This window comes from Nocardia beijingensis NBRC 16342, from assembly GCF_001612785.1.
Classification (GTDB): Bacteria; Actinomycetota; Actinomycetes; order Mycobacteriales; family Mycobacteriaceae; genus Nocardia; species Nocardia beijingensis.
Window position 1 is genome coordinate 1 of sequence record NZ_BDBC01000010.1, and the last position, 57,671, is coordinate 57,671.

General features: G+C 69.8%; 50 protein-coding genes and 1 riboswitch (1 of these 51 running past the window's edge). Of the genes, 22 read left to right on the top strand and 28 right to left on the bottom strand.

Translation table 11 applies throughout. The features are described from left to right. The coding region (gene smc, locus NB3_RS05305; protein WP_067798378.1) for a chromosome segregation protein SMC at positions 1 to 2,304 on the bottom strand (2,304 nt) is incomplete at its 3' end. Positions 2,305 to 2,722: 418 nt separating this feature from the next. Here smc and NB3_RS05310 point away from each other — a divergent pair. Then, positions 2,723 to 4,366 (top strand): hypothetical protein, encoded by a 1,644-nt coding sequence (locus tag NB3_RS05310; RefSeq protein WP_157111545.1) that lies wholly within the window; start codon positions 2,723 to 2,725, stop codon positions 4,364 to 4,366. 56 nt (positions 4,367 to 4,422) lie between these two features. On the opposite strand, the gene NB3_RS05315 is transcribed toward NB3_RS05310, so the two are convergent. Then, the gene (locus NB3_RS05315) at positions 4,423 to 4,848 is read right to left on the bottom strand and encodes a DUF1707 SHOCT-like domain-containing protein (protein ID WP_067797385.1); all 426 of its coding nucleotides are present in this window, start codon (positions 4,846 to 4,848) and stop codon (positions 4,423 to 4,425) included. 215 nt (positions 4,849 to 5,063) lie between these two features. Here NB3_RS05315 and NB3_RS05320 point away from each other — a divergent pair, with 215 nt between their 5' ends. Both NB3_RS05320 and NB3_RS05325 read left to right on the top strand, forming a co-directional pair. After that, complete coding sequence (locus NB3_RS05320; RefSeq protein ID WP_067797388.1) at positions 5,064 to 6,149, top strand: S-(hydroxymethyl)mycothiol dehydrogenase; 1,086 nt, start codon at positions 5,064 to 5,066, stop codon at positions 6,147 to 6,149. Beyond that, positions 6,143 to 6,772, top strand: a complete 630-nt coding sequence (locus tag NB3_RS05325) for an MBL fold metallo-hydrolase (RefSeq protein WP_371855880.1) — start codon at positions 6,143 to 6,145, stop codon at positions 6,770 to 6,772. The genes NB3_RS05320 and NB3_RS05325 overlap by 7 nt, the downstream gene beginning before the upstream one ends. A 50-nt stretch (positions 6,773 to 6,822) precedes the next feature. On the opposite strand, the gene NB3_RS05330 is transcribed toward NB3_RS05325, so the two are convergent. The 4 genes from NB3_RS05330 to kdpF all read right to left on the bottom strand — a co-directional run bounded on the left by NB3_RS05330 (position 6,823) and on the right by kdpF (position 11,801). Then, the gene (locus NB3_RS05330) at positions 6,823 to 7,692 is read right to left on the bottom strand and encodes a potassium-transporting ATPase subunit C (RefSeq protein ID WP_067797393.1); all 870 of its coding nucleotides are present in this window, start codon (positions 7,690 to 7,692) and stop codon (positions 6,823 to 6,825) included. A 1-nt stretch (position 7,693) separates the two neighbouring features. Then, positions 7,694 to 9,751 (bottom strand): potassium-transporting ATPase subunit KdpB, encoded by a 2,058-nt coding sequence (kdpB, locus tag NB3_RS05335; protein ID WP_371855881.1) that lies wholly within the window; start codon positions 9,749 to 9,751, stop codon positions 7,694 to 7,696. A gap of 97 nt (positions 9,752 to 9,848) precedes the next feature. Then, a complete protein-coding gene (kdpA, locus tag NB3_RS05340) occupies positions 9,849 to 11,519 on the bottom strand; it encodes a potassium-transporting ATPase subunit KdpA (RefSeq protein WP_067797398.1) in 1,671 nt (556 codons plus the stop codon). Continuing rightward, the gene (kdpF, locus tag NB3_RS36765) at positions 11,520 to 11,801 is read right to left on the bottom strand and encodes a K(+)-transporting ATPase subunit F (RefSeq protein WP_084485814.1); all 282 of its coding nucleotides are present in this window, start codon (positions 11,799 to 11,801) and stop codon (positions 11,520 to 11,522) included. A gap of 179 nt (positions 11,802 to 11,980) precedes the next feature. Here kdpF and NB3_RS36515 point away from each other — a divergent pair, with 179 nt between their 5' ends. From NB3_RS36515 to NB3_RS05380, 8 genes are all read left to right on the top strand, one after another. Then, positions 11,981 to 12,106: a hypothetical protein gene (locus NB3_RS36515; protein WP_280516567.1), complete on the top strand. Its 126-nt coding sequence runs from the start codon at positions 11,981 to 11,983 to the stop codon at positions 12,104 to 12,106. A gap of 72 nt (positions 12,107 to 12,178) precedes the next feature. Next, entirely contained in the window at positions 12,179 to 14,725 is a 2,547-nt protein-coding gene (locus NB3_RS05350; RefSeq protein ID WP_067798381.1) for an ATP-binding protein, read from the top strand. 52 nt (positions 14,726 to 14,777) lie between these two features. Continuing rightward, on the top strand, positions 14,778 to 15,461 hold the full coding sequence (locus tag NB3_RS05355; protein ID WP_039799569.1) for a response regulator: 684 nt from the start codon (positions 14,778 to 14,780) through the stop codon (positions 15,459 to 15,461). 98 nt (positions 15,462 to 15,559) lie between these two features. Beyond that, positions 15,560 to 16,027, top strand: coding sequence for an OsmC family protein (locus tag NB3_RS05360; RefSeq protein WP_067797405.1), 468 nt, complete (start codon positions 15,560 to 15,562; stop codon positions 16,025 to 16,027). Then, positions 16,027 to 16,305, top strand: coding sequence for an acylphosphatase (locus NB3_RS05365; RefSeq protein ID WP_067797407.1), 279 nt, complete (start codon positions 16,027 to 16,029; stop codon positions 16,303 to 16,305). The genes NB3_RS05360 and NB3_RS05365 overlap by 1 nt, the downstream gene beginning before the upstream one ends. A gap of 30 nt (positions 16,306 to 16,335) precedes the next feature. Next, positions 16,336 to 17,145: a hypothetical protein gene (locus tag NB3_RS05370; protein ID WP_218020528.1), complete on the top strand. Its 810-nt coding sequence runs from the start codon at positions 16,336 to 16,338 to the stop codon at positions 17,143 to 17,145. Beyond that, positions 17,146 to 18,312, top strand: coding sequence for a glutathionylspermidine synthase family protein (locus NB3_RS05375; protein WP_067797409.1), 1,167 nt, complete (start codon positions 17,146 to 17,148; stop codon positions 18,310 to 18,312). It begins immediately after the preceding gene. 63 nt (positions 18,313 to 18,375) lie between these two features. Then, positions 18,376 to 18,831: a DUF350 domain-containing protein gene (locus NB3_RS05380; protein WP_067798388.1), complete on the top strand. Its 456-nt coding sequence runs from the start codon at positions 18,376 to 18,378 to the stop codon at positions 18,829 to 18,831. 349 nt (positions 18,832 to 19,180) lie between these two features. On the opposite strand, the gene NB3_RS05390 is transcribed toward NB3_RS05380, so the two are convergent. The 10 genes from NB3_RS05390 to NB3_RS05435 form a co-directional block, all read right to left on the bottom strand. Then, on the bottom strand, positions 19,181 to 21,292 hold the full coding sequence (locus tag NB3_RS05390; protein WP_067798391.1) for an amylo-alpha-1,6-glucosidase: 2,112 nt from the start codon (positions 21,290 to 21,292) through the stop codon (positions 19,181 to 19,183). Between the two features lie 14 nt (positions 21,293 to 21,306). After that, positions 21,307 to 22,500, bottom strand: coding sequence for a glycosyltransferase family 4 protein (locus tag NB3_RS05395; RefSeq protein ID WP_084485909.1), 1,194 nt, complete (start codon positions 22,498 to 22,500; stop codon positions 21,307 to 21,309). A 334-nt stretch (positions 22,501 to 22,834) separates the two neighbouring features. Continuing rightward, a complete protein-coding gene (locus tag NB3_RS05400) occupies positions 22,835 to 24,361 on the bottom strand; it encodes a PstS family phosphate ABC transporter substrate-binding protein (protein WP_067797413.1) in 1,527 nt (508 codons plus the stop codon). A 100-nt stretch (positions 24,362 to 24,461) separates the two neighbouring features. Then, positions 24,462 to 25,523, bottom strand: coding sequence for a PHP domain-containing protein (locus tag NB3_RS05405; protein ID WP_244891777.1), 1,062 nt, complete (start codon positions 25,521 to 25,523; stop codon positions 24,462 to 24,464). 4 nt (positions 25,524 to 25,527) lie between these two features. Beyond that, positions 25,528 to 26,109: a dihydrofolate reductase family protein gene (locus NB3_RS05410; RefSeq protein WP_067797417.1), complete on the bottom strand. Its 582-nt coding sequence runs from the start codon at positions 26,107 to 26,109 to the stop codon at positions 25,528 to 25,530. A gap of 65 nt (positions 26,110 to 26,174) precedes the next feature. Then, positions 26,175 to 27,035 carry a bifunctional DNA-formamidopyrimidine glycosylase/DNA-(apurinic or apyrimidinic site) lyase gene (mutM, locus tag NB3_RS05415; protein WP_067797420.1) on the bottom strand — a complete coding sequence of 287 codons (861 nt, stop codon included), beginning with the start codon at positions 27,033 to 27,035 and terminating at the stop codon, positions 26,175 to 26,177. Position 27,036: 1 nt separating this feature from the next. Further along, a complete protein-coding gene (gene rnc / locus NB3_RS05420; RefSeq protein ID WP_067797422.1) occupies positions 27,037 to 27,750 on the bottom strand; it encodes a ribonuclease III in 714 nt (237 codons plus the stop codon). A 22-nt stretch (positions 27,751 to 27,772) separates the two neighbouring features. Further along, entirely contained in the window at positions 27,773 to 27,955 is a 183-nt protein-coding gene (gene rpmF, locus NB3_RS05425; protein WP_039799574.1) for a 50S ribosomal protein L32, read from the bottom strand. A gap of 53 nt (positions 27,956 to 28,008) precedes the next feature. Then, positions 28,009 to 28,638 (bottom strand): YceD family protein, encoded by a 630-nt coding sequence (locus NB3_RS05430; RefSeq protein WP_084485911.1) that lies wholly within the window; start codon positions 28,636 to 28,638, stop codon positions 28,009 to 28,011. A 97-nt stretch (positions 28,639 to 28,735) separates the two neighbouring features. Continuing rightward, entirely contained in the window at positions 28,736 to 29,482 is a 747-nt protein-coding gene (locus tag NB3_RS05435) for a DivIVA domain-containing protein (RefSeq protein ID WP_067797428.1), read from the bottom strand. Positions 29,483 to 29,867: 385 nt separating this feature from the next. On the opposite strand from NB3_RS05435, the gene NB3_RS05440 reads away from it, so the two are divergent. Further along, on the top strand, positions 29,868 to 30,386 hold the full coding sequence (locus NB3_RS05440) for a GtrA family protein (RefSeq protein ID WP_084485818.1): 519 nt from the start codon (positions 29,868 to 29,870) through the stop codon (positions 30,384 to 30,386). A 16-nt stretch (positions 30,387 to 30,402) separates the two neighbouring features. On the opposite strand, the gene coaD is transcribed toward NB3_RS05440, so the two are convergent. From coaD to NB3_RS05455, 3 genes are read right to left on the bottom strand one after another with little or no spacing between them, the layout of a single operon-like run. Next, entirely contained in the window at positions 30,403 to 30,888 is a 486-nt protein-coding gene (gene coaD, locus NB3_RS05445) for a pantetheine-phosphate adenylyltransferase (protein WP_067797431.1), read from the bottom strand. Between the two features lie 53 nt (positions 30,889 to 30,941). Then, on the bottom strand, positions 30,942 to 31,505 hold the full coding sequence (rsmD, locus tag NB3_RS05450) for a 16S rRNA (guanine(966)-N(2))-methyltransferase RsmD (protein ID WP_067797434.1): 564 nt from the start codon (positions 31,503 to 31,505) through the stop codon (positions 30,942 to 30,944). Next, positions 31,502 to 34,906 carry a pyruvate carboxylase gene (locus NB3_RS05455; protein ID WP_067797437.1) on the bottom strand — a complete coding sequence of 1,135 codons (3,405 nt, stop codon included), beginning with the start codon at positions 34,904 to 34,906 and terminating at the stop codon, positions 31,502 to 31,504. Before NB3_RS05455 ends, rsmD begins: the two co-directional genes overlap by 4 nt. 537 nt (positions 34,907 to 35,443) lie before the next feature. Next, positions 35,444 to 35,673, top strand: a riboswitch (cobalamin riboswitch). Between the two features lie 147 nt (positions 35,674 to 35,820). Between NB3_RS05455 and metE the strand changes: the two genes are divergently transcribed. Both metE and NB3_RS05465 read left to right on the top strand, forming a co-directional pair. Next, a complete protein-coding gene (gene metE, locus NB3_RS05460) occupies positions 35,821 to 38,082 on the top strand; it encodes a 5-methyltetrahydropteroyltriglutamate--homocysteine S-methyltransferase (RefSeq protein WP_084485820.1) in 2,262 nt (753 codons plus the stop codon). A gap of 264 nt (positions 38,083 to 38,346) precedes the next feature. Then, positions 38,347 to 39,321 carry a hypothetical protein gene (locus NB3_RS05465; protein ID WP_244891778.1) on the top strand — a complete coding sequence of 325 codons (975 nt, stop codon included), beginning with the start codon at positions 38,347 to 38,349 and terminating at the stop codon, positions 39,319 to 39,321. Positions 39,322 to 39,326: 5 nt separating this feature from the next. Here the strand turns inward: NB3_RS05465 and NB3_RS05470 are convergent, their stop codons facing one another. Next, complete coding sequence (locus NB3_RS05470; RefSeq protein ID WP_067797444.1) at positions 39,327 to 39,698, bottom strand: nuclear transport factor 2 family protein; 372 nt, start codon at positions 39,696 to 39,698, stop codon at positions 39,327 to 39,329. A gap of 227 nt (positions 39,699 to 39,925) precedes the next feature. On the opposite strand from NB3_RS05470, the gene NB3_RS05475 reads away from it, so the two are divergent. Continuing rightward, positions 39,926 to 41,347 (top strand): short-chain fatty acyl-CoA regulator family protein, encoded by a 1,422-nt coding sequence (locus NB3_RS05475; RefSeq protein WP_174553171.1) that lies wholly within the window; start codon positions 39,926 to 39,928, stop codon positions 41,345 to 41,347. Positions 41,348 to 41,962: 615 nt separating this feature from the next. Here NB3_RS05475 and recG read toward each other — a convergent pair. Then, positions 41,963 to 44,245: an ATP-dependent DNA helicase RecG gene (gene recG / locus NB3_RS05480; RefSeq protein ID WP_067797445.1), complete on the bottom strand. Its 2,283-nt coding sequence runs from the start codon at positions 44,243 to 44,245 to the stop codon at positions 41,963 to 41,965. A gap of 3 nt (positions 44,246 to 44,248) precedes the next feature. Then, positions 44,249 to 46,003 carry a DAK2 domain-containing protein gene (locus NB3_RS05485; protein WP_067797447.1) on the bottom strand — a complete coding sequence of 585 codons (1,755 nt, stop codon included), beginning with the start codon at positions 46,001 to 46,003 and terminating at the stop codon, positions 44,249 to 44,251. Positions 46,004 to 46,337: 334 nt separating this feature from the next. Between NB3_RS05485 and rpmB the strand changes: the two genes are divergently transcribed. From rpmB to NB3_RS05500, 3 genes are all read left to right on the top strand, one after another. Next, positions 46,338 to 46,529 carry a 50S ribosomal protein L28 gene (rpmB, locus tag NB3_RS33950; protein ID WP_039799620.1) on the top strand — a complete coding sequence of 64 codons (192 nt, stop codon included), beginning with the start codon at positions 46,338 to 46,340 and terminating at the stop codon, positions 46,527 to 46,529. Between the two features lie 97 nt (positions 46,530 to 46,626). Then, entirely contained in the window at positions 46,627 to 47,154 is a 528-nt protein-coding gene (locus NB3_RS05495) for a GNAT family N-acetyltransferase (RefSeq protein ID WP_067798404.1), read from the top strand. A gap of 62 nt (positions 47,155 to 47,216) precedes the next feature. Beyond that, positions 47,217 to 48,005 (top strand): enoyl-CoA hydratase/isomerase family protein, encoded by a 789-nt coding sequence (locus NB3_RS05500; protein ID WP_067798407.1) that lies wholly within the window; start codon positions 47,217 to 47,219, stop codon positions 48,003 to 48,005. 7 nt (positions 48,006 to 48,012) lie between these two features. Here NB3_RS05500 and NB3_RS05505 read toward each other — a convergent pair whose 3' ends face one another. From NB3_RS05505 to thiL, 4 genes are read right to left on the bottom strand one after another with little or no spacing between them, the layout of a single operon-like run. Next, positions 48,013 to 48,876, bottom strand: coding sequence for an alpha/beta fold hydrolase (locus NB3_RS05505; RefSeq protein ID WP_067797451.1), 864 nt, complete (start codon positions 48,874 to 48,876; stop codon positions 48,013 to 48,015). A gap of 58 nt (positions 48,877 to 48,934) precedes the next feature. Further along, a complete protein-coding gene (locus NB3_RS05510; protein ID WP_067797454.1) occupies positions 48,935 to 49,174 on the bottom strand; it encodes a hypothetical protein in 240 nt (79 codons plus the stop codon). 49 nt (positions 49,175 to 49,223) lie between these two features. Then, entirely contained in the window at positions 49,224 to 49,907 is a 684-nt protein-coding gene (locus NB3_RS05515) for a uracil-DNA glycosylase (protein WP_067797457.1), read from the bottom strand. A gap of 11 nt (positions 49,908 to 49,918) precedes the next feature. After that, positions 49,919 to 51,097 (bottom strand): thiamine-phosphate kinase, encoded by a 1,179-nt coding sequence (gene thiL / locus NB3_RS05520; protein WP_067797460.1) that lies wholly within the window; start codon positions 51,095 to 51,097, stop codon positions 49,919 to 49,921. A gap of 167 nt (positions 51,098 to 51,264) precedes the next feature. Between thiL and NB3_RS05525 the strand changes: the two genes are divergently transcribed. Then, positions 51,265 to 52,008, top strand: coding sequence for a DUF3515 domain-containing protein (locus tag NB3_RS05525; protein WP_067797462.1), 744 nt, complete (start codon positions 51,265 to 51,267; stop codon positions 52,006 to 52,008). 289 nt (positions 52,009 to 52,297) lie between these two features. On the opposite strand, the gene NB3_RS05530 is transcribed toward NB3_RS05525, so the two are convergent. Then, on the bottom strand, positions 52,298 to 53,401 hold the full coding sequence (locus tag NB3_RS05530) for a D-alanine--D-alanine ligase family protein (protein WP_067797465.1): 1,104 nt from the start codon (positions 53,399 to 53,401) through the stop codon (positions 52,298 to 52,300). Between the two features lie 75 nt (positions 53,402 to 53,476). Further along, entirely contained in the window at positions 53,477 to 54,472 is a 996-nt protein-coding gene (locus NB3_RS05535) for an NAD(P)H-dependent glycerol-3-phosphate dehydrogenase (protein ID WP_067797469.1), read from the bottom strand. Between the two features lie 31 nt (positions 54,473 to 54,503). On the opposite strand from NB3_RS05535, the gene cofC reads away from it, so the two are divergent. From cofC to NB3_RS05550, 3 genes are all read left to right on the top strand, one after another. After that, the gene (gene cofC, locus NB3_RS05540; protein ID WP_067797475.1) at positions 54,504 to 55,187 is read left to right on the top strand and encodes a 2-phospho-L-lactate guanylyltransferase; all 684 of its coding nucleotides are present in this window, start codon (positions 54,504 to 54,506) and stop codon (positions 55,185 to 55,187) included. A 71-nt stretch (positions 55,188 to 55,258) separates the two neighbouring features. Beyond that, positions 55,259 to 57,430 carry an RNA degradosome polyphosphate kinase gene (locus NB3_RS05545; protein WP_067797478.1) on the top strand — a complete coding sequence of 724 codons (2,172 nt, stop codon included), beginning with the start codon at positions 55,259 to 55,261 and terminating at the stop codon, positions 57,428 to 57,430. Continuing rightward, positions 57,427 to 57,671 carry the 5' end (the start) of an NUDIX hydrolase gene (locus NB3_RS05550; protein WP_067797481.1) on the top strand. Its footprint extends 721 nt past the window's final position, so the window shows 245 of its 966 coding nt (coding positions 1–245); its start codon is at positions 57,427 to 57,429; the stop codon falls past the right edge of the window. The genes NB3_RS05545 and NB3_RS05550 overlap by 4 nt, the downstream gene beginning before the upstream one ends.

A 57,671-nucleotide genomic window follows, 5' to 3' on the forward strand; every position in this document is an offset into this window, starting at 1 on the left:
GTCCGCGGCGGACTGCTCCAGTTCCGCGTGCCGCAGGCGATCCTCCAGGTCGGCCAGCGCGGCCAGCGCCTCCTCCCGGCTCGCCTCCGCGTCGTCGCGCTGGGCGACCAGCCGTTCGCTTTCCGCGTGCGCGGTGCGGGCGGTCTGACCGAGCCTGCCGAGCCGCTCGTAGATCGCGACCAGCGCCTGATCGGATTCGTGCAGGGCGAGCAGCGCCTGGTCGACGGCGTCCTTGCGATCGGCCTGCTCCTCGAGCGCGCCGGACAGCGCGGCCTCGAGTTCCTCGGCGCGCCGCTGCGCCGCGACCAGCTCCGCCTCGGCGGCGTCGATGTCGGCCTGGATCTCCAGCTGACTCGGCGCGCGATCGGAACCACCGAGCAGCCAGCCGTTACCGGTGAGGTCGCCGTCGCGGGTGACCACGCGCAGTTCGGGCCGCGCCGCGACCAGCGCGCGGGCGGCGGGCAGATCGTCGGCCACGGCGATCCCCGCGGTGAGCGCCGCGATCGCGCCGCGCACCGTGTCGGGGCACTCCACCACGTCGACCAGCCAGCGGGCGCCGTCGGGCAGCGCGCCCGGCTGCGGCCGCTCGGCGCGCTCGGCGCCGAAGACGACGGCGGCGCGGCCACCGTCGGCCTCCTTGAGCGCCTGGATCGCGGCGTGCGCGGACTCGCCGGTGTCGGCGGCGACGGCGTCGGCCAGCGGGCCCAGCGCAGCGGCGACCGCCGCCTCGAAGCCGCCGTGCACGCGCAGCAGCGCCGAGAGCGGGCCGAGCAATCCCTGCTCGCGATGCTCCACCAGCCAGGCGACACCGTCCCGGCGGGCCAGGTTCATGCCGAGCGCCTCGATGCGCGCGCTGAGCGACGCGACCCGCTTGCTCGCGTCCCGGTCCTGTTCCCGCAGTTCGGTGACCCGCTGATCGGCCAGTTCCAGTGCCTGCGCCGCGTGCTCGTGCTGGGCGTCGAGACCGGCTTCGCCCGCGTCGAGTTCGGCGAGTTCGGCCTGCACCGTGTCGAATTCGGCTTGCGCGGCCTCGCCGCGGTGGCGGGCGTCGGCGATGGCGACCGACAGCCGCGCGATCTCCGCGTCCACCGACTGCGCCCTGGCCCGCAGGGTGTCCACCTTGCCGGACAACCGGGCCACTCCCTCGCGCCGGTCGGCGATCGCCCGCACGGCGGCCAGGTGCGCCTGCTCGGCGGCCTTGGCGGCGTATTCGCGCTCGGCCAGCTGGTCTCGGGCCGCCTCCAGCGTCTCCGTGGCGATCTCCACCGCTTCGCGCAGCTCGGCCTCCTCGGCCTCGACCCGATCGGCCTCGACCTCGAGCTGCTCGGGATCGCGGCCCGTGCTGACCGGAGCCGCCGCGTCCAGGTGCCGCGCCCGGTCGCCCGCGATGCGGATGGTCGCGTTGACCCGCTCGGCGAGCGCGGACAGCTGGAACCACAGCTGCGCGGCGGCCTCCGCGCTCGGCGTGAGCCGGGACAGCTGGAATTCCTGCTGCGCCAGCGCCGCGTTGGCGGCGTCCAGCTCGGACTGCACGGTGATCTGCTGCTCGCGCGCGTACGCTTCCTTGCTCTGCTGACTGGCCAGCTCTTCGCGCCGGGTGACCAGATCGTCGGCGGCCAGCCGCAGCCGGGCATCGCGCAGGTCGGCCTGCACGGTCTGCGCCCTGCGCGCCACTTCGGCCTGCCTGCCCAGCGGTTTGAGCTGGCGGCGCAGTTCGGTGGTGAGGTCGGTCAGCCGGGCCAGGTTGGCCTGCATGGCCTCGAGCTTGCGGACCGCCTTCTCCTTGCGTTTGCGGTGCTTGAGCACACCGGCGGCCTCCTCGACGAACGCGCGGCGGTCCTCCGGGCGCGACTCCAGGATGGCCGACAGCTGGCCCTGCCCCACGATGACGTGCATCTCGCGGCCGATGCCGGAGTCGCTGAGCAGTTCCTGCACGTCCATCAGGCGGCAGGAGTTGCCGTTGATCTCGTACTCCCCCGCGCCGTCGCGGAACATGCGCCTGGTGATGGACACCTCGGCGTAGTCGATCGGCAGCGCGCCGTCGGAATTGTCGATGGTCAGCGTGACCTCGGCGCGGCCGAGCGGCGCGCGGCCCGCCGTGCCGGCGAAGATCACGTCCTGCATCTTGCCGCCGCGCAACGCCTTGGCGCCCTGCTCGCCCATCACCCAGGTGAGCGCGTCGACGACGTTCGATTTGCCCGAACCGTTCGGACCGACCACACACGTGATGCCCGGTTCCAAGCGCAGCGTCGTCGCGGACGCGAAGGATTTGAAGCCCTTCAACGTCAGGCTCTTCAGGTGCAAGTTCGACGACCTTTCCGTGTTCTGCCCGGTCGGCGTTCCGCGGCGGGGCAGCGCATCCGGCGACCTGTCATGGTATCCGTCGCGTACCGGGAGCTTCCTGGGCCCGACGGCGTGCGCGACCGAGTGGTGGTTCGGCGATATCCGTAGGTTATCGAGTCGCCGCCGGTTCGCGCGCATTTCGATATGCCCCGGGTTTGCCGGGACGGTGACGGCGGTGCCGGTCGCATCGGGTCGGCGGCCGCGACGCGACCGCCTCCGCCGGTGCGCCGGGATGCGGGAACGCCCGCTCGGCCACCGGCACGCGCCTCTTCCGTCAGCCCGCCGCCCGTGCCCGGTCTCGAACTGGCACTGACGCCACGTCGTCCGGCCCCTTACGATCCCTCTGATTCGTCAGCGGAACGTTCGGGAGCGCACCACGATGTCTGCCCCCTCACCAGGGACAAGTACCCGGTTCCGCCTTGCCCGGATCGCGGGGCTCGTCCTCGGCAGCCTGGTGTTCCTGCACGCCTGTGAACGCAGCAAGAGCGCGCTGCTCAGCGATGTGCGGATGGAGGTGGCGATCGCGGCCGCTTTCGCCACGGCCGCCCTGGGCGCGGCGTGGTTCGAGATCAAACTGCGGGGGCCGGAGCAGGACGCGGACCGGCCGTGGGACGACGCCGAGGAGGACGAAACTCCCAGTCGTGGGAATTTTCCCGGTCGAGCCGGGCGATCCGCCGAACCGATGTACGGCAGGAGCGAGCGACCCGGGCGCCCCGGCATCGGCCCACCGCCCGCGCCCGCGGGCCAGTGGGAGGACGACGACCTGCCCGACGCCGCGGACTCCCCGAGCCGCGCGGATCTCGTCGCCGGGATTGCGCGGACATTGCGGGTCACCCGCGCCCGCATCGCGGAACAACGGCAGCCGCTTCTTCCGCTGGGCGCGGTGACGAAATGGATGCGCCGCGTCGACCCGGACGACATCGATTCCGCCGAACCGGACGATGACGACGAGACCGAGCAGATCACCCGTACCGAAACGGGCGAACTCGTCATCGAGTCCGGCACGCGCACGGTGCGGGCCAAGATCTCCCGCTCCGGCGACCTCGTCCTGCACGGCCGCAGGCACGCGGACGCGCGGTCGGAATGGAAGTGGACGTTCCCGGCGGATGCCTTCCCCGCCATCCGGGGTGCGCTCGGCGACGGCCGCGGCGACCTGCTCGATCTGCTCGAGGACACCCTTCCGTGGCTGGACGCCGCCGCCCGCCACGATCCCGGCGCGTGGCTGCGCGCGCACGACATCCCCGCCACCTATCAAGAGAAGGGCGTCAGCGCGACACAGATCACCCGGGAACTACCCGTCCTCCAGCCGGGCCGTCCACCGCAGCCGCCCCGCGCGAGCAGATCCCGGAAGCCGCCGTACGAGGCGTCCGGCGCGCAGAACGCCCGCGCGTACACGGAAGCCCCCGACGACAGTCCCCGCCGGGATAGGCCCACCGCGACACGATCCCGCGAAGCCCTCCCCGCTCGCGGCGAGAGCCGGTCCACCCGTCGCGGAGCCGCCGAGCCACCGACCTCATCCCGGCGCACCGATGCCGACCGACCAACACGCGCCGCGAACTCCTGGCCGACGGAACGAACAAACCCTCCTTCCGACGACTACAGCCCGCCCGCACCAGCACGCCGTCGCCGCGACGAATCCGAACCCGCTCGGCGAGGTGACCGGCTCCCACGCGGCGGCGGGGCGAATCCGCCTCCGCGTCCTACACCCGGCCGTCTCGACCCGCCGAGACGTCGGCGCCCCGACGAGCCCGACGCATCGCACGGCGCCGGACCTCGAGACGACTACGACGACGCGGAGGTCCGTCATCCGCGAGGCAGCGAGCAAGCCGGACGCAGACCCGCGGACCGCGAGCCAGGGACCGGCAGAAGAGAGCGGCCCGATGCGGCATACCGCGACCGTCCCGTGCCGTCCGACCGAGACCGGGCCGACGACCAACCACCCGGCCGACGCCACCGCGACGATCAGCGGTCGCGGCGGGAACCCTCGCTTCCCCCGCACGAGTCCGCGCGACGCGGGTGGTAGGACACGACGACGGCGCTGTCACCCGGTGCTCCGGGTGACAGCGCCGTGGACCGAGTTCAGCTCGCGCGGTGGGTGAATCGGCCGTTCTCGAAGCCCGCCACCATCCGGAACGCCAGGACGGCGCCCCACGGGCCGATCACCCAGATCGGCCAGAAGTAGGTCAGCGCGCCGACGCTCAGCGAGATCGCGCCCCAGATGACGAGCACCAGCAGGCTCACGGCGAGCCAGGTGCTGCCCTCGATGCGCTGCCAGATCGGGATGCGCGGGCGCGCGGAAGCCGGCGCCACGGCGTCCTTGCCCAGCTCGGGCAGATCGGACAGCACCGCGCGCAGGTCTTCCCGGTCGGTGGTGGCGTACACTTGGGCGACGCGCTGGTCATACTCGGGCAGATCGATGCGCCCGTCCGCCATGTGCCTGCCGAGCAGGCGCACCACGGCGTCGCGTTCGGCGTTCGAGGCGCGGGTGCCGGTGGAGATGTCCATGCCTGGTCCTATCGACGGTTCCACCCTCCATAGTGGAATATGACTCCAGCATAACCCTCCAAAGTGGAATGTCAACCCCGTGGCGATTCCGGATCGAAACTCGGGACTTCGCGCCGTCCGGCGGTAATGTTCGGATCGGGAACAACTGTATGGACAGGTGTTCAGGCTGGCGGATCCATGGATCCGCGTCCGGAGAACTCGCTCAGGAGGCACAGGTGTCGGAAACCGTCCGCGGGATCGTGGCCCGCAGCAAAGGCGCACCGGTCGAGACCGTCGAGGTGGTGATTCCCGATCCGGGCCCGCACGACGTGGTGGTGCGGGTGCAGGCGTGCGGGGTCTGCCACACCGATCTGCACTATCGCGAAGGCGGCATCACCGACGATTTCCCGTTCCTGCTCGGCCACGAGGCGGCGGGCGTGGTGGAAGCCGTGGGCCCGGCGGTCACCCATGTGGCCGAAGGTGACTACGTGATCCTCAACTGGCGCGCGGTCTGCGGCGAGTGCCGGGCGTGCAAGCGCGGCAGGCCTTGGTACTGCTTCGACAGTCGGAACGCGAGCAAGAAGATGACGCTCACCGACGGGACCGAGCTGACGCCCGCCCTCGGCATCGGCGCGTTCGCCGACAAGACCCTGGTGCACGAGGGCCAGTGCACGAAGGTCGATCCGGAAGCCGACCCGGCGGTGGCGGGCCTGCTCGGCTGCGGCGTGATGGCAGGCATCGGCTCGGCGATACACACCGGCAACGTCTCGATCGGCGACACGGTCGCGGTGATCGGCTGCGGCGGCGTGGGGGACGCGGCCGTCGCCGGGGCGAAGCTGGCGGGTGCGCGCACCATCATCGCGGTGGACCGCGACGCCAGGAAACTGCGCTGGGCCACGGATTTCGGGGCCACCCACACGATCGATGCGACCACCGAGGACGTGGTCGAGAAGATCCAGGAGTACACCGACGGATGGGGCGCGGACGTGGTCATCGACGCGGTCGGACGGCCGGAGACCTGGAAGCAGGCGTTCTACGGCCGCGACCTGGCCGGCACGGTGGTGCTGGTCGGCGTGCCGACGCCGGAGATGACCCTCGAGATGCCGCTGCTGGACTTCTTCTCGCGCGGCGGCGCGCTGAAATCCGCCTGGTACGGCGACTGTCTGCCGGAACGCGACTTCCCCACCCTCATCGACCTCTACCGCCAGGGTCGGCTGCCGCTGGACCGGTTCGTCTCCGAACGGATCGGGATCGACCAGGTCGAGCAGGCCTTCACGAAGATGCACGCGGGCGACGTGCTGCGCTCGGTGGTGGTCTGGTGACCGTCCGCATCGACCGCGTCGTCACCTCCGGCGAGTTCTGCCTCGACGGCGGCACCTGGGCGGTGGACAACAACATCTGGCTCGTCGGCGACGACGACGAGGTGGTCGTCATCGATGCCGCCCACGACGCCGACCCGATTCTCGCGGCGGTCGCCGGGCGCGCCGTTCGCGCGATCGTGTGCACCCACGGACACAACGATCACGTGACGGTGGCCCCCGAGCTGGCCGAGCGCCTGGACGCGCCCATCCTGCTGCACCCCGGCGACGAGCCGCTGTGGCGCATGACCCATCCGGACACGGGGTACCAGCCGCTCGCGGACGGCGATCGGATCACCTTGTCCGACAGCGAGATCCACGTCCTGCACACCCCTGGCCACTCTCCCGGTTCGGTCGCACTGCATCTGCCCGAGGCGAAGGCCGTGTTCACGGGCGACACGTTGTTCGCCGGTGGCCCCGGCGCGACCGGCCGATCGTTCTCCGATTTCGGCACGATCATCGAGTCGATCCGCGAACGCCTGCTGACGCTCCCGGAGGAGACCACGGTTCACACCGGGCACGGCGATTCCACCACCATCGGCGCGGAGAAGCCCTTCCTCGCCGACTGGATCGCCCGCGGCCACTGACCCCGGTCGACGGCCGCGGGCGAACCCGAAACCGCCCGCGGCCGCACGAATCAACCCCGGTAGGGGTACCGGCGATCCAGGTCCAGGTTCAACCGCAGTACGTCGACCCGCGGCTCGCCGAGGAATCCCAGCGTCCGGCCGCTGGTGTGCTCGTCCACCAGGACACGAACCTGCTGTTCGGAAATGCCGCGCGCTTTCGCGACCCGCGCCATCTGGATGACCGCGTACTGCGGAGAGATGTTCGGATCGAGTCCGCTGCCGCTCGCGGTGACGGCATCGGCGGGCACCGCCGGATCGGCGGGCGCGTCGCCGTGGATCGGGACGATGCGTCCGGCGGAGTAGTCCTGTCCCGGTTCGGCGCATACGACCCGGACGCCGCGGTAGGCGGCGACGAACGGCTGCGCTGGGCAGGCCTCGTTGACGCTGACGACCTGCACGGGATGCGAAACATCCCCGTCGGCGTCACGTGGTCCGATCACCGAGAGCACCGCGCCCACACCGCTTTTCGTGCAGAACGGACGACTGCCGTCGACCCCCTCACGGTCGCCGACCTCCTTGCTGCGGGCGCATACCGTGGTGAGCAGGCCGGCGCGTTCCGGGGTGTCGACGATGTCCTCCGGTCCCAGATTGCTCGCGCCGCTGGACATCGGATCGTAGCCGTCACCGGCGGCCGAAGGGCGACTCTGGAAGTACTGCACCAGTGCCGCACCGTCCGGTCCGGTGAACGATTGCCCGATCAGGCCGGAGCCCACTGTCGTTCCGTTCACCTCGACCAGTGACCCGTCCGCCTTCTCGTGCAGTCCGGGCAGCTGCGCCACCGCGAAAACGGCCAGCGGATAGACGATTCCGGTGATCGCCGTGAGGGCGAGCAACGCGCGCAGGGCGGCGAGATGCTGCCGGATCCAGGTTGAAAGGCGCATGTCAGGACATCCCTGGGAGGAACTGGACCACGAGGTCGATGAGTTTGATGCCGAGGAACGGGGCGATGATGCCGCCCAGCCCATAGACGGTCAGATTGCGGCTGAGCAACTTCGACGCGTTCGACGGCCGGTAGCGCACGCCGCGCAGCGCCAGCGGGATCAGCGCCACGATGACGACGGCGTTGAAGATCACCGCGGACAGGATCGCCGACTGCGGGCTGGCCAACCGCATGACGTTGAGCAGGTCCAAGCCGGGGAACAACGTCACGAACAGCGCGGGGATGATCGCGAAGTACTTGGCGATGTCGTTGGCGATGGAGAACGTCGTCAGCGCCCCGCGCGTGATGAGCAGTTGCTTGCCGATCTCGACGATCTCGATCAGCTTGGTCGGATCGGAATCCAGATCGACCATGTTGCCCGCCTCTTTGGCGGCCGACGTGCCGGTGTTCATCGCCACGCCAACGTCGGCCTGCGCCAGTGCGGGCGCGTCGTTGGTGCCGTCGCCGGTCATCGCGACCAGTCGGCCGCCGTCCTGCTCCCGCTTGATCAGCGCCAGCTTGTCCTCCGGCGTCGCCTCGGCCAGGAAGTCGTCGACCCCCGCCTCGTCCGCGATCGCCTTGGCGGTCAGCGGATTGTCGCCGGTGATCATCACCGTGCGGATGCCCATGCTGCGCATCTCGTCGAACCGCTCGCGCATGCCCTGCTTCACCACGTCTTTGAGGTGGATCACGCCGAGCACACGCGCGCCTTCGCCATCGACCCGGCCGACGACCAGCGGCGTGCCGCCCGCGGCGGAGATGCCGTCGACGGTCGCGCCGAGCTCCTCCGGCACCGAACCGCCCTGGGATCGCACCCATTCGGTGACCGCGCTCGCCGCGCCCTTGCGCAGCTGACGGCCCTCGACGTCGACGCCGGACATCCGGGTCTGCGCGGTGAACTCCACCCACCGCGCGCGGCTCAGTTCACCGGGCGTCCGCTCCCGCAGACCGTAGGCCTGTTTGGCGTAGACCACGATGGAGCGGCCTTCCGGCGTTTCGTCGGCCAGGCTGGAAAGCTGGGCGGCGTCGGCCAACTCCTCCTTGCTCACCCCGGGCACCGGGACGAAGTCCGCCGCTTGGCGGTTTCCGAGCGTGATGGTGCCGGTCTTGTCCAGCAGCAGAGTGTTCACGTCTCCGGCGGCCTCCACCGCCCGGCCGGACATGGCGAGCACATTGCGCTGTACCAGGCGGTCCATGCCCGCGATCCCGATCGCCGACAGCAGCGCGCCGATGGTCGTCGGAATCAGGCACACCAGCAGCGAGACCAGCACGATGCCGGTGACGCCGTGCGCGTCCAGCGCCGCGCTGTCCGGCACGCCCGGATTGTTCGACTTGCTGAAGATCGCCATCGGCTGCAACGTCGCGACCGCGAAGACGAAGATGATCGTCAGCGCCGCCAGCAGGATGTTCAACGCGATCTCGTTCGGCGTCTTCTGCCTGCTCGCGCCCTCGACCAAAGCGATCATCTTGTCGATGAAGCTCTGGCCCGGCTCCTGGGTGATCCGGACGACGATCCGGTCCGACAGCACGGTGGTACCGCCGGTCACCGCCGAGCGGTCACCGCCGGATTCCCTGATCACCGGCGCGGATTCACCGGTGATCGCCGATTCGTCCACCGAGGCGATGCCTTCCACCACGTCGCCGTCGCCCGGGATCACCTGTCCGGCCTCCACCACGACGTGATCGCCGCGGCGCAGTTCCGGGGCGGCGACCCGTTCCTCTACCACCCGCGCGCCCGGCGACCACTCGACCAACCGCCGCGCGACGGTGTCGGTCTTCGCCTTGCGCAGGGTGTCGGCCTGTGCTTTGCCGCGGCCCTCCGCTACGGCCTCGGCCAGATTCGCGAAGATCACCGTGAGCCACAGCCACACGACGATCGCCCAAGCGAAGAAGGTGGAGTTCACCAGCGCGAGCACGGTCGACCACACCGCGCCCAGTTCGACGATCAGCATCACCGGGTTGCGCCACAGGGTGCGCGGATCGAGCTTGCGCACCGCGTCCGGCAACGAGGTCAGCAGCATCTTGGGGTCGAGCACCCCGCTGCGGACGCCCTTGCCCCGCCGCGGCCGCTCGGACTCGGCCCGCGCCGAGGTTTTTTCGATAGTGGGACTGGACATGTCAGTGGATTCCTTCGGCGAGCGGCCCGAGCGCAAGCACGGGCAGGAAGGTGAGCGCGACCAGGATCACCGTCACGCCGACGACCATGCCGACGAACTGCGGCCGGTGCGTGGGCAGCGTGCCGATCGACGCGGGAGTGGTGCCTTGGCGCGCGAGCGACCCGGCCAGCGCGAGCACGAAGATGATCGGCAGGAAGCGGCCGAAGAGCATGGCCAGACCCAGCGCGGTGTTGTACCACTCGGTGTTGCCGGTCAGACCCGCGAAGGCCGAGCCGTTGTTGTTGGCGGCCGAGGTGAACGCGTACAGCACCTCCGACAAACCGTGCGGCCCGGAATTCAGCATGCCCGCACGCTGCCCCGGCATCGCCAGCGCGGCGGCCGTGCCCACCAGCACGATCAGCGGGCTGATCAGGAAGTACGACGCGGCCAGCTTGATCTCGCGCGGCGTGATCTTCTTGCCCAGGTACTCCGGGGTGCGTCCGACCATGAGTCCCGCCACGAACACCGTGATCACCGCCAGGATCAGCATGCCGTACAGGCCCGACCCGGTGCCGCCCGGCGCGACTTCCCCCAGCTGCATGTCGAACATCGTCATCAGGCCGCCGAGGCTGGTATAGGAGTCGTGGAACGAATCGACCGCACCGGTGGAGGTGAGCGTGGTCGCGCCGGCGAAAGTGGCCGAATTCGCCACGCCGAAGCGCTGTTCCACGCCTTCCATCGAGGAGCCGATCGCGGTGGGCACCGTGCCGTGGTGCCGGAGCTGGAACAGGTTGGTCAGCGCGATGCTGATCAGTGCGATCGTCCCCATCACCGCGACGATCGCGTAGCCCTGCTTGCGGCTGCCCACCATCCGGCCGAAGGTGCGCGGCAGCGAGAAGCTGATCATCAGCAGCAGGAAGATCTCCACCCAGTTGGTCCAGGTGGCCGGGTTCTCGAACGGATGCGAGGAGTTGGCGTTGTAGAAGCCGCCGCCGTTGGTGCCGAGTTCCTTGATCACCTCCTGGCTGGCGACCGGGCCACCGGTGATCGTCTGCTGGATGCCGGTCGGCGTCTGCGCCACTTGGTCGTGCAGGTGGAAGTTCTGGATCACGCCGCCCGCCACCAGCACGAGCGCGAAGACGAACGCGATCGGCAACAGGATGCGCAGCGTCCCGCGCACCAGGTCCACCCAGAAGTTGCCGAGGTCGCCGGTGTGCCTGCGCGCGAACCCGCGCACCAGTGCCACGGCCACCGCCATGCCCACCGCCGCCGAGACGAAGTTCTGCACCGCGAGTCCGGCCATCTGCACCAGGTGCCCTTGGGTGGATTCGCCGGAGTAGTTCTGCCAGTTCGTGTTCGTCACGAAACTGACCGCCGTGTTCCAGGCCAGCGCGGGCGTCATCTCGGTGCCCGGATCGTTCAGGTGCAGCGGCAACTTCCCCTGGACGAGCTGGAAGAAGAACAGGAACAGAATGCTGACCGCCGAGAAGGCCAGCACACTGCGCGCGTACACCGGCCAGGGCTGCTCGACTTCGGGGTGCGCTCCGATCGCCCGATAGACGAGACGTTCGACGCGCGAATGCTCACGTCCGTCGTAGACCCGGTACATGTAATCACCCAGCGGCACGTGCACCAGCGCGAGCGCCAGGATCAGGGAGGCCACGAAGGCGATCCCCGCGGTTGTCGTGGTCACTCAGAACCTCTCGGGAAACAGCAGCGCCGCGACCAGATAGACCGCGACGCCGACGGCGAGAACCAGACCGATCAGGTTCGCGGTCACAACTTCTCCACCCCGCGCTGAACCAGCCCGAGCAGCGCGAACGCCGCCACGGTGAGCGCGGTGAACACCACGACCGACATAACTCGACAACCTCCGTCCGGCGCGCCGGGCTTCGGCGCGACAGAGCGAGTGAAGCGCCCCGGCGGCGCGTGGAGCCGTTTCCTGACGACTTCTTGACGCCCCGGGACTCGGCATTTGCGGTTCGTTGACGGTCACGCGACGCCCGCAAGTATGGCGTCAAGGAACGCGGACGGACCGTCAACACACCGTAAAAATCGAGGTCTGCCCGTCTGACGGCGGTAGAAGTTGGAGAGCCGGCCGGACCGGACGAGCGCGACCGGCGTCGTCCCGCCGGGAGGGAAGAGAGGATCGCAATGTCGGCAATGATCATGGTCGTCGCCTTCGTCTGCTGCGCGCTGGTCATCCGCGCGCTCGCGGGTCGGGAGCAGGCGCCGACGCCCCTGCCGGTCGCCGTCGAGACCGATGATGCGTGGCGGTGACGTGGGGTCGCAGCGCGCCGTGACCACCGACGGGTGTTCTGCCGGAGCGGCGCGACGCGCGATGATGAAGGCGTGAAACGCGGTCAGCTGCGCATCTACCTGGGCGCCGCGCCGGGTGTCGGCAAGACGTACGCCATGCTCGGCGAGGCGCACCGGCGACTGGAGCGCGGTCGCGACGTGGTGGCCGCGGTGGTGGAAACGCACGGCAGGGAGAGGACCGCGAAACTGCTCGAGGGCATCGAGCGCGTACCACCGAAGCTGATCGAGTATCGCGGCAGCACGTTCACCGAACTCGACGTCGAGGCGGTGCTACGCCGCGCGCCCGCGGTGGTGCTGGTCGACGAGCTGGCGCACACCAACACACCCGGCAGCAAGCACGAGAAGCGCTGGCAGGACGTGATGGAGCTGCTCGAGGCCGGTATCGACGTGATCTCCACGGTCAACGTGCAGCACCTGGAAAGCCTCAACGACGTCGTCGAGCAGATCACCGGCATCCAGCAGCGCGAGACGGTGCCGGACGCCGTCGTGCGCGGGGCGGACCAGGTGGAGTTGGTCGACATCACCCCGGAAGCGTTGCGCCGCAGGCTTTCCCACGGCAACGTGTACGCCGCCGAGAAGATCGACGCGGCGCTGCGGAACTATTTCCGCGCGGGGAACCTGACCGCGCTGCGCGAACTGGCGCTGCTGTGGCTGGCCGATCAGGTCGACGCCGCGCTGGCGAAGTACCGGGCCGATCACCAGATCACCGAGCTGTGGGAGGCCAGGGAGCGCGTCGTTGTGGCGGTCACCGGCGGGCCGGAATCGGAGACGATCGTGCGCCGGGCCAGCCGGATCGCCACCAAATCCAGCGCCGATCTGGTGGTCGTGCACGTGGTGCGCGGCGACGGCCTGGCCGGGGTCTCCACCGAACGGCTGGCCCGGCTGCGTGAGCTGGCTGCCAGTCTCGACGCCTCGCTGCACACCGTCACCGGTGAGGACGTGCCCACCGCGCTGCTCGAGTTCGCCCGCGAGACGAACGCCACCCAGCTCGTGCTCGGCACCTCCCGCCGCTCGCGCTGGGCGCGCATATTCGACGAAGGCATCGGCTCCACGGTGGTGCAGCGCTCGGGCAAGATCGACGTGCACATGGTGACGCACGAGGAGGCGCACCGCGGGCTGCGATACGCGGCGCTGCACCCCCGCAGACCCGTGGCCGCGTGGCTCGCCGCCTTTCTCGTGCCCGCGCTGGTCTGCGCGATCAGCGCCGCCTACCTCGACGACGTGCTGGATCTCGGCGGCATCAGCGCCGTCTTCGTGGTCGGCGTGGTGGCGGTGGCGCTGCTCGGCGGCGTGGTGCCCGCGTCCTTCTCGGCGCTGCTGTCCGGCCTGCTGCTGAACTGGTTCTTCGCACCGCCGCGCTACAGCCTGACCATCGCGGAACCGAACAGCTTCATCACCGTGGTGGTCTTGCTCATCGTCGCCGTCGCAGTGGCGGCGCTGGTCGATCTGGCCGCGAAGCGAACGGGGCAGGCGCGCAAGGCATCCCGCCAAGCCGAATTGCTGACCATGTTCTCCGGCGCGATCCTGCACGGCGCAGATCTGCCCCGGTTGCTGGAACAGATCAGAGAGGTGTTCGCGCAGCGCGCGGTCGCGCTGGTGTCGGGCGACCACATGCTCGCCGAGGTGGGCGCGAACCCGCCGCGGCAGCCCTCCGACGCGGACACCGTGGTGGAAGCCGGGGATGCCCGCCACTGGCTGCTGCTGGCCGGTCGCCCACTGGCGGCCGCCGACCGCCCGGTGCTCAACGCGGTCACCAACCAGGCCGTCGCTCTGGTCCGGCAGGCCCGCCTGGCCGAGGAGGCCAGCGCCGCCGCGGCCCTGCTGGAGGCCGATCGGCTGCGGCGGGCGTTGCTCTCGGCGGTCAGCCACGACCTGCGCACCCCGCTGGCCGGCGCCAAAGCGGCGGTTTCCAGCCTGCGCAGCGACGACATCGAGTTCTCCGCCGAGGACACCGCCGAACTGCTGGAGACGATCGAGGAATCGGTGGATCAGCTCACCGCGCTGGTCGGCAATCTGCTCGACTCCTCCCGGCTCGCGGTCGGCGTGGTCACCCCGCAGCTGCGGCGGGTCTATCTGGACGAGGCGGTGCACCGCGCGCTGGTGAGCGTCGGGATGGGCGCGCGCGGGCTGCGGCGCGCGGCGATGGACCGGGTCCGGGTCGAGGTCGGCGACGTCTCGGTGCGCGCCGACAGCGGTCTGCTGGAACGGGTGCTGGCCAACCTGCTCGACAACGCGCTGCGGCACGCCCCCCGCGCGGGCACGGTACGGGTCACCGCGGAACGCGCCGGTGACCGGGTCTCGATCGCGGTCGTCGACACCGGGCCCGGCGTGCCGCACGGTACCGAGGAGCAATTGTTCGAACCGTTCCAGCGCCTGGGCGACCGGGACAACACCACCGGCGTCGGGCTCGGTCTGTCGGTGGTGCGCGGGTTCGTCGAAGCGATGGGCGGCGCAGTGCACGCCGAGCCGACACCCGGTGGAGGATTGACCATGCTGGTCGACTTGCCCGGCGGCGAGCCGCCGGACGCGGACGGCACGGGCGGCGCCGTGGCACACGAGACGACGAGCGCGGGTGAGTGAGGCGCCGGTGACGACACAGGAGGCTGCGATTGTGACGAAGACGCCCGATGCGATGGCGACCAAGGTGCTCGTGGTCGACGACGAACCGCAGATCGTGCGCGCGTTGCGGATCAATCTCTCGGTCCGCGGCTACGAGGTGATCACCGCCGCCACCGGCGGCGCGGCCCTACGCGCCGCCGCCGACCGGCATCCGGACGTCGTGATCCTCGATCTCGGCCTGCCCGATATCGACGGCATCGAGGTGCTCGCCGGTTTACGCGGCTGGACCTCGGCGCCGGTGATCGTGCTGTCGGCGCGCACCGACTCCGCCGACAAGGTCGAAGCGCTCGACGCGGGCGCCGACGACTACGTCACCAAACCGTTCGGCATGGACGAACTGCTGGCCCGGCTGCGCGCCGCGGTCCGGCGCGGCGCCACCGATCCCGACGCCTCGGCGCCCGTGGTGACCACCGACTCGTTCACCGTCGACCTGGCCGCCAAGAAGGTCACCAAACGCGGCGAGACCGTCCATCTGACCCCCACCGAGTGGGGCATGCTCGAGATGCTGGTGCGCAATCGGGGCAAACTGGTCGGGCGGCGCGAGCTGCTGCGCGAAGTGTGGGGCCCTTCCTACGCCACCGAGACCCACTACCTGCGGGTCTACCTGGCGCAATTGCGCCGCAAACTGGAGGACGACCCGTCGCGTCCCAAGCACCTGCTCACCGAGGCGGGCATGGGTTACCGGTTCCAGGAGTAATCCCGGCCACGGCCCGCCGACCGCGCGGAATGGCCGGCGGTGGCGCGGCGTTGCCAGGCCCGCGAGCTGATTGCGACGACAATGGCAGGATCGAACCCATGGCTGAACAGACCGCTACACCCGTCACCGCCACCGCGGCGCCGAGCGCGCCGGAGCCCACCACGCTGTGGGTGGAGCGCACCGGAACCAGGGCCTACACCGGGCGCAGCTCCCGCGGCGCCGAAGTCCTGATCGGATCGCAGGGCGTCCCCGGTGTGTTCACCCCCGGCGAGTTGCTGAAGATCGCGCTTGCCGCCTGCTCCGGCCTGAGCGCGGACTTCCCGCTGTCGCGCAAACTCGGTGACAACTTCGACGCGACCATTCGCGTCTCCGGTGACGCCGATCGGGAGAACGAGGTCTACCCGCACCTGGAGGAGGTGTTCGAGCTCGACCTCAGCGAACTCGACGACGAAGCCCGCGAACGGTTGCTGGTGACCGTGCAGCGTGCGATCGACAAGGTCTGCACGGTGGGGCGCACGCTGAAGGCGGGTTCGAAAGTCACGCTGTCGTTCGACGTCGAGGCCTGATGGACGAGGCCGTTCGGATGAGCGCCTGGGTGCACGGGCTGGTCCAGGGCGTCGGTTTCCGCTGGTGGACGCGGTCGCGGGCGTTGGAACTGGGACTGGCCGGGCACGCGAGGAATGCCAGGGACGGCCGCGTGCACGTGGTGGCCGAAGGGCCGCGACCGGCTTGCGAACGGTTGCTGAGCCTCTTGCGTTCCGGGGACACTCCTGGTCAGGTCAGGTTGGTTGTGGAAAGCTGGGAGCCCGCGCGGGGTGATTTGACCGGTTTCGAGGAGCGGTAGTGGTGGTTCGGCGAGGAGGGGGGCGCAGCGATGAGTACGCGAGATCCGGGTGACGAGCGCCGGGACGAGCCCGTGCGGCCGTCCGAGCCGCAGCGCCCGGCCGAGGAGCGGCAACCGCCCTCCCCGGTGTCCGGCGAGGAACAGGACCGGTCGACACCGGTCTCCGGCGGCGCCGACCGATCGACCCCCGCGCCGGGTGCCGCCGATCAGCCCGAAATCGACTGGTCCACCCCCACTTCCGCGCCGTCCGGCGGCACGAGCGGTCCCGGCGTCGATCGGCCGCCCGCAGCGTCCCCGCCGCGCCCCGGCAGCATCCAGCGACAGGAAGCGGGCGTGACCCGACCCCGCCCACCCACGGTGGCCGAGGCACGGGCACGGGAGAAGGCGCGTAAGCGCGCCGAGGAAGCGCAGCAGGCGGCCGCCGCGGCCGAGGCGGCCAAGAAGCGCACCCGCAAGCGCGTGATGATCGGTGGCGTCGCCATCGTCGGCGTCGCGGCCTTGGTCGGCGGCGGCTATCTGGCCTATCGCGCCCTGGCCGCGCCGGACCGGGTCACGGCCCAGTGCATGAGGGTCGAGAACGGCCAAGAGATCGTGGTCGACGACTCCTACTGCGGCGAAGGCCGTCCCGGCTTCGTCAACGACACCGGCCTCAATCCCGGATTGATCATCCTCGGCGGCGGGCCGCAGTACCGCTACTACTACGGCGGCACCGGCGCCATCGGCAAGCCGCCCACCGGCGGCACCACGATCAAGCCGAAGAGCGCCGAGATCAAGACCAAGAGCGGCACCACCATCCAGCGCGGCGGCCTGGGCAGCAAGAGCACCGGCGGAGGGTCATAGATGCGACGCGTACGGGACACGCCCCGGCCGGGCTGGCAGCGGATCATCGAGAGCCAGGGCCTGGTCTACGGTTCCCCCGGACGGGACGCGAGCGGTCAGCCGCGGCCCTACTGGGACGAATCGGTGCACTACGAGTTCGAGATGTCGGAGATCCTCGCCCTGGAGGCCGATGTCGAACTCCTGCATTCGATGTGCCTGAACGCGGTGGAGCACATCGTGCTCACCGAGCGGTACGCCGATTTCGGCCTGCCCGAGTGGAGCTGGGGCCCGATCGCCGAATCCTGGCGGCGCTCCGACCCGCACGTGTACGGGCGTTTCGATCTGCGCTACGACGCGCGACGTCCGGCGAAACTGCTGGAGTACAACGCCGACACGCCGACCTCGCTGCTGGAAGCGGCGATCGTGCAGTGGCACTGGCTGACCGACCGCCACCCCGGCGGCGACCAGTGGAACTCGTTGCACGAGAAGCTGGTCGAGCGGTGGGGCGAGCTGCGCGACGCGCTGCCCACCGCGCAACTGCATTTCACCTGGTCCGGCGCCGACGCCACCGGCGAGGACAACGTCACCACCGCCTACCTGCAGGAGACCGCGGCCGAGGCCGGTTTCGACACCATCGCGCTACCGATCGAGGAGATCGGATTCGATTCCGAGCTGGAGCGTTTCGTCGACCTGGCGGAGGCGCCGATGGAGGCGGTCTTCAAGCTCTACCCCTGGGAATGGGTGCTGGACGACGATTTCGGCAAACGCGTCGTGGACAGCCTGCCGCAGACCATGTGGATCGAACCGCTGTGGAAGACGCTGCTGAGCAACAAGGCGATCCTGGCGGTGCTGTGGGAGATGTACCCGGGCCATCCGAACCTGCTGCCCGCCTACCTCGACCAGCCCAACGAACTCACCGAGTACATCCGCAAACCGAAGCTGGGACGCGAGGGCGCCAATATGACGATCGTCGGCGCCGGACTGGAGACCGCGACCGGCGGCGTCTACGGCGAGGAAGGCTACGTGTACCAACTGCTCGACCCGCTACCGGAATTCGACGACATGCGGCCGGTGCTCGGCGCCTGGATCGTCGGCGACGCCGCGGCGGGGCTCGGCATCCGCGAGACCGCCGGACTGATCACCGACGACGGCTCCGCCTTCGTCCCGCATCGCATCGTCACCGACTGAGCGCGTCCACGTCGAGCACGAATTCACCTCGGCCACATGCCGACCCACCCCGGAAGGATCAAGATGACCGCAGTCGCCCTGGAATCGGGGTACTGGAACTCGCTCGGCGAAGGCGTGGGAGCGATCGTCCTCTACGCCCTCGTCGGCTTGGTGCTCATGCTCGTCGGCTTCTACGCCATCGATCTGACCACGCCGGGCAAGCTGCGCAAACTGGTGGTCGCGGGTAAGCCGAACGCCATCATCGTCACCGCGGCGGGCATGATCAGCATGGCGTTCATCGTCGTGCTCGCCATCTTCGCCGTCGGCGGCGGCGGCAAGCTGTCCGAGGGCCTGATCGCCGCGCTGGTGTTCGGCCTGGTCGGCATCGTGGCCCAGGTCGTCTCGGTGCGCGTCATCGAGCGGGCGCTCGGCATCGACATCGGCACGGCGCTGCACGCCGACACCTACACCACCGAGGTGCTCGTGGTGGCGGCCGCGCATTTCGCGCTCGGGCTCGTGGTCGCCTTCGCGATCCTGTAGACCTCACGCCGGTGCCCGGCATCGGGCCGGACGCTCGGTGCTGTTCCGGAGTGGAAGCCGGTGGTTCAGTGCTCGTCCCCGTGGGCGAGACAGTACGCCGCCGCCGCGAGATATTGGCGGCACTCCGGGCCGTGACCGGCGTGCACGCTGCGGATGAACAAGGCGCGATCCATGTCGAGATCCGTCGACGGTTCCGCGGAACAATCCTGGTACCGGCTCCGCCACAGGTCCTGTGTGTCCAGCGATGTCTGCATCGTGCACCTCCCGTGCTGCGTGTCAGTGCGAGAAGGCTTGCAATATCCCTACATCGGGGTCATACCCGCTTCCGCCGCGCGGCAACCGGCGCCGGTCACCGGGTCACCAACCGCCAGTCGTCGGGCAGGCGCGCCGCGGTGATCTGCGTGCCATCGGCTTCCAGGTCGACGGTGGTCGCACCGAGCCGCAACGCCCGCAGCGAGACCCTGCCCCACCGCGCGGGCAGTTGCGGTCGCACCGTGAGCGTCCTGGCCGGCGCGTCGGGGTCGAGCCCGAGGAACGCGCGCACCAGCAACAGCGGCGCCGCGCTCGCCCACGCCTGCGGCGAGCAGGAGGTCGGATACGGCACCGGCGTGGCGAATCGCGACCGGGGGAAGCCGCAGAACAACTCCGGCAGGCGCCCGTCGAACACCGCCGCCGCGTCCAGCAGGCCGGTGGCCAGCCGAGTCGCCAGCTCCACCGCGCCGGGCACATGCCGGTAGCGCAGCAGACCGGCCACCGCGATCGCCGTATCGTGCGGCCAGACCGAGCCGCAGTGATAGCTCATCGGGTTGTAGGCGCCCATGTTCGACGCCAGCGTGCGCAACCCGAAGCCGGAATCCATCTCCGGAGCCGCCATCCGCGCCACCAGCTCCGCCGCGTGCTCGTCGGTGGCGATGCCCGACCAGAGGCAGTGCGCCACATTGCTGGTCAGCGCGTCGACCTGACGCTTGCCGCCGTCCAACGCCACCGCGTACCACCCGCGGTCGGCCAGCCAGAACTGTTCGGCGAACTTGACGCGCAACTCCGCGGCGCGTTCACGGAGCTGTCCGGCCAGCCGCGGGTCGTCGAACGCCTCCGCCAGCTCGGCCCTGGCCAGCATCGCGGCGTGCACGTACCCCTGGACCTCGCACAGCGCGATGGGCGCTTCGGCGATATGGCCGGTGGCGTCGTTGATTCCGTCGAAGCTGTCCTTCCACCCTTGGTTGATCAGGCCGCGATCGGTGGCGCGGCGGTACTCGACGAAGCCGTCGCCGTCCCGGTCGCCGTAGTCGGTGATCCAGTGCAGCGCGGCGTCGGCGGCAGGCAGCAGTTGCCGGATCGCTTCGGAGTCGGCGCCCCAGCGATGGCATTCGGCCAGCAGCATCACGAACAGCGGTGTGGCGTCGGCCGTTCCGTAGTAGATGTTGCCGCCGAACACCGGCCCGCCCGCTGGCCCGCGGCGCATCTCGTGCATGATGCGGCCGGGTTCCTCCTCGGTGAGCGGGTTCACGTCCTGCCCTTGCAGTTCGGCCAGCTGCTGCAATGTGCCCAGCGCCAGATCGGCCTCGAGCGGCAGTGCCATCCACGCCGTGAGCAGGCTGTCGCGGCCGAACAGGGTCATGAACCACGGCGCGCCCGCGGCGACGAAAGGCCTGGCGTCGCCCGATTCGTCGCGCATCTGCAACGCGCCCAAGTCGCTCTCGGTGCGGCGCAGCACCCGGGTGAGCACCGGGTCGGACGCGGCGATGTCGGTGGCGGTGTCGCGCCAGGCCTCGATCTTGCGGCCCGGCGCGCTGACGTTGTAATGCTCCCCCGGCGAGATGGCCTGGAATCGCTGGTTACCCACGGTCGGCTGGGCGATGATCTCGGTCTGCCAGCATTCGCCGACCGGCACGATCACCCTCCACAGCAGCGAACCGGGCATGACCTCGGGCTCCACCGTCGCCGAGATCGAGATGCCCCGGCTGCGGTCGGCGTGATCGTGCAGCACCAGTTCCCCGTCGGCTACCGTCACGTCGGCCCGCCCGTGCCCGGCGCGGCCTTCCTTCACCGCGAACAGGTCGACGAAGTCGGCGTCCACGTGCAGTTCCAGCAGCACCGCTGTGGGCTCGCGGCCCATGTTCTCCAGCGTGATCAGCTCGTGCATGCCGTCGGCGACGATCCGTTCGCGCACCACCAGCAGCGTGCTGTCGGCCAGGCCCGCCTGCGGGGGCCTGCGCAACACGAACCTGGCGGCGAACGCCTCCGGACTCAATACCGAAAGCGACTCGGCGGGTTTGCCGTTCACCAGCAACTCCCAGCGCGATAGCACGCGGGCGTCCCGGAAGAACAAGCCGTGCGGCTTGCCCGGTTCGACGTCGCCGAGCCGATTGGACAGGCAGAACGTGCCGCCTTCGACCAGGGTCACCGAACCGCACCCCCCGAACCCGGCCGGCTCGCCGGAGTTCAGGGGGGCGTGGCTCACGGGTACGGAATCGGTCACGCCAAGCCGCTCGCCGCGATCCGGATCGGCGAACCGGCCACCGGGGCGTCGAGCGGCGTTGCCACGGGCGCGGTGGTGACCAGCGGCGCGGCGCCGGAGCGGTGCTTGGAGCGCAGCACCCGGCGGTACACCTGCTCGTAGCCGAAGCCGAGCGTGTCGGAGCCGAACTTGGCCTGCACGTGCGCCCGGCAGGCGTAGGGATCCATCGCCCCGACCTCTTCGATGGCCGAGGGCAATTCGGCGGGATCCTCGCAGATGCGGCCGGTCACGCCGTCGACGATCACCTCGGACACCGCCCCGCCGCGCAGCGCGACCACCGGCGTGCCACAGACCATGGATTCGATCATCACCATGCCGAACGGTTCCTCCCAGCGAATCGGGAACAACAGGCAACGCGCGTTCGCAAGCAGCTTACGCTTGGCCGTCGCGTCGGCGAGCCCGAACACGTGATCGTTTTCCGTCAACAGCGGCCGCACCTTCTCCTCGAAATAGGCCAGCTCGGGCCGCTCGCTGCACTTGCCGGCCAGCACCAGCGGGATGCCTGCGGCGTGCGCGGCTTCCAGCGCCAGATGCGGAGCCTTGCATTCGTTGAACCGGCCGAGGAACAGCGCGTAGTCGTCCTTCTCCACGCGGAACGGCCAATCGTCGACGTGCAACGCGTTGTGCACCCGCCCGGACCAATTGAGACCCCGCGCGAGTTCGCGCTGGCGGTCGCTGATCGCCACCAAGGCGACCTCGTCGCCCAGATCCTGGTAATAGCGGTAGATGTCGTCCTCCACCGGCCCGTGGACGGTCAGCACCGTCGGCAGACCCATGTTCTGGAAGACGGTCGCGTTCAGCGGCCCGGCGAAGGTGTGGTCGTGCACCAGGTCCACACCCGAAGTGGCCACGAGCTTCTCGATCGCGCGACGCACCCGCAACGCGTGCACCACCTCGGGGAACGGCTCTCCGAGACGTTCGGGCAGCGCTCGGTCCCACACCGGCACGAACTTGGCCTTCGTCCCCGGCTCCCCCGCGCCCAACAACGTCACGTCGTGGCCGCGGGCCACCAGCGCGTCGACGAGATCGGCCACCACGGCCTCGACACCGCCGTATGCCTTGGGCGGGACGTCGAAGTACGGCGGCACGACCATCGCGATGCGAAACGGGCCGCTGGAACGATCTGTCGACAAGTAGTCGGACGACGGCATCTCCAGATCGGACGACGCCTGCGCGGAAATCGGCACGGAAAGCGCGCTCATGACCCTCCTTCCAGGGACAACCAAGTAGCACTCGCATTCACCCAGCACTCGGAGTACCGGGCGCCGAACTGAACTAAGTGGCCGCCGCGGCGGAGGTGAAGACCTAGCTGCACCGCCGTCCATGGGGCTTGGTTGGCCTGGTCACGCCTGCGGCATGATCAGGGGGGCCGAGTGGGAGGTACCTCAGCGGGTGTCGTTCAAACCAAACAGTTCGGGAAAAATCCGGGCCCCCAGCGTTCGTTCGGCTACCGATGGGTAGTCCGGTGGCCCCCGCGTTACCGGGTCACTGATCCGGCAGGCAGCGACCAGGATCGGGCAGGTCGGCGCACGGTGTGTTGCCGTGAGCGCGCAGCACCTCTTTGCCGGTCCTATCGGTGAGGAAGTGCAGGAAACTCGCGGCCAGCGAACCACCGGGCAACTCGCCGTTACTGTAGGCGTACTCGACGCCCCAGAAGGGATAGGCGCGCCGCACGGCGGCGTCCCTGCTCGCGCCGACGCCATCGATCGCGATGGCGGGCAGGCCCGCGGCGACGGCCTCGGTGAACTCGGAATAGCCGATGGCTCCCGGTATTTCCGCCACCGCCTTGCGCATGTCGGCGGTGACCTGGACCTCGCACTGCGCGGGCGCGGTGGTGACCGTGCCCTTCAGTGCCGTGCAGCTCACGTGCGGGCGCTCCGGCTGCGTCCCGTCGAGCAGTCTGCGTTCGAAGATGGTCCGCGTTCCCGAGCCGGGTATCCGGTTGACCAGCACCACCGGCAGGTCGGGACCGCCCACCTCGCGCCAGTTGCCGATCCTGCCCCGGTAGAGATCCCGGATCTGCGCGAGGCCGAGATCGCGAACGCCGACGCCGGGATGCGCGATCACGGTGAACAGCGACAACGCCAACGGCCGGTGCACCAGCGCCGGATAGCCGCCGCCCTTGGGGCCGTCGGTGATGGCGAGCAAGCCCGAATTGCCCGCCCCTTCCTCGGCGAGCCGGTCCAGTCCGCGCTCCGAGCCCTCGAAGCCGTAGGCGAATTCCGCACCGGTGCAACTCTTCCGGTATTGCTCGGCGGCGTCTTCGATGACCTGGGCGAACGCCGTCGACCCGAGCACGGTCAGTTCGCCGGAGGCGCAGTCGAGCGGCGTCGGCGACGGCTCCAGCGCGGCCACCACCAGTTGGACGACGATCACCAGCACCAGGAACACGGTGAGCGCGACCATCATCAGGGGAACGCCGGTGCGGCTGCGGGTCTCGGTGATCCGCCCGCCTTTGATGCCGCCGCGCAGCACCGGCTGCGGGTACTCGCCCACGCCCTCCGAACGCTGCAGGATCGCCAGGATCTTGTAGTGATCGCCGGGGGCGAGCGGCACCTTCGGCAGATCGATCACGCCGATGTGGCCGCCGGTGTCCTCGCGCACCGCGATGCCGGAATCGGCGTCGAGGTTGTCGGCCAAGGCGGGATCGCTGAGTTCGTTCACCGCCATGCCGATCACGCGGCGCTGCGGAAACCGCAGGTGCAAACCGATCCGCGCGGCTTCCGGCGCCTTGTAGTCATGGCTGTCGATGGTCGTGATGCCGCTGTTCTCGACACGCACCAGAACGACCGAGATGTCCTTCAGATCCGGGCTCGCGCCGTCGATCGAGGGGCGCAGCTGCGGCAGCACACCGGGGAACACCGATTCGATCTCACCGGTGACCGGCGTGTCCATCTGCACCCGGTAGCCGAGGCGTCTGCGGCCCGCGAGGACGAACTCCCACAGGAACGCGGCGATGGGCACCGCGATACCGATGAGCGCGAGCACGATCTCGAGCGGAAAGTCGCCCACCAGTCGATCCCCCCAGCAATCCGTGTGGCCCTTATTCTCGGCGGCAACAGCCTTCCGGCACAGGCGAAGTCGCAGTGTTCGGCAACAGTTAACCCGACGGTCACGCTTGCGCGCGAGTCCAGGCCAGCAGATCCGCCAGCGGCCAGGTGTTGATCACCCGTTCCGGCGCGACGCCGTTCGCGAGCGCGCGCTCACAACCGTACCCTTGCCAGTCGAGCTGTCCGGGCGCGTGCGCGTCGGTGTCGATCGAGAAGTGACAACCCATCTCCGCGGCCAGGCGCAGCAATCGCGAAGGCGGATCGAGTCGTTCGGGCCTGCTGTTGATCTCCACGGCGGTGCCGTAGGTGCGGCACGCCTCGAACACCACCTCGGCGTCGAACGTGGATTCCGGCCTGGTGCCGCGTCCTCCCGTGACCAGGCGGCCGGTGCAGTGGCCGAGCACATCGACGTTCGGGTCGGCGACCGCGTACGCCATGCGCTTGGTCATGGTCGCGCTGTCGTCGCGCAGCCGCGAGTGCACGCTGGCCACCACGATGTCCAGCCGGGCCAGCAGATCCGACCGCTGGTCGAGGCCGCCGTCGTCGAGGATGTCCACCTCGATGCCGGTGAGGATGCGGAACGGCGCCATCCGCTCGTTGAGTTCGGCGACCACGTCCAGTTGCCTGCGCAACCGGTCGGCGGACAGGCCGTTGGCCACGGTCAGGCGCGGGGAATGGTCGGTCAGGGCGCAGTACTCGTGCCCGAGCGCGGCCGCGACCCGCATCATCTCCTCGATCGGGCTGCCGCCGTCGGACCAGTTCGAGTGGGTGTGCAGATCGCCGCGCAATCGTTCGCGCAACGGCTTGCCCGGCGCCCCGATCGGCTGCGCCGCCGCCCGCAACTCGGCCAGGTACCGCGGCACCACGCCCGCGTACGCCTGCTCGATGACGGCGGCGGTCTTGGGTCCGATGCCAGCGAGCTCGGTCCAGGTGCCCGTGGCCCGGCGCGCCGCACGCTCGTCGGCGGACAATACCGCGACGACGTCGGCGGCGCGCCGGTAGGCCTTCACCCGATGCGTCTCGGCCCTGGAGCGCTCCAGCCAGAAGCCGATCTCACGCAGCGCCGCCTCCGGACCGGGCACCGCGGCGCCGTCCGGTATCCCGCTCGGTTCCTGGCCGGGCACCGGGTCAGTGCACCCGGCTGTATTTGACGAAGGCCACCCCGTCTTCGAACACCGTGCTGGTGATCACCCGGAACTTGGCCGGTTCCGGCAGCCGCGACCCCGCGCCGAACAGCGCGCGGCCGCTGCCGAGCACGATCGGGTAGAGCTTGAGGAAGATCTGGTCGATCTCCGGCAGCAGCGCCTGCGCCAGCTCACCGCCGCCGCACAGCCAGATGCCGAGCCCGCTTTCCCGCTTCAGCGCACGAACCCGCTCGACCGGGTTCTCGGCGATCAGCTCGACGGCCGGATCGGGACTCTCCGGCAGCGTGGTCGAGACCACGAATTGCCGCAGATGCGCGTAGGGCGTCGAGGTGCCGGTGCGGACGCCGAAATCGTGCGTCTTGCGACCCATCAGCACCGTGTCGAAGTAGCGATTGCGCTCCTCCAACCCGATCGCCTCACGCACCTTGGTGGGCAGCGTCTCGGGGTACTGCGCGTTGATCGAGGGGCCGTGGTCGCCGCCGACCGGGAAGAAATCGACCGAGCCGTCCTCGGTGGCGATGAAACCGTCGATGGTCGACGCGACGTAATAGGTGAGCTTGCGCATGCTTCCCTTCCTCACGGTCGGCTGACAATTCCGAACCGCCCTGAGGAAACGGTAGCTCGCCCGCGCTAACGACGACGAGGCTTCGGCTGGCAGCGCGGGCAGGAGTAGGAGGAGCGGTTCATGAACCGCTCGCGGATGATCGGCGCACCACACCGGCGACACGGCTCGTGCTCCCGACCGTATACGGCGAGGGAGCGTTCGAAGTAGCCCGACTGGCCGTTGACATTCACATACAGCGCGTCGAACGACGTGCCGCCCGCGGCGAGCGCTTCGCCCATCACGGCCGCGACTTCGGCGAGCAACCCGCGCACCGCGGGCCTGGACAGCCCCGACGCGGGCCGACCACCGTGGATCCGGGCACGCCACAGCGCCTCGTCGGCGTAGATGTTGCCGATGCCGGAGACGACGCCTTGATCGAGCAGCACCCGTTTGATCTCGCTCTGCTTGCCCCGGATCACGGCGACCACGGACTCGACGTCGAACCGCGGATCCAGCGGATCGCGGGCGATGTGCGCGACGGGCTCCGGCACCAGGGTGCCGTCCACCTCGACCAGCGGCGCGAGCGTCCAACCACCGAACGTGCGCTGGTCGACGAAACGCAACTGGGTGCCGTCGCCGAGGGTGGCGCGGATGTGGGCGTGCTTCTCCAGCGGCGCGTCGGCGGGCTGCACCAGCATCTGGCCGCTCATGCCGAGATGCACGACCAGGGCCGCTTCCGGATCGTCGAAGGTGAGCCAGAGGAATTTGCCACGCCGCTCGGCCGAGGCGACCTTCAGGCCGGTCAGCCGCGCGGCGAGATCGGCGGCGCCTTCGAGATGGCGGCGCACCGAGCGGGGATGGGTGATCGCCACCGATTCGATGATCCGGCCGACCACGTGCTCGGCGAGCCCGCGCCGCACGACCTCGACCTCGGGAAGTTCGGGCACGTCAGGTTTCGGCGGTCAGCGCCTCGTAGGCGGCCCCCGCGGCCTTCTGCTCGGCTTCCTTCTTCGACCGGCCCACGCCCTGCCCGTAGGCCCGGCCGCCGATCACCGTGGTGGCGGTGAACTCCTTGTCGTGGTCCGGCCCGGTCGAGGTGATCTCGTAACTGGGCACGCCGAGACCACGCTCGGCGGTGAGCTCCTGCAGGCTGGTCTTCCAGTCCAGGCCCGCGCCCATCCTCGGCCCGCGCTCGAGCAGCTCGGCGAACAGGCGCAGCACCACGGAACGAGCCACCTCGATGCCGTGCTCGAGATGCACGGCGCCGAGCAACGACTCCATGCCGTCGGCGAGGATGCTCTCCTTGTCCCGGCCGCCGGTGAGTTCCTCACCTTTGCCGAGCAGCAGGTGGGCGCCGAGCCCGCCCTCGCCGAGGCCGCGGGCGACCTCGGCCAGCGCGCGCATGTTCACCACGCTCGCGCGCAGTTTGGCCAGCTCACCCTCGGTCTTCGAGGGATGCTCGTGATACAGCCGTTCGGTGATGCTCAGCCCGAGCACGGAGTCGCCGAGGAACTCGAGACGCTCGTTCGTCGGCAGGCCGCCGTTCTCGTACGCGTAGGAACGATGGGTCAGTGCGAGACGCAGCAGATCCGGCTGCAGGTCGACGCCCAACGCGGCGAGAAGGCTCGCGTGTTCACCGGACGAGTCGGGTTCGTCGGTCACGTCGCTACGACAGGTCGGACGGTCAGACCGCCGCCGTGACCTGGCGGCCCTTGTAGGTGCCGCAGGACGGGCAGGCGATGTGCGGCAGGGTCTTCTCGCCGCAGGCGCGGTTCGGGCAGGTGATCAGGGTCGGCGCGGCGGCCTTCCACTGGCTGCGCCGCGACCTGGTGTTGGAACGGGACATCCGGCGCTTGGGAACGGCCACGACTACTTCTCCTCTGTCTAATTGCTCTGCCGGTTACGGCTGATCGGTCTTGCTCAGCGGTCTCGGTCGGCCGCACCCTCGTCGGGGCTGCCGGTGCCGGGCGATCCGGAGGCGAACTTAGCCAGTCCGGCCCAGCGAGGGTCAAGTATCTCATGCCGGTGGTCGGATCCCGCAATCGCCATCCGCACGCCGCATTCCGGGCACAATCCCGCGCAATCCGGGGTGCACAGCGGCTGCAACGGCAGCTCCAGACCGATGGCGTCGATCACCACCGGCTCCAGATCGATGAGGTCGTCCTCCATGCGATAGACCTCGTCGTCCTCGGTGGTCTGCTCGGTGGTGCTGTCGGGGTAGGCGAACAGCTCGGTCACCTGGAGGGTGACGGCATCGGTGAACGGCTCCAGGCAGCGCGAGCACTCCCCTTCGAGCGGCGCCGAGACCGTCCCGGTGACCAGCACACCCTCGGACACCGCCTGCAACTGCAGGTCGAACTCCACCTGCGCGCCGAGGGGAACCCCGATCAGATCCAGACCGATCCGCTCCTCGGTGGTGACGGTGCGGCGCAGCTCGCGCATGGTCCCCGGCCTGCGGCCGAGGCTGCGGGTGTCCAGCACGAAACCCGCGTCCGGCGAGCGGCGCTTGGCCGACTTGGGACGCGAGGCGGAACCGGAACCGGCGGACATCACGAACTCACTCACGATCGATGGGTTATGGGCAACCACTCAACAATACGCGATGACGCGGCGCTCACCCAAACGCATGCCACCTCGTCCAACGCCGCTACCTGCGGAATTCGGACGCGTAGTCCGGTGCGCCCGCCCCGCTGCGCAGCTGATGGCGGCCCCGGCCGACCGTGCGCAGCGTGCTGGTCAGCGTCTCCTCGAAATCGGCGAGCCTGGAGTCGACGTAGTGGTCGCATTCCTCGCGCAGGCGATCCGCCTCGGCGTGCGCGGCGTCGATCACCCTGGCCGATTCGGCGTGCGCGGCGCGGACCACCTCGGTCTGCGTGACCAGCCGCTCCTGTTCGGCGAGCCCGTCGGCGACGGAGCGGTCATAGGCGGCCTTGCCCGCCTCGATCATGCGCTCCGACTCCACTCGCGCCCGCCCGGTCACCGCCTCGTACTCGGCGTTGCCGTCGGCAACCACCCGATCGGCCTCCTCCTGGGCGGAGGCGACCAGGCGATCGGCATGCGCGCTCGCCTCGGCGACCATCCGGTCGGCGTGTGCCTTGGCGTCGGCGAGGATGCGATCGGCTTCCTCGCGCGCCGAGCTGATGGTGCGCTCGGCCTGCTCGTTCGCCCCGGTCACGGCGGTCTCCGCCGCGGTCCTGGCATCGGAGACGATCTTGTCGCGGTGGTCGAGCACGTCCTGGGCGTCGTCGAGTTCACCGGGCAGCGCGTCGCGGACGTCGTCGAGTAGTTCGAGCACGTCGCCGCGCGGCACGATGCAGCTGCGGGTCGGGGGGATGCCGCGCGCCTCTTCGACGATGGCGACCAGTTCGTCGAGCGCTTCGAATACGCGATACATGCTCACTACCCTCCTGCGGACTCACGGCGAAACTCTCCGCCCGAAGCCCAGTGTGCCCGCCGTCACCGCTCGTGCCGAGTCACTATCCGGTGTGTCGTGCAGGTGTCTCGCACGCCACAGAAATCAAGTGGAGACCGCCTCTCCGCTTCGTGTTACATTTTTCTGGAAGGTCTACCGAGATCTTCAGCACCTACCGCGGTCCCCGGATCGCGGCAAAGAAAGCCGGAGGTATGGACAACCCGCCGTCGAATGTTGACAGGCGCCGACACGTCAGCCAGTGCCGAATAAGGGCGACGAACGGAACCTGCCAAGAATCGACGGGGGAAGCCGAGCGAGCACCATCGCCGTTGTCCCCGCCGAGGGCTCGTGTTCGATCGGAAAGACGATGACCCTACTGGAACTGCCGCGACCCGGAGGAGTAAGCGCCGCCAGCTTCTTCGTGCCCTGGGCCGGTCCCTATCCGGCACTGCCGACGACGTCGGTGGCGGCCGGATTCGGCCGGCTCGCCCGGTATCTGCGCGGTGATCGCGCCTTCGCCCAGCTGATCCGCTTCGCGCTGGTCGGCGGCTCCAGCAACATCGCGTACGTCCTGTTGTTCTTCGCCATGCACGGCGTCGGACCGCTGATCGCCAACGTCGTCGGCTCGATCGTCAGCACCATGATCGCCAACGAGCTGCACCGCCAGCTCACCTTCCACGCGGCCGAACGAGTCGGGTGGTTCACCGCCCAATGGGAAGGCGGCGGGCTCGCGCTGGTCGGACTCGGCGTCAGCACGGCGGCGCTGGCCGCGTTGGGCTTGTGGGCTCCCGGGCTGGGCGATGCCGCTCAGGCCGTTGCCATCCTGGCGATCACCGCCGCGGTCGGCGGCATGCGCTTCCTGGCCCTCCGCGGTTTGGTGTTCTGAACCGCCGCTGCGGACGTCAGCTCTTTCGTTCGGCCAAGCGGTCGAGGAGGCGCTTGTGGACCGACGGGGGCAGCATGTCGGCGACGTCGCCGCCGTAGGTGGCGACCTCCTTGACCAGTGAGCTGGACAGGAAGCTGAAGGAGGGGTTGGTGGCGATGAAGAAGGTGTCCACCCCGGAGAGCTTCTTGTTCATCTGCGCCATCTGCAGTTCGTAACCGAAGTCGCCTGCGTCGCGCAGGCCCTTCACGATCGCGGTGATGCCCTGCTCGCGGGCGAAGTCCACCAGCAGACCCTGCCACGACTCCACCCGGACGTTGCCCAGGTGCGCGGTCGACTCGCGCAGCATCTCCATGCGCTCATCGACGGTGAACATGCCCTGCTTCTTCGGGTTGATCATGACGGTGATGACGACCTCGTCGAACTGGGCCGCCGCCCGGGTGAAGACGTCGAGGTGTCCGTAGGTCACGGGGTCGAACGACCCTGGGCACAGTGCTCCAGCCATGAGGCGACGCTAGCAGGACCCACGCCGCCCGGCACAAGTGGCCGCACCCGTTCCTATTCGTCCGGATCGAACTCGGCCAGCTCGATGCGGGTTTCGCCGTACCGCCGCGACTTGGCCGGGACGAAGCCTGCGGGCCAGGGTGTTTCGGGCGAACGCGCCGAACGCTCCAGCACGACCAGCGCACCGGGACGCAGCCAACCGCGCTCGGCCAGCGCGCTCAGGTCGGCCAGCACCGCGGCGTTGTCCACCGCGTAGGGCGGGTCGGAGAAGACCAGGTCGACGTCACCCGCCCCGCCCAGTTGCAGCACGCTCGCCACCGTGGCGACGCGCAATTCGGCGCCGGTCAGCCCGAGGTCGGCGATATTGCCGCGCACCACGGCCGCCGCCTTGCGGTCGGATTCCACGAGCAGCGCGTGCTCGGCGCCGCGCGAGAGCGCCTCCAAGCCGAGCGCGCCGGAACCCGCGTACAGGTCGAGCACCCGCGCGCCCGCGAAATCCAGCCGGGCGTCCAACGCGCTGAACAGCGCTTCCCGGACACGGTCGGAAGTCGGGCGGGTGCCGGACGGCGGCACCCGCAGGCGCCGTCCGCCCGCCGTCCCCGCGACGATCCGCGTCATCCGGCCGACGACTCCCGTACCGCCAGTTCGATGAGCAGGTCACCGCCTTCGACCTGCTGCACGGCGCCGATGGCGACGCGGCCGACGATGCCTGCGCGCGGCGCGGTGATCGCGGCTTCCATCTTCATGGCCTCGATGGTGCCGATGGTGTCGCCCGCCGCGACCGAATCGCCCTCGGACACCGCGAGAGTGACGACACCGGCGAACGGCGCCGCGACATGACCCGGGTTGGCCTTGTCGGCCTTCTCCGCCGCCGGGATCTCGCTGGCGATCGACCGGTCGCGCACCGACACCGGTCGCAGCTGCCCGTTGAGGATGCACATCACCGTGCGCATGCCGCGCTCGTCGGGCTCGGAGATCGCTTCCAGGCCGATGAGCAGGGTGACGCCCTTCTCCAGCTGCACCCGGTGTTCCTCACCGCGGCGCAGGCCGTAGAAGAACTGGTTGGCCGACAACCCGGAGGTGTCGCCGTACTTCTCGCGGTGGGCGAGGAATTCGGCCGTCGGGCCGGGGAACAGCAACCGGTTCAACGTCGCCCGCCGCTCCTCGGAGGTGCCTGCGAGGCCCTTCTCGTCCGCGGGCGTCAACGGGGTTTCCGGCTTGGCCGCGCCGCGCCCGGCCAGCGCCTTGGTGCGGAACGGTTCGGGCCAGCCACCGGCGGGTGTGCCCAGTTCGCCGCGCAGGAACCCGATCACCGAATCCGGGATGTCGTAGCGGCCGGGGTCTGCGGCGAAGTCCTCGACGTCGACGCCGGTGCCGACCAGCGCCAGCGCCAGGTCGCCGACGACCTTGGAGGACGGGGTGACCTTCACCAAGCGGCCGAGCAGCCGGTCCGCGGCGGCGTACTTCGCCTCGACCTCCTCGAACCGGTCGCCCAGCCCGAGCGCGATGGCCTGCTGGCGCAGGTTGGACAACTGCCCGCCCGGGATCTCGTGGGTGTAGACGCGGCCGGTGGGCGCGGGCAGACCGGACTCGAACGGCGCGTACACCTTCCGCAGCGCCTCCCAGTACGGTTCCAGGTCGCACACGTTCTGCAGGTTCAACCCCGTGTCGTACTCGCTGTGCGCGGCCGCGGCGACGATCGCCGACAACGCGGGCTGGCTGGTGGTGCCCGCCATCGCGGCACTCGCGCCGTCGACGGCGTCGGCTCCGGCCTGCCACGCGGCCAAGTAGGTGGCCAGCTGCCCGCCGGGGGTGTCGTGGGTGTGCACATGCACCGGCAGATCGAAATTGCTGCGCAACGCGGTGACCAGCTTGGTCGCCGCCGGGGCGCGCAGCAGTCCGGCCATGTCCTTGATCGCCAGCACGTGGGCGCCTGCGTCCACGATCTGCTCGGCCAGCTTCAGGTAGTAGTCGAGGGTGTAGAGCGACTCGTCCGGATTCGCCAGGTCTCCGGTGTAGCTGATCGCGACCTCCGCGATCGCGGTGCCGGTCTCGCGGACCGCGTCGATGGCCGGGCGCATCTGATCGACGTTGTTGAGCGCGTCGAAGATACGGAAGATGTCGATGCCCGTCGCGGTCGCCTCCGAGACGAACGCGCGGGTCACCGCCTCCGGGTACGGGGTGTAGCCGACGGTGTTGCGGCCGCGCAGCAGCATCTGCAGACAGATGTTCGGGATCGCCTCCCGCAACGCCGCCAGCCGCTCCCACGGGTCCTCGTACAGGAACCGCAACCCCACGTCATAGGTCGCCCCGCCCCAGCACTCCACCGAGAGCAGCTCCGGCGTCAACCGCGCCACATGCCCCGCCACACCCAGCAAACCGTTGGTGCGCACCCGGGTGGCCAGCAGCGATTGGTGCGCGTCGCGGAAGGTGGTGTCGGTGACGCCGACCGCCTTCTGCTCGCGCAACGCCCGCGCGAAACCCTCCGGCCCCAGCCGCAGCAGCCGCTGGCGGGAGCCGTCCGGCGGCGGCACGCTCAGATCGATCGCGGGCAGCTTGTCGTGCGGGTACACCGTGGTCGGCCGCTCGCCGTGCGGCTTGTTCACCGTGACGTCGGCCAGGTAGTCGAGGATCTTGGTGCCGCGGTCGGCGGACCGGCGCAGGGTCAGCAGCTGCGGCCGCTCGTCGATGAACGAGGTGGTGACCCGCCCCGCCCTGAAGTCGGGATCGTCCAGCACCGCGAGCAGGAACGGGATATTGGTGGCCACGCCGCGAATCCGGAACTCCGCCAGCGCCCGGCTCGCCCGCGCCACCGCGGCGCCGAAGTCACGCCCCCGGCAGGTGAGCTTGACCAGCATGGAGTCGAAGTAGGCGCCGATCTCGGCGCCCAGGTTCGCGCCGCCGTCCAGGCGGATGCCCGCGCCGCCCGGCGTGCGGTACGCGGTGATGCGGCCGGTGTCGGGGCGGAACCCGTTGGCCGGGTCCTCGGTGGTGATCCGGCACTGCAAGGCCGCGCCCCTGATCGTCACGGCGTCCTGGCTCAGACCCAGTTGTTCGAGTGTCTCGCCCGCGGCGATGCGCAGCTGCGACTGCACCAGGTCGACGTCGGTGATCTCCTCGGTCACCGTGTGCTCCACCTGGATGCGCGGGTTCATCTCGATGAAGACATGGTTGCCGCGCTCGTCCAACAGGAATTCCACGGTGCCCGCGCACGAGTAGCCGATCTGCCGGGCGAAGGCGACCGCGTCGGCGCAGATCCGTTCCCGTAGTGCCGGGTCCAGATTCGGCGCGGGCGCAAGTTCGATCACCTTCTGATGCCTGCGCTGCACCGAACAGTCCCGCTCGAAGAGGTGCATCACATTCCCGTGCTGATCAGCCAGGATCTGCACCTCGATGTGGCGCGGGTTCACCACCGCCTGCTCCAGGAACACCGTCGGGTCGCCGAACGCCGACTCCGCCTCCCGCGAGGCCGCCTCGATCGACTCGCGCAGCTGTTCGGGCGCGGCGACCCGGCGCATTCCGCGCCCGCCGCCACCGGCGACCGCCTTGACGAAGATGGGGTAATCCAGCTCCCGCGCCGCCGCCAGCAACTCCTCCACGTCCGACGACGGTGCGCTCGAACGCAACACCGGCAGCCCGGCCGCCTTCGCCGCCTCGATCGCCCGCGCCTTGTTACCCGCCAGTTCGAGCACTTCGGCCGAGGGGCCGATGAAGGTGATGCCCTCCCGCGCGCACGCCGCCGCCAGATCCGGGTTCTCCGACAGGAACCCGTAGCCCGGGTAGATCGCGTCCGCGCCCGCCGACTTGGCCGCCTCGATGATCGCCTCGATCGACAGGTAGGCCCGCACCGGATGGCCGGGCTCGCCGATCTGGTACGACTCCGCCGCCTTCAACCTATGGACCGAATTCCGGTCCTCGTAGGGGAACACGGCGACCGTCCCGATGCCGAGTTCGTAGGCCGCGCGGAAGGCGCGGATGGCGATCTCGCCACGGTTGGCAACCAAGACTTTCGAGAACATTGACCTAAGGTACCCGCCCACGTGAACCGCACCGACACGGAATCCCCCTTCGCAAACCTCTTCACAAGACCGACTAGCACCGTTGCGAAGTTGCGTTCACCGGGCCGTCACATGGGCGCCGCGGCAGCAACCGATGTGCTGCCCCGAGGCCGGGAGCGGCGCCGGGGAGCCGAGGGCGTCGGCCGCCGGACAGCTGTCCGATGGCCGGACCCGGTATCGCGCCGCGCCTCCCCGACGGGCGTCGGCGCCTGCGGACCAGGCGAACCAGGCGAACGACGAGTTGGCGAAGGCGGCTACGGCGTGGTCCGCCGTCCGGGTCCGGTCGAGAGCGGTGCGAGTCCGCATGCGCGCGCCGGCCGGTAGCCGGGCGGGAAGCAGGTGCGGAATCGCTACGCAACGGACCCTCCGGGCAACCGCTGGTGTGACATCCCTCGCGATGCGCTCGCGTCGCCGCGTCCTATGCTGAACGGGCAGCTGGTTCACCGCAGCACGACGAGATGGAGCCCCGACGTCGCGCGACGGAGTCGAGCCCGCCCGTGCGGCGACGTCACGGCGGGTGAGAGGGAACCCGGTGGGAATCCGGGACTGTCCCGCAGCGGTATGCAGGAACGACCGCCGTCACCAGGCACTGAGATCACCGAGCCGGAAGGCTCCGCGACTCGGGAAGCGACGGCCAGTAGGTCGGCCATCGGGAGCTATCCGGCGTATGCCGGCCCGCACGGCCGGTGCCCGCGAGTCCGAAGACCTGCCAGCCGTGCCGGGTACGCCGTATCCGGCGGCCAGCGCCTCGTGGATTGGGCGTGCGGATCACCAGCTGACGTGTCGGGCTCCTCGGCCGGGAACATCACCGGCATGTCACCGGGTTCTCCGCCTGCCCGTATGGCGATGGCTTTCGTCCTCAGCAATGGAGAAACATCGTGACTGTTGCACAGCAAAAGCCGTTCACCGCGACGGTTCTCGGGCTTCCACGAGTGGGGCCACGGCGCGAACTGAAGCGGGCCACCGAAGCCTATTGGGCAGGCAAGATCGACGCCGGTCGGTTGCACGCCGTGGCGCGCGAGCTGCGGCACGCCCAGTTCGCCGAACTGCGCGCCGCGGGCTTGGACTCCATTCCGGTCGGCACGTTCTCCTACTACGACCAGATGCTCGACACCGCCGAGCTGCTGGGCGCGTTGCCGTCCAGGGTCGCCGGGATCACGGACCCGCTGGAACGGTATTTCGCCGCCGCGCGCGGCACCGACACGGTCGAGCCCTTGGAGATGACCAAGTGGTTCGACACGAACTACCACTACCTGGTGCCGGAAATCGGCCCTGAGGTCTCCTTCTCGCTGCACCCGGAGAAGCTGCTGACGGAACTGCGCGAAGCGCTCGAGCTCGGCGTGCCCGCGCGTCCGGTGGTGATCGGGCCGATCACCTTCCTGAAACTGGCGAAGGCGACCGGCGGTCCTGCGCTCGCCCGGCTGATCGAGCTGCTCCCGCTGTATCGGGAGCTGCTGCGCAGGCTCGCCGTCGCCGGCGCCGAGTGGGTGCAGATCGACGAGCCGGTGCTGGTCACCGACCTCACGGCGGAGGAGATCGGCCTGGTGCAGGTCACCTACGAGGAACTCGCCGACGCCGCCGAGCGCCCGGCGATCCTCGTCGCGACCTACTTCGGGCAGCCCGGTGCCGCCCTTTCGGCGCTGGCGAGCACCGGGATCGAGGGTGTCGCCCTCGACTTCACCGCAGGCGCCGACGTCTCCGCCGTGCCCGCCCTGGCGGGCAAGCTTCTCGTCGCGGGGATCGTCGACGGTCGCAACGTATGGCGCACCGATCTCGACCGAGCCGTTGCCACCCTCGGCGTCTTGGCGCAATCGGCTGGAAACGTGGCGGTTTCGAGTTCCTGCTCATTGCTGCACGTACCGTACTCGCTGGCCGCGGAAACCGGGTTGGACGAGCGGCTGCGGTCCTGGCTGGCGTTCGGCGCGGAGAAGGTGGCCGAGGTTCGCCTGCTCGCGACCGGGCTGAACCAGGGCACGGAAGCGATCGCCGCCGAGTTGGCCGAGATGCGCGCGGCGCTGGCGTCGCGCAGGTCGGATCCGCGACTGCACGATCCGCGGGTGCGCACCGCGCTGGCCGCGCTCGGGCCGGACGCCGACCACCGCTCGCCCGCCGAACAACGCCGGGAACTGCAACGCGACCGTTTGCGGCTGCCCGTCCTGCCGACCACGACGATCGGCTCCTATCCGCAGACCTCGGCCATCCGGCTCGCGCGCGCCGCGCTGCGCAAGGGCGAGATCGATCGAGCGGAGTACGTGCGCCGGATGCGCGCGGAGATCGCGGACGTCATCGCGCTCCAAGAGGAGCTGGGGCTGGACGTGCTTGTGCACGGCGAGCCGGAACGCAACGACATGGTGCAGTACTTCGCCGAGCAACTCGACGGGTTCGCGACGACCGAGCAGGGGTGGGTGCAGTCCTACGGGACGCGCTGCGTGCGGCCGCCGATCCTGTTCGGAGACGTCGTGCGGCGCGCGCCGATGACCGTCGAGTGGCTCGGCTACGCGCAGTCGCTCACCGGCAAACCGGTGAAGGGCATGCTGACCGGCCCGGTGACCATTCTGGCGTGGTCGTTCGTGCGCGACGATCATCCGTTGGACGAGTCCGCCCGCCAAGTGGCGCTGGCGATCCGGGAGGAGACCGTGGACCTGGAGGCGGCCGGCATCCGGATCATCCAGGTCGACGAGCCCGCCTTGCGGGAACTGCTTCCGCTGCGCGCGGCCGATCAGCCGGGATACCTCGAATGGTCGGTGCGGGCGTTCCGGCTGGCGACCTCCGGGGTGTCCGACGCGACGCAGATCCACACGCACCTGTGCTATTCGGAGTTCGGCGAGGTGATCGACGCGATCGCCGGGCTGGACGCCGATGTCACCTCCATCGAGGCGGCGCGCTCGCACATGGAGGTGCTCGACGACCTCAACGCGGCGGGATTCGACCTCGGCGTCGGCCCCGGCGTGTACGACATCCACTCCCCCCGCGTGCCCAGCGTGGACGAGATCACCGCATCGCTGCGCGCGGCGCTGAAAGCCGTCCCGGCCGAGCGGCTCTGGGTGAATCCCGACTGCGGCTTGAAGACCAGGGGACGCGCCGAGGTGGAAGCCTCGCTCCGCAATATGGTCGCCGCCGCGGCCGCCGTGCGGTGATCCTGCCCGCCTACCGTTGATTCGGTGCCCCCTTCGCCTGCCGAAGGGGGCACCGAATCGACCACGACTCAGCTGGACTCGGGTTCGGGCCGGGGCGGTTGCCGCCGCCGTAGGGTATACCGATCACACGGCTCTTCCCGCCGCGTCACCGGCAACTCCCGCGCCCGCGCCCGCATCCCTCGCCGCCACGCCGTATGACACCCGGAACAACGCTCCATCGGCTACCCCTCCTCACAAGTCGACTACGACACCGTCTTTCCCCTCTTGCCTACCTTCGACGCGGCTGCCCCCGATTCGGTTCCATCAATACGAAAATTCACTTCGCAAATCCGAATGTCGCTGCGCCTTACTATCTTTCATCCCATGCCGACACAGCAGCACGAAGTGCTCGTAGAGATGTTCCGGTCGCGGCCGATTCTGGCGGCCGGTCTACTCACCGACGCGTTCGGCATCTCCCTACCCGAGTACGCCGATGCGCGCACGGGGTCATCCGATTACACGGACGTCGGCCCCACCGAGTTCCGGGGCGATGTCGCCTTGATCTGCACCGATTCGGCCGGCATCGCCGTGGCCGGCATCGTGCTGGAAGTACAGCTCGGTCGTGACCGCTCCCGACAGTGGGCTTGGCCGGTGTATGTCAGCACTCTCCGGGCTCGATTGCGGTGCCCGGTCTTCCTGATGATCGTCACACCGGACGCTCAGCTGGCCGCGTGGTGTCGCAGGCCGATCGAACTCGGTCATCCCGGCCTCGTGCTACGTCCACTGGTTCTCGGACCGGACGTGGTACCCGCCGTCACCGATCTCGACGAAGCGCGGGCACTACCCGAACGAGCCGTCCTTTCCACGCTCGCACACGCGGATGGCCCTGAGGCCGATCGTGTGTTCGAGGCACTCCTCGCCGGATTGCAGAGCACCGATGACGAGCGGGCGAAAATGTACTATGACCTTGTTGTCGCGGCACTGTCGAAGACGGCCCGGCATCGACTGGAGGAACTGATGACGTCGACCTTCAAGTACGAGTACCAGAGCGATTTCGCCCGTAAGTACGTGGCGCAAGGACGCGACGAGGGGCGGACCGAAGAAGCGGTGCGAGCCCTTCTCCTTGTGTTGGAAGCACGCGAGATCGACATCCCGGCGAGGACCCGAGCCGAGATCGCGGGGTGCACCGATCTCGACCAGCTCGAGTCCTGGACTCGCAAGGCGGCTACGGCCGAATCCGCGAACGATCTTTTCGACTGAGGCTCCTACAGGCCGAAGGCGCGGTTGATGGCGGCCATGTCGAAGTAGTCGCGCCAGATGGTGATGGCGCCGTCGGCGACCTCGAAGAAACCCATGACGGGCAGCGGGGTCTCGCGTCCGGCCGAGCGGAGGGTGTCGGTGCGCTCGTTCATCACCACGTTGCCCGCGGCGATCTGGTGGTGGATGTCGAAATCGATGGCGTCGAAGGTGGTCAGGAAGCCTGCGATGAAGTCGCGGATGGCGGTGCGGCCGACGATGGGTTCCATCGGGATGTTGTGGTAGACGGCGTTCTCGGCGAAGTACGCGCTGATCTGGTCCGGATCGGGGTCGGACCAGCTTCGGCACATCGCGCGCACGAGGTCGTCGGGATCGGGCATTCGTTCGACTCACTTCCTGACGCCGGAGTGGGGTACCGGAACCCTTCGATTCAACCAAGCAATTGCTCGGCGGGAAAGGGCGGCATCGGCTTCCGCGACGGCAAAACCTCTCTTCGCACGCTACGCAGATCGGATACATTGCTGGGCACCTCGAAAAAGCAGAGTTTTGTGAGTAATAACGCGCGTTATTGCGATGATTGCGAATAATCGCAGCTACCATCGTGCACGTGCGCAAGATGTATGCGGGCGCCCGGCTTCGGCGATTGCGTGAAGAGCGGAGGATGACTCAGGCGGCTCTGGCGAAATCGCTGGATCTGTCGCCGAGCTACCTCAATCAGCTCGAGCGCGACCAGCGCCCCCTCACCATTCCCGTACTGCTGAAACTGAATTCCACCTTCGACCTGGACGTCCAGTTCTTCGCCGCCGATTCCGACGCCCGGCTCGTTTCGGACCTGCACGAAGTGCTGGTCGACGCCGCGGGCGGGCACACAGCGCCGCTGACCGAGGTGGAAGAGCTGGCGACCCGCCAACCGGAAGTCGCCAGGATCGTCGTCGCCATGCATCGCCGACTACGCGCCGCCACCGATCAGCTCGACCTGCTGTCCGCGCGGGTGTCCGCGCCCGCGGGCGCGCCTGGCGTGCCCATGCCCTACGAAGACGTGCGCGACTTCTTCTACGACCACCACAACCACATTCCGCAACTGGACATCGCCGCCGAGCAACTGTTCGAGAATTCCGGGCTGACCATCGGCTCGCTCGACCGCCAGCTCGCCCGCATCGCCGAGGAGCGCGCCGGCGTCACTGTTCTGGTGCGCGGCGACGGCGCCGACCCCACCGTCCCCAAACGCCACTACGACCCGGAGACCCGCACGCTCACGCTCGCTCGGCGGTTGCGTCCCGGCCAGCGCGCCTTCCAGATCGCGACGACGCTCGGCCTGCTCCTGTACGGGGCCGAGCTGGATGCCGTGCTGGCCGAGAGTCCTTCGCTCAGCGGCGAATCCCGCACGCTGGCGCGCATCGGGCTGGCCAACTACTTCGCGGGCGCGCTGGTGCTGCCGTACGGCCGATTCCTGCGCTCGGCCGAGGAACTGCGCTACGACATCGACCTGCTCGGTCTGCGTTTCGAGGTCGGGTTCGAGACCATCTGCCATCGGCTCAGCACCCTGCAGCGGCAGGGCCAGCGCGGTGTTCCGTTCTTCTTCGTCCGCACCGACCGGGCGGGCAACATCTCCAAACGTCAGTCCGCCACCGCGTTCCACTTCTCCCGGGTCGGCGGCAGTTGCCCGCTGTGGGTGGTGCACGAGGCCTTCTCCAATCCCGGCCGGATCCTGACCCAAGTGGCCGAGATGCCCGATGGCCGCCGGTATCTGTGGATCGCCCGCACCGCGGCGATCGCTCCGCACGGGTTCGGCACCGCGGCGAAGAACTTCGCCATCGGCCTCGGCTGCGATATCGAGTACGCCGACCGTTTGGTGTACTCGGCGGGGTTGCAGCTGGACGATCCGACGGCTTCGGTCCCGATCGGCGCGGGCTGCAAAGTGTGCGAGCGCCCTGCGTGCCCACAGCGCGCCTTCCCGCACATCGGCAGTCCGTTGGCGATCGCCGAGCACACCAGCACGGACCTGCCCTACCCGCGGCTCGGGCGCTGACAGCTCCGATTCCGGCGAGTTGTTCCGGACGACCACGGCGCGGATCGTCCGGACCCTCGGCGTGCGCGGACTCGAGGCGTGATCTGGTTTCGGTCGGGCTTTTCCAGACGCCGGGCCCCGGACCGATCCTTCGTGGGCGTCGATGAGGTCGCGGCCTTGAAACTGGCCGCAGCGCTGCGGTTCATTCGCCGCTGTCGGACCAGAACGCCGCACACAATCGCGCCCGCCGGTCCGCCATGCGGCGCGGAACTCTTCGGTTCCCCCGGTGCCCGTATCGGTGCGGCGCCGCCGCCACGCATGGACGCGCACCTCGGAGCGGCGAGCGTAGGGGTGCCACGGCACCGGCACACATGCACCGGCACCTCGAAACGGCGAGCGTAATGGGAATGGCGACGGCACCACCACGCATGCACGCGAACCTGGAAGCGGCGAGCGTACGGGTGCCACGGCACCGCCACGCATGCACCCGCACCTCGAAGCGGCCAGCGTACGGGTGCCACGGCACCGGCACACATGCACCCGCACCTCGGAGCGGCGAGCGAGCGGACAATCCGTTGTGGGGAGCGGCCGAGGATCTCGGCACAGCGACCTGTGGCCGGAAGATCGCCCGTGGAGTCAGGACTTGGCCAGGTACTCCAGCCGCTCGGAATCCACCGCCGCGTGCATCATTCCGGCGAGGCCGGGATGCCTGCGCAGCCCCGGGTCGGCGGCCACCACCGCGCGGGCGAAGTCCTGCGCGGCGGTGATGACCTCGAGATCGTCCAGCAGCGACAGCAGGCGCAGCGAGCGGGCCGTGCCGGACTGGGCGGCGCCGAGCACGTCGCCTTCGCGGCGGGTCCGCAGGTCGAGCACGGCGAGTTCGAAACCGTCGGTGGTCGCGGCGACCGCGTCCAGCCGCGCCATGGCCGAACCGCCGGGCGCGGCATCCGTGATCAGCAGGCACAAGCCGGGGTGCCGGCCCCGGCCGATCCGGCCGCGCAGCTGATGCAGTTGGCTGACGCCGAACCGGTCGGCGTCGACGATCACCATCACCGTCGCGTTGGGCACGTCCACGCCGACCTCGACCACGGTGGTGCACACCAGCACGTCCACCGATCCGTCGTTGAACGCCCGCATCACCTGGTCCTTCTCGTCGGCGGGCAGCCTGCCGTGCAGCAGGCCGACCCGCACGCCGGACAGCGGGCCCGCGCGCAGCGTCTCGAACACGTCGAGCACGGCCTGGGTGGTCGGTCCTTCCTTCGCACCGTCGCCGTTCTTCGCGCGCCCGTTGCGGGATTTGCCGGCGGTCTCCTCGTCGTCGCCGATGCGCGAACACACCACGTAGGCCTGCCGTCCCGCGGCGACCTCCTCCACTATCCGCTCCCAGGCGCGATCCACCCAGTTCGGGTGCTGCCTGCGCGGCACCACCTTGGAGACGATCGGCGAACGGCCCTTCGGCAGTTCGGTGAGGGTGGAGGTCTCCAGATCGCCGAGCGTCGTCATGGCGATGGTGCGCGGGATCGGCGTCGCGGTCATCACCAGCAGATGCGGACTGGTTCCCGCTTTCGCCTTGGCGCGCAGGGCATCGCGCTGTTCGACGCCGAAGCGATGCTGCTCGTCGACCACCACCATGCCGAGGTCGAAGAACTCGACGTTGTCCTGGATCAGCGCGTGCGTGCCGATCACGATGCCCGCCTCGCCGGTCACCGCCTCCAGCAGTGCGGCCTTCTTGGCCGCCGCCGACATCGACCCGGTCACCAGCACCACGCGGGTGGCGTGATCGGCCGCGCCCAGCTCGCCCGCGGCGCCCAGCTCGCCGAGCATGCCGCGCAGCGACCGATAGTGCTGCGCGGCCAGCACCTCGGTCGGGGCGAGCAACGCGCACTGCAGGCCCGCGTCCACCACTTGCAGCATGGCGTGCAGGGCGACGATCGTCTTGCCGGAGCCGACCTCGCCTTGCAGCAACCGGTGCATCGGCTGCTCGCGAGCCAGATCGGCGGAGATCTCCGCGACGACCTGCTGCTGCCCTGCGGTGAGTTCGAAGGGCAGCCGCTGCTCGAACGCCGCCGCGATGCCGTCCAGCCGTGGCGCACAGGCGCGCGCCCTGCGCCCGGACACCTCGTGCCTGCGCTCCGCCAGCACCAATTGCAGAGCCAGCGCCTCGTCGAAACGCAGCCGGTCCTTGGCCCGATCGATGTCACCCTTGCGCTCGGGTAGGTGGATCAGGCGCAACGCGTCGGACAAGTTGGGCAGCGCGCGTTCGGCGAGCAGGTCTTCCGGCAGCGGATCGTCGAGCGGATCGAGCTGGTCGAGCACCTGACGCACGCAGGCGAGCACGTCCCAGCTCTGCACCTTCGCGGTCGCCGGGTAGACCGGGATGAACTCGCGTTCCATGAAGGAGGTGTCCACGCCCGCAGCGCCTTTCGCGCTCTCCGCGAGGCCGCGCAGGTCACCGCCGCCGCGCACCTTGGTCAGCGCGCCGACCGAGTCGTCGTCGCCCTCGGTCTCCGGCAGGATCAGGTAGCCGGGGTGGCTCAGATTCCATTGGCCGGGACGCCAGTAGTTCACGGTGCCCGACATCATCGCGCGCATGCCTTCGCGGACCACGTACTTCACCTTGTCGCCGTTGAAGAAGGTGACATCGACGCCGCGACCCGCGCCGGTGTCGAGCACCACCTTCAGCAACGACCCGCGGCGGTTGCGCATCGGCCGCAGCTCGGCCTTCGTGATCCGCCCGATGACGGTGATGTGCGAGCCGTCCTCCGGCGCTTCCTCGGTGAGCGGCTGTCCCTGCGTCGCGTACCGCAGCGGATAGTGCCGCAACAGGTCCTCGACGGTCTCCATGCCGAAGGCGTCCGCGAGCGAGGCCGCGGCCTTCGCGCCGAGGATGTGGTCGAGCCGATCGCTCAGTGTCGCCATGCCCTACTCCACTCCGATCTGCACCGAATCACCCTGTTGCCCACCGGAATACACGATCACCTCGACACCGGGAAAGTGCCGCGCGATATAGGCGGCCAGCTCGTCGCCCAGTCCGTCCGGCGCCGCGGCGCCCATCAGCAGGGTGACCAGCTCGCCACCGAAGGCGAGCAGGCGGTCCAGCAGCGTCCGTCCCGCGGTGCACAGGTCGCGCTCGATCACGACGACGTCGTGCCCGGCCAAGCCGAGCCCATCGCCCGGTTCGCAGGTGCCGACCATGGTGAGCGCGCGCTCGGTCGCCACGCGCAGCGATCCCCAGCGCGTGGTGGCGGCCGCCTCCGACATGGCGAAGGCGTCGTCCACCGCGATCCGCCCGCGGTCGTGCACCGCCACAGCGGCCAGTCCCTGCACCATCGACCCGCTCGGCAGCAGCAGCACGTCCCGGTGGGCGTCACGCGCGGCGACACCGACGGCGACGAGTTCGTGCGCGGGCAGCGCGCCGTTGGGCAGCACCAATACCTCGCGGTTCGGCATCCGCCGGATCGCGGCCAGCAACGTGGACGCGGTGACGGGCTCGTCCGCCAGCACCACGGCGCCCGCGTCCTCGAACAGCGCCGCCGCGCCCGCGCCCGCGACCACTGCCAGAATCCCGCGATCGGCCGGAACTCCCGCTGCCGCCGTGCTCGGGCCCAGCGCACCGGCCACCACCTGGGTCGAATCGGCGGCCGGACCGGTCCCGGGCAGTCCTTCGACGCGGGCGGCCCCGGTCCCGAACGCACCACCATCGAACGGTTCGCCCGGATTCCCCTGACCCGCGCCCGTGCCGCGATCGGCCGCGCCGATGCTCACGTCGGAGAGGTCGGGATGCGACGCGACAGCGACGTTCTCGACGCGAATCCGGCTCAGCCTGCCCGCCGCGATGCCCGCCTCCACCGCCGCACCCGCGTCGGCACAATGCACGTGCGCCGACCAGGACCCGCTGCCGTCACCGACGACGACGACCGAGTCGCCGAGTTCACCCAGACGGGCGCGCAACGCGGCCACTTTCCGCTCGTCGGAGTCGGCCAGCAGGTACATCACCTCGTACTGCGGTTCGTCCTCGCGGGCGGGCGCCGGACGCGCGGCCGCCGCGGGCCGCGGATACTCCGGCCGCGCCGGCGCCTCCCCTCGGGTCACGGTGACCAAGCTGTCCAGCAGCACGACCAGACCGCGGGCGCCCGCGTCGACGACACCGGCCCGGCGCAGCACACCCAATTGGAACGGTGTGTCACCGAGCGCTTTGGCGGCGCCGTCGGCCGCCGCGAGCGCCACGTCCGCGAGTTCCTGGTCCGGGCATCCGGCGGCCGCGGCGGTCGCGCAGTCGAGCACGGTGAGGATCGTCCCCTCGATCGGCACGCTCAGCGCCTCGCGGACCAGTTCGGAGGCCCTGGCCAGCGCGGCGCGCAGGTTGTCGGCCGTGAACGGACCGTGGTGCACCGTGTCGGCGACGCCGCGCAGCACCTGGGACAGGATGATGCCGGAATTGCCGCGGGCGCCGACCGTCGCGCCGTGCGCCATCGCGACGGCGACGGCGCTCGCGCTCCCGTTCGCCCGCGCGGCCGCCTCGCCCGCCCGCACCGCGGCGCGCATGGTGGCGAGCAGATTGGTGCCGGTGTCCGCGTCCGGTACCGGGAAGACATTGAGCGCGTTGATCTCGTCGCGCCGCTGCTCCAGACCGGCGAGACAGGTGCGGCCCCAGCGCAGCAATGCCGTGCCGTCCATCACGTCTCGCGCTGCGGACACCGTCACCTCACTCCCTTCCGCCACCCACGCGCCACCACCGCCCGCCAGGTTAGCGGGCGGTCCCGACAGGCGACCGGCAAGACCGCGTCATTAGAATGGATATGCCCGGCGGCCGATCCGGCACTCGTTCGCGGGGACCGGTTTGGTGGATCGCAGGCGGCACAGCTACCCTTGCAGGGTTGCCTCGCGCGGCCGTCACCGGTCAGCGCTGGCCGGCTCTCCGCCGGCAGGGCACACACTCGACATTGCACGAGGGACGCGCCGCACCGCGAAAGCGGCGGCCCCCACCATTGACATGAAGGAGTTCGCGACTATGGCTGCCGTCTGCGACGTCTGCGCCAAGGGCCCCGGCTTCGGGAAGTCGGTCTCGCACTCGCACCGGCGCACCAACCGTCGTTGGAACCCGAACATCCAGACCGTTCGCGCGCAGGTCGCCCCGGGCAACACCCGGCGCATGAACGTGTGCACCTCCTGCCTGAAGGCGGGCAAGGTCGCCCGCGGCTGATCCGCCCTCCGGCCGACCGGCATCCTCGGCACACGCCCCGGCACCCGTATCGGGTGGTCCGGGGCGTCGTCATGAGTGCGGGCCGAGCATGGCCCCGGTGACCGAGCGTCCGTGGCGGGTCCAGCCGCTGACCGCAGAGCACGTCCACAGCCTCGCCGAATGCCACATCGCCTGCTGGCGCGAGGCGTACCGGGGGCTGGTGCCCGCGCACGTGCTCGACGCCTTCGACATCGAGCGGCGAGCCGAGCAGTGGGAGCGCGACCGGGTGCGTTATCCGGGCCGCACGCACGTCGCGGTCGTCGATGACGTGGTGATCGGATTCTCCAGCGCGGGCCCGCCCGGCGACGCGGACGCGGTGACCCCGCTCGAGCTGCACGCGCTCTATGTGCGTTCCTCCTGGCACGGCAGCGGAGTCGCCGACGATCTGATCCGCGCCGCCCTCGATCCGGCCGCTCCGTGCTCGCTGTGGGTGTTCGAGCAGAACGCCCGCGCCCAGGCGTTCTACCGGCGGCACGGTTTCGTGCTCGACGGCACGCGGAAAGTCGAGGCGTTCACCGCCGCGATCGAGGTGCGCATGGTGCGCACGCCCACGATGCACGCCGACTCCCCAGAGGACAGCCCCTAGGCGCTCGGTTGCCGCGGACCACCGAGGGCTCGCGTCCGGACGCGCCGATTAAGGTGCAGATCATGACCACCAGCGAGCAAACCGGGTACGTGACGACCGTCGACGGCGTCCTCCAGATCACCATCGCCACTGCCGCCAACGGCACGTCCATGGACTTCGCGGGCATCAACGCGGGCACCGCCGCACTGCGTTCGCTCGGGTCCGAGGTGGGCGCGGTGTTGCTGCGCGGCGCGGGCGCGAACTTCTGCGCGGGTGGCGACGTGCGCGGTTTCGCCGCGGCGCAGGACCGCTCGGCGCACATCCACGGTCTCGCCACCGAATTGCACGAGTTCGTTCGCGCGCTGGACGCGACGGCGGTTCCGGTGGTGGCCGCGGTGCAGGGTTGGGCGGCGGGCGCGGGCATGAGCCTCGTCTGCGTGGCCGATATCGCCATCGGCGGGCCCGGCACGAAACTGCGCCCCGCGTATCCCGGCATCGGCCTGAGTCCCGACGGCGGCATGTCCTGGACGCTGCCGCGCATCGTCGGGCGGGCTCCGGCACGGGCAATCCTGCTCACCGACGCCGTGCTGGATGCCGACGAGGCGGTGCGCCTCGGCGTGCTCAGCAGGCTGGTCCCCGACGGCGAGATCGCCGAGGAGGCGCAGCGCCTCGCGCGGGCCCTTGCCACCGGACCGCGTTCCACCCACGCGAGCATCAAGTCGCTGCTGCGGCAGTCGGACACGGCGACACTGAGCGATCAGCTCGACAGCGAGCGCGACGGGATCGCCGCGGCCGCGGGCTCCGCCGCGGGACGTGAAGGCGTCGACGCGTTCGTCGCGAAGCGCAAACCGGACTACGCCGGGCTCGCCTGATCGGGCGTCACTCCCGGGTCGAGAGCACGAATTTCGCCACCGCGTCGGTGAACGAGTCGTTGTCGTCACCGGCCGCGGTGTGCGCGGCGCCGCCGATCTCCACCAGTTGAGCGTGCGGCACGAGCCGCTGGAACGCCTCGGCTCCTTCAGCGCTCACCACGTCCGAGCGCATGCCGCGCACCAGCAGCACCGGGATGCGCAGCGCCCGCGCCGCGTCCTCCATCGGCTCGATCATCGCGGACGGGTCCTCGACCCGGTCGCTGAGCATGTCCGGATCCCAGTGCCAGTACCAGCGACCGTCGCGCTCGCGCAGATTGCGCAGCAGGCCCTCGGGGCTCTTCGGGCGCGGGCGGTGCGGCAGATACTCGGCGACCGCGTCGGCGGCCTGCTCCAGACTGTCGAAGCCGTCACGGTGCTTGCCGAGGAAGTCGATCACCCGTGCCACCCCTTCCGGCTCGGGCCGGGTGACGATGTCGACGAGCACCAGCGCGCTGATCGCCTCTCCGCCGGGCCGCGCGGTGGCGAGCAGACCGGTGATTCCCCCCATGCTGGCACCCACGACCACGGCGGGCTCGCCCAGCTGTTCGAGCACCAGCAGCAGGTCGTCGACCATGGTCTGGCGCCGATAGTCGCGATCCGGCGCCCACTCGCTGTCGCCGTGGCCGCGGGCGTCGACCGTGACGACCCGCATCCCCGACGCGCCGAGCCGGGCGCCGGTCTTCTTCCACGAATGGCGGGTCTGCCCGCCACCGTGCAAGAAGACGACGAGCGGGCCGTCGGCCGGGCCGAACTGATCGGCGGCCAGCTCGATTCCGCCCGAACCGCGCAGCCGGAGCCGGGACGGTTCGAGAAGATAGTTCGCATTACTCACGATCCGTAGGATCGCACAACGCCGGGCCGCGCTGGCGCGAACCCGGCGTTTCGAGGGTTCAGCAGGCGAGATTGCCCGCGAAGAACAGGCACGCGATCTTGGCGTTCACCGACGCGGAGATGGTGGAGGAGCCGCTGGAGGTGTACTCCTCGGCGACCGGGGCGGTCGTGGTCTCCGTGGCGGGCTCGAGCCGCAGCGGGGCCGCACTCGCGACGGCGGCGCCGCTGCTGAGAGCGGCGCAGAAGGCCAGGGTCGCGGTCGTGCCGCGCAGCGCGCCGCGGACGGTGGTGTTGTGCATGGAACAGCTCCTCACTCGTTACTCGGTCGATCACACACAGACGCCCGATTCAGGGCAGGCGCCAGTCAACCGGTTCGGCCCCCAGTTCGTCGAGCAATTCGTTCACTCGCGAGAAGGGGCGGGAACCGAAGAATCCACGAGACGCCGACAGCGGCGACGGATGCGCGGACTCGATGTAGGGCACCTCGGCCTCGGTCAGCAGCGGTTTGAGCGTCGCCGCGTCGCGGCCCCACAGGATCGCGACCAACGGCTCGTCCCTGGCGACCAAGGCGCGGATCGCCTGCTCGGTGACCGCCTCCCACCCCTTGCCGCGGTGCGAGGCAGGCTTGCCGGGCGACACGGTGAGCACTCGGTTGAGCATCAGCACACCCTGATCCGACCACGGGCTCAGATCGCCGCAGGACGGCGTCGGGTGGCCGAGATCCTTGCTGTATTCGGCGAAGATGTTGGCCAGGCTGCGCGGGATCGGCGAAACGTCCGGCGCCACGGAGAAACTCAGTCCCATCGGATGGCCAGGCGTCGGGTACGGATCCTGGCCGACGACGAGCACGCGCACCGCGTCGAACGGACGCTGGAAGGCCCGAAGGACGTTGTCACCCGAGGGCAGGTAGCCACGGCCGGCGGCGTTCTCGGCACGAAGGAATTCGCCCATGGCGGCAATCCGATCCGCCACCGGCTCGAGTGCCTTCGCCCATCCCGGATCCATGATTTCCGACAGTGGTTTCGCGCCCATGACCGCACAACTTAGCGTGGCCGGTCGCCGGATGACGAGTCCGCCCCACGGAACGATTCCCAGCCGCCGTCGCCGGTCTGCGCAACGCCGTCGACGGTGAGCCCGCGACCGGCCACAACCCGCCCGATCGCGACCCATCCGGGGGGAAGCGCGCGGTCCGGCGCCCAGGCGCCCGCGAAGGCATGGTCCTCGCCGCCGGTCAGGATCCATTGCGCCGCATCGGCTTCCAGCAGCGCCGCGATGGGTTCCAGCGCGGGATCGCGCAAGGCGGCCGAATCCAGGTCGATGGCGACACCCGAGGACGACGCGATGTGCCCCAGGTCCGCGAGCAACCCGTCGGACACATCGGTCAGCGCGTGCAGGCCGATGTCGGACGCACCGGTCTCGGCGCCTGCGCTTGTCGAGCCCGCGCGCGCTTCGCGATCGAGCGGGACCGGTCCGGACGACTCAGCGCCCGGGTCCGCGGACGGGCTGAGCGCTGCGAAGTCGGGGCGCGCGGTCGTGTCGCTGCCAGCCGCCTTGGTTCGGGCTGAAATCCCCTGAGTTGTAGCATCTTCCGGGCCTGCGCGTCGCCCGCGTCCGAGCGCGTCCAGAACGAGCGCGTACGGCGGCTGCGGAACGCGATGCGCGGCAAGGGCTTCCGCGACCTCGGGACCGGTCGCTCCGGCGGTGAACGCGGCCAGGCCCGCGGCCGACCAGCCGAGGCGGCCCGCCACCGCGACGACATCGCCCACGCGCGCTCCCGCTCGGGTGACCGGCACGCCGCGGCCGGGATCGCCGAAGGCGGTGACGGAGACGACCAGTTCACGGCTGCGAACCAGGTCGCCGCCCGCGATGGACGCGCCCGCCCTGGCGGCTTCGGCCCACATGCCGTCGGCGAGGCCGTCGATCACCGCGAGCGGGGTATCGGCCGGGCAGCCGAGCGCGACGACGAACGCGGTCGGCGTAGCCCCCATGGCCACCACGTCGGCGGCGTTCTGCGCGATCGCCTTGCGGCCGACGTCCTCGGGACTGGACCAGTCCAGCCGGAAGTGCCGGTCCTGCACGAGCATGTCGGTGGTCACCACGAACCGGCCGTCCGGCGCGGCGACCAGCGCCGCGTCGTCGCCGGGGCCGAGCAGGACACCCGGCGCCTGCACGCGGCCCGCGTTGATGCGCTCGATCAGCGCGAACTCGCCCAGTTCACGCACTGTCCTCGGGGCCCTGCTGGCGCTGATGACCGATCCTCTCCGGCGCGCTGCTTGCTGGAATGAGCCCGACGGTACCCTTTCGGAGGCACTCGAGTACCACCCGGCCCCGCGCCCTGCGGCGGGGCGGCGACCAGCGCCGACGCGCGACGAGGAAAGGATCGGTGAGCATGGCGGCGGATTCGTCGGACCGTGATTCGGCGGAGCCCGAACACGAACGCACCGATGCCAGGACTCCCGGGAGCGCCCCGGCGGAGCCCACGGCCCCGGGCGGCACGGACGATGACCCGCAGACCGCTCCCTCCTCCGCCGCGAAGAGCGCGGACAGCGCGAAAGCCGACGCCGCCGAGGCGGACAGCCGACCCGCGCCGGCCCAGGCACACCAGTACCCGCCCGCGCTCATCGCCACGGCGGTGGCGCTTCCGGTCGTGCTGGTCGTCGCGGTGCTCGTCGCCGCCGTGCTCGCGCGCCGCGCGCCTGTCGAACGCGAACCGCTGGTGCTCGGCCCCGTCCCGGCTCCGGCGGCGGAGGGTCCGGCTTGCGCCGCCCTGCTGCCCGCCCTGCCGGCGGACCTGGGTGAGTTCACGAAATCGACCCTGGTCGAGCCCGCTCCTCCCGCCACCCGCGCATGGCAGCGCGCCGCGGGCGGCGACCCGATCGTGCTGCGCTGCGGGTTGGATCGCCCGCTGGAGTTCAACCGCGCCTCGCCGTTGCAGATCGTGAACGGCGTGCAGTGGTTCGAGGTCCGCGACCAAGCCGCCAAGGCGAGCACGTGGTTCGCCGTCGACCGGGGGACCTATGTCGCCCTCACCGTCCCCGACGGCTCGGGTCCGACACCGCTGCAAGAAGTCTCCGACACCATCACCGCCAGCCTTCCGCCCCAGCCGATCGACCCGGGACCGCTGCCCAACTGACGCGGCTCGCGCGGCGCTCGCTGCCCGGTCCCGGCATGGATGTCGAGCATGCCGCCCTGGCCGCGGGCGTCGCGCGCGGGCTCGCGTTCCCCGCGTCCGCCCGATCATCCGGCGGCTGGCAATTCTTCAGCAACCGTCGGCCCCCTGGTCGCAGCCGCCGAACGATGCGCTGCGGGAGCGCGTACTGATCTCCCGAGAACCCCGCGCGGTCCCGCCGATTCCACGTATCGCCGATGACTGACCGGGCAGCCGGTGATTGCTCGCCGAATCGCTGCCGCGCCGTCCAGCCCTAGCGCAGACCGGTGCCGCGGACGAGCGCTGTTTCGATGAGCGTGGAGACGAGCGCTGCGTAGTCGATGCCGGTGGCCTCCCACATGCGCGGGTACATGGAGATCGCGGTGAATCCCGGCATCGTGTTGATCTCGTTGATCACCGGCCCCTGCTCGGTGACGAAGAAGTCGACCCGCGCCAGGCCCTGGCAGTCGAGGGCGCGGAAGGCGCGCACGGCCAGTTCCCTGACCTGGTCGGACACCTCGTCGTCCAGTTTCGCTGGAACGTCGAATTCGCAGACGTCGTCGAGGTACTTGGTGTCGAAGTCGTAGAACGCGGGCCCGTCGGCGGTGACGCCGGTCTCCGGCATCCGGATCTCCGCGACCACGCTCGCCTCGACCCGGCCGTCCGGGAACTCCAGCACCCCGCACTCCACCTCGCGTCCGACGATCCCCGCTTCGACGATGACCTTCGGGTCGTGCACGCGCGCCGCGGCGATGGCCGCGTCCAGCTCGTTCCAGTCCTCGACCCTGGTGATGCCGATCGAGGAGCCGCCGCGCGCCGGTTTGACGAAGACGGGCAGTCCCAGGCGCAGCCGGTCCTCCTCGGCGACCGTCGCGGCGCCCGGCCGCAATACCACCTGGGTGCCGACCGGCAGCCCCTCCGCCGCGAGCAGCTTCTTGGTGAATTCCTTGTCCATGCCCGCCGCGCTGGCCAGCACACCCGGACCGACATAGGGAATTCCGGCGAGTTCCAGCATCCCTTGCAAGGTGCCGTCCTCACCGAACGGGCCGTGCAGGATCGGGAACACCACGTCGACCGAGCCGAGCGCGGCGCCGGGATCGTCCAGCGCGATCAGCGCCCCGGAGCGACTCGGATCCGCGGCCAGGGTCAGTGCCGTGCCGGTGGCGTCCACCGAGGGCAGGGCGCGATCGTGGATGCCGAGCGCGGCCACCTCCGAACCGCCGAGCACCCAGCGGCCCTCCGCGGTGATGCCGATCGGCACCACCTCGTACTTCTCCTGATCCAGGTGGCGCAGCACGCTACCGGCCGATACGCAGGACACGGCGTGCTCGTTGCTGCGCCCGCCGAACACCACAGCCACCCTGATCCGGTTCGTCATGCCCCGAACCGTACCCGTTTCGGAACGCGGTCCCACCGCTGACCGTCCCGGACACTCACCCGTGGCGAGCCGGGATCACTCCGGCTTCATCCGCCGCCCGAGCAGGTTGCCGACGGCTTCGCGCACCGAGAGCCCTTCGTGACAGACCTGATGCACCGCAGTGGTCAGCGGCATCTCGACGCCGTGCCGCTCGGCCAGCGCGCGCACCGATGTGCACGACTTCACACCCTCGGCGACTTGGCCATGAGTGGCCGACTGAGCGGCGTCCATGGAACCGCCCGCGCCGAGCACATGACCGAACGACCGGTTGCGCGACAACGGGGAGGTGCAGGTGGCGACCAGATCGCCGACTCCGGCCAGACCCGCGAGCGTCACCGGTTCCGCGCCGAGGGCCACTCCGAGCCGGATGATCTCCGCCAAGCCGCGGGTGATCAGGCTGGCGATCGAGTTGTCGCCGAGGCCCATCCCCGACGCGATGCCGCAGGCGAGCGCGATGACGTTCTTGCACGCCCCACCGATCTCGCAGCCGACCACGTCGGTATTGGTGTAGGGCCGGAAGTATCCGGTCGCGCAGGCGTGCTGCACCGCGACCGCGCGATCGTTGTCCGAGCAGGCGACCACGGTCGCCGCGGGCTGGCCAACCGCGATCTCGCGCGCCAGGTTCGGCCCGGACAGCACCGCGATCCGGCTCGCGTCCGCGCCGCTGACCTCCTCGATCACCTGGCTCATCCGCAGCAGCGTGCCGGTCTCGATGCCTTTCGCCAAGCTCAGCAGCGTGGCATCGCCGGGGATCAATCCCTTCCACTCCGCGAGGTTGGCCCGCAGCGATTGCGACGGCACCGCCAGCACGACGATGTCGGCTCCGTCCAGCGCGACCGCCGGGTCGTGGGTGGCCGCGACCGGCGGCAGCGGAATATCCGACAGGTAATCGGGATTGCGATGTTCGGAGGCCAGCGTCGCGGCGACCTCCGGCCGCCGGGCCCAGATCGTGACCTCGGTTCCCGCGTCCGCCAACACCTTCGCGAACGCGGTGCCCCACGATCCCGCGCCCAGCACAGCCGCCCTCGTCATCAGCCCAATATGCCATGGAAGGATTGCTCGCATGCGCCCGCACGCCGTGCATGCCGTGATCGCGGTCAAGAGCCTCGATCGGGCCAAGAGCCGACTGGCCGACCGGCTGCGCCCGGAGCACCGGGCCCGGCTGGTGCTCGCCATGCTCGCCGACACCGTCACCGCCACCGCGGCGGTCGGCGAGATCGTTTCGGTCACCGTGGTCACGCCCGACCCCGCCGTCGCCGACCTGGCCCGCACGCTCGGCGCCGAAGTCCATCCGGAACCGCGCCGGCAGCACGCCGACGGGCTGAACACCGCGCTCGCCGCGACCGCCGCCGCGTTGCGCGGCGCGCACGGCCCGATCGATCTGCTCGCACTGCAAGCCGATCTGCCCGCGCTGCGCACGGAAGAACTGTCGGACATGCTCGCCGCCGCCCCGCGCGGACTGCGCTCGATCGTGATCGATCACGAGGGCAGCGGCACCGCCGCGCTCGTGGTGCGCGACCCGGTCGCCGCGCTCGATCCCCGTTTCGGCCCCGGCTCGGCCCGCAGCCATATCGACGCGGGCGCGGTCGATCTCGCCGGGGATTGGCCGGGCCTGCGCTTGGACGTCGACACACCCGCCGACCTCGACCGCGCGGTGGCCCTGGGGGCCGGAACCGCGACGCGTGCTGTCCTGCACGACATCGGCTGGCCGGGCGGCGTTCACGAGCCCGTTCCACACGTGTGCTAGCCGGTCGCCATGGTGGCGTGAGACACATGACGATCCCGGTCGCGGGATGCACACGACCTCTCCGGTAGGGGATGATCGTTGGCGTGAGCGATACGGAAACCGTCAAGCAGCAGCCGTTGCTTCCCACGCCACCCCCGGCGGCGACACCCCTGTCCGCCGACGTGTCGGCGGCGCGGTTGCCACGCGATCGCTACCTCAATCGCGAATTGAGCTGGCTCGACTTCAACGCCCGCGTGCTCGCCCTCGCCGAGGACGAGTCGCTGCCGTTGCTGGAGCGTGCGAAGTTTCTGGCGATCTTCGCGTCGAATCTGGACGAGTTCTACATGGTGCGGGTGGCCGGGCTGAAACGCCGAGCCGAGACCGGCCTGCTGGTGCGCTCGGCCGACGGCCGCTCCCCCGGCGAGCAGTTGGAATTGATCGCCACGCGCACCCAGGAGATCGCGGTGCGGCACGCCCGCGTCTTCCTCGACAGCGTGCTGCCCGCGCTGACCGCCGAGGGCATCGCGATCATCGACTGGAACGACCTGGACGAGGACGAACGCCAGCGCCTGTCCGGCTACTTCCAGGATCAGGTCTTCCCGGTCCTCACCCCGCTCGCGGTCGATCCGGCGCACCCCTTCCCCTACATCAGCGGACTGAGTCTCAACCTTGCGGTGACGGTCAAGGATTCCGCGACCGGCGGCGAACACTTCGCCCGCGTCAAGGTTCCCGACAACGTCGACCGGTTCGTCCGCGTGCGGCGCACCGATTCCGGCTCCCCGATCGCCGCGTTCCTGCCGATGGAAGCGCTCATCGCCGCGCACTTGGACCTGCTGTTCCCCGGCATGGACGTGGTCGAGCACCACTCGTTCCGGATCACCCGCAACGCGGATTTCGAGGTCGACGAGGATCGCGATGAGGACCTGCTCCAAGCGCTGGAGCGGGAGCTGGCGCGGCGGCGGTTCGGTTCGCCGGTGCGCCTGGAAGTGTCCGACGACATGACCGAGCACATGCTCGATCTGCTGCTGCGGGAGCTGGACGTCGACCCGGGCGACGTCATCCAGGTGCCCGGCCTGCTCGACCTGTCCTGCCTGTGGCAGGTGTACGGCGTCGACCGGCCGAACCTGAAGGACACTCCGTACGTTCCGGCGACCCCGCCCGCGTTCGGCGAGCGCGAGACGCCGCGCAACGTCTTCGCCGCGCTGCGTGAGGGCGATGTGCTGGTGCACCATCCGTACGACTCGTTCTCCACCAGCGTGCAGCGGTTCATCGAACAGGCCGCCGCCGACCCGCAGGTGCTCGCCATCAAGCAGACGCTCTACCGCACCTCCGGCGACTCCCCGATCGTCAACGCGCTCATCGACGCCGCCGAGGCGGGCAAGCAGGTCGTCGCCCTGGTCGAGATCAAGGCCCGCTTCGACGAGCAGGCCAACATCAAGTGGGCCCGCGCGCTGGAACAGGCGGGCGTACACGTGGTGTACGGCCTCATCGGCCTGAAGACCCACTGCAAGACCTGCCTGGTGGTCCGTCGCGAGGGAGCCACCATCCGGCGTTACTGCCACATCGGCACCGGCAACTACAACCCGAAGACCGCCCGTCTCTACGAGGACGTCGGATTGCTCACCGCCGCACCGGATATCGGCGCCGATCTGACCGACCTGTTCAATTCGCTGACCGGTTACTCACGCAAGGAGAACTACCGCAATCTGCTCGTCGCCCCGCACAGCGTGCGCTCCGGCATCATCGAGCGCATCCAGCGCGAGACCGAGCTGGCGGGTCAGGGGCAGGACGCCCGGATCCGGATGAAGGCCAACGCCATCGTCGACGAAGAGGTCATCGACGCGCTGTACCGGGCCTCGCAGGCGGGCGTGCCGGTGCAGATCGTGGTGCGCGGCATCTGCGGTCTGCGCCCCGGCGTGGCGGGTATGAGCGAGAACATCGAGGTGCGCTCCATCCTCGGCCGGTTCCTCGAGCATTCCCGCATCATGCACTTCCAGGCGCAGGACCAGTACTGGATCGGCAGCGCCGACATGATGCACCGCAACCTCGATCGCCGGGTCGAGGTGATGGTGCAGGTGAAGGATCCGCGGTTGACCGAACAACTCGGCGGGGTCTTCGACTCGGCCCTGTCGCCGACCACGCGCTGCTGGGTGCTGCAACCCGACGGCACGTGGCGGGCGTCGCCGGGCACCTCCGGCGACGGGGACAAGATCAGAGATCATCAGGAGTTCTTGATGCGGCTGCGGAGGCCAGATCAGCAGTGAACGCCAAAACGGGGTTCGAACAGGAGGGGGGCCCGTTCTGGGATCCCCGCGTCACCGCCAACATCCACGCCGCGGGAGCGGTGCTGTGGCGTGAATCGTCCGCGGGTGCGATCGAGATCGCACTCGTCCACCGTCCCAAGTACGAGGACTGGTCGCTGCCGAAGGGCAAACTCGACCCGGGTGAGACCCCGGTGCTGGCCGCGGTCCGTGAGGTCCGCGAGGAAACGGGGTTGGACAGCAG

Excerpts from the sequence above, each read along its gene's own strand:
- NB3_RS05430 (WP_084485911.1), bottom strand. The coding sequence starts at position 28,638 with ATGTCCGCCGGTTCCGGTTCCGCCTCGCGTCCCAAGTCGGCCAAGCGC.
- NB3_RS05365 (WP_067797407.1), top strand. The coding sequence starts at position 16,027 with ATGGACGAGGCCGTTCGGATGAGCGCCTGGGTGCACGGGCTGGTCCAG.
- NB3_RS05315 (WP_067797385.1), bottom strand. The coding sequence starts at position 4,848 with ATGGACATCTCCACCGGCACCCGCGCCTCGAACGCCGAACGCGACGCC.
- NB3_RS05410 (WP_067797417.1), bottom strand. The coding sequence starts at position 26,109 with ATGCGCAAGCTCACCTATTACGTCGCGTCGACCATCGACGGTTTCATC.
- NB3_RS05485 (WP_067797447.1), bottom strand. The coding sequence starts at position 46,003 with ATGGACGGCACGGCATTGCTGCGCTGGGGCCGCACCTGTCTCGCCGGT.
- NB3_RS05525 (WP_067797462.1), top strand. The coding sequence starts at position 51,265 with ATGGCGGCGGATTCGTCGGACCGTGATTCGGCGGAGCCCGAACACGAA.
- NB3_RS05515 (WP_067797457.1), bottom strand. The coding sequence starts at position 49,907 with ATGGGCGCGAAACCACTGTCGGAAATCATGGATCCGGGATGGGCGAAG.
- NB3_RS05310 (WP_157111545.1), top strand. The coding sequence starts at position 2,723 with ATGTCTGCCCCCTCACCAGGGACAAGTACCCGGTTCCGCCTTGCCCGG.
- rsmD (WP_067797434.1), bottom strand. The coding sequence starts at position 31,505 with ATGACGCGGATCGTCGCGGGGACGGCGGGCGGACGGCGCCTGCGGGTG.
- NB3_RS05470 (WP_067797444.1), bottom strand. The coding sequence starts at position 39,698 with ATGCCCGATCCCGACGACCTCGTGCGCGCGATGTGCCGAAGCTGGTCC.
- cofC (WP_067797475.1), top strand. The coding sequence starts at position 54,504 with ATGCGCCCGCACGCCGTGCATGCCGTGATCGCGGTCAAGAGCCTCGAT.
- NB3_RS05360 (WP_067797405.1), top strand. The coding sequence starts at position 15,560 with ATGGCTGAACAGACCGCTACACCCGTCACCGCCACCGCGGCGCCGAGC.
- NB3_RS05440 (WP_084485818.1), top strand. The coding sequence starts at position 29,868 with ATGACCCTACTGGAACTGCCGCGACCCGGAGGAGTAAGCGCCGCCAGC.
- NB3_RS05330 (WP_067797393.1), bottom strand. The coding sequence starts at position 7,692 with ATGCGCCTTTCAACCTGGATCCGGCAGCATCTCGCCGCCCTGCGCGCG.
- NB3_RS05370 (WP_218020528.1), top strand. The coding sequence starts at position 16,336 with ATGAGTACGCGAGATCCGGGTGACGAGCGCCGGGACGAGCCCGTGCGG.
- NB3_RS05535 (WP_067797469.1), bottom strand. The coding sequence starts at position 54,472 with ATGACGAGGGCGGCTGTGCTGGGCGCGGGATCGTGGGGCACCGCGTTC.
- NB3_RS05395 (WP_084485909.1), bottom strand. The coding sequence starts at position 22,500 with ATGCCGTCGTCCGACTACTTGTCGACAGATCGTTCCAGCGGCCCGTTT.
- NB3_RS36515 (WP_280516567.1), top strand. The coding sequence starts at position 11,981 with ATGTCGGCAATGATCATGGTCGTCGCCTTCGTCTGCTGCGCGCTGGTC.
- NB3_RS05545 (WP_067797478.1), top strand. The coding sequence starts at position 55,259 with ATGATCGTTGGCGTGAGCGATACGGAAACCGTCAAGCAGCAGCCGTTG.
- NB3_RS05510 (WP_067797454.1), bottom strand. The coding sequence starts at position 49,174 with ATGCACAACACCACCGTCCGCGGCGCGCTGCGCGGCACGACCGCGACC.
- coaD (WP_067797431.1), bottom strand. The coding sequence starts at position 30,888 with ATGGCTGGAGCACTGTGCCCAGGGTCGTTCGACCCCGTGACCTACGGA.
- NB3_RS05455 (WP_067797437.1), bottom strand. The coding sequence starts at position 34,906 with ATGTTCTCGAAAGTCTTGGTTGCCAACCGTGGCGAGATCGCCATCCGC.
- NB3_RS05435 (WP_067797428.1), bottom strand. The coding sequence starts at position 29,482 with ATGTATCGCGTATTCGAAGCGCTCGACGAACTGGTCGCCATCGTCGAA.
- kdpF (WP_084485814.1), bottom strand. The coding sequence starts at position 11,801 with ATGCCGAGTCCCGGGGCGTCAAGAAGTCGTCAGGAAACGGCTCCACGC.
- kdpB (WP_371855881.1), bottom strand. The coding sequence starts at position 9,751 with ATGCTGCTGACCTCGTTGCCGGACGCGGTGCGCAAGCTCGATCCGCGC.
- NB3_RS05380 (WP_067798388.1), top strand. The coding sequence starts at position 18,376 with ATGACCGCAGTCGCCCTGGAATCGGGGTACTGGAACTCGCTCGGCGAA.
- rpmB (WP_039799620.1), top strand. The coding sequence starts at position 46,338 with ATGGCTGCCGTCTGCGACGTCTGCGCCAAGGGCCCCGGCTTCGGGAAG.
- NB3_RS05375 (WP_067797409.1), top strand. The coding sequence starts at position 17,146 with ATGCGACGCGTACGGGACACGCCCCGGCCGGGCTGGCAGCGGATCATC.
- NB3_RS05355 (WP_039799569.1), top strand. The coding sequence starts at position 14,778 with ATGGCGACCAAGGTGCTCGTGGTCGACGACGAACCGCAGATCGTGCGC.
- NB3_RS05530 (WP_067797465.1), bottom strand. The coding sequence starts at position 53,401 with ATGACGAACCGGATCAGGGTGGCTGTGGTGTTCGGCGGGCGCAGCAAC.
- NB3_RS05500 (WP_067798407.1), top strand. The coding sequence starts at position 47,217 with ATGACCACCAGCGAGCAAACCGGGTACGTGACGACCGTCGACGGCGTC.
- recG (WP_067797445.1), bottom strand. The coding sequence starts at position 44,245 with ATGGCGACACTGAGCGATCGGCTCGACCACATCCTCGGCGCGAAGGCC.